This is a genomic window from Acinetobacter halotolerans, from assembly GCF_004208515.1.
GTDB lineage: Bacteria > Pseudomonadota > Gammaproteobacteria > Pseudomonadales > Moraxellaceae > Acinetobacter > Acinetobacter halotolerans.
In genome coordinates this window covers 1-57,671 of sequence record NZ_SGIM01000007.1, presented here as the reverse complement: position 1 = coordinate 57,671, position 57,671 = coordinate 1, and the positions used below count along the sequence as shown (strand labels likewise).

The 57,671-nt window shown below is 39.9% G+C and carries 49 protein-coding genes, 6 tRNA genes and 2 pseudogenes (1 of these 57 running past the window's edge); 26 read left to right on the top strand and 31 right to left on the bottom strand.

Annotated features, from left to right (window positions below):
- A protein-coding gene (locus EXE30_RS09650) for a chromate transporter (RefSeq protein WP_130162194.1) crosses the window boundary here: on the top strand, positions 1-467 show its 3' portion. Its footprint begins 106 nt before the window's first position; 467 of the gene's 573 nt are visible here — the last part of the coding sequence; the start codon falls outside the window, past its left edge; it ends in the stop codon at positions 465-467.
- Positions 464-979, top strand: a complete 516-nt coding sequence (locus tag EXE30_RS09645) for a chromate transporter (RefSeq protein WP_130162193.1) — start codon at positions 464-466, stop codon at positions 977-979. Before EXE30_RS09650 ends, EXE30_RS09645 begins: the two co-directional genes overlap by 4 nt.
- Positions 980-1,038: 59 nt before the next feature.
- Here EXE30_RS09645 and sbmA read toward each other — a convergent pair whose 3' ends face one another.
- From sbmA to EXE30_RS09620, 5 genes are all read right to left on the bottom strand, one after another.
- Positions 1,039-2,235, bottom strand: coding sequence for a peptide antibiotic transporter SbmA (sbmA, locus tag EXE30_RS09640; protein WP_130162192.1), 1,197 nt, complete (start codon positions 2,233-2,235; stop codon positions 1,039-1,041).
- A 185-nt stretch (positions 2,236-2,420) separates the two neighbouring features.
- Complete coding sequence (locus EXE30_RS09635) at positions 2,421-3,395, bottom strand: patatin-like phospholipase family protein (RefSeq protein ID WP_213072746.1); 975 nt, start codon at positions 3,393-3,395, stop codon at positions 2,421-2,423.
- 140 nt (positions 3,396-3,535) lie between these two features.
- Positions 3,536-5,011, bottom strand: coding sequence for an alanine/glycine:cation symporter family protein (locus EXE30_RS09630; protein WP_130162191.1), 1,476 nt, complete (start codon positions 5,009-5,011; stop codon positions 3,536-3,538).
- 96 nt (positions 5,012-5,107) lie between these two features.
- Entirely contained in the window at positions 5,108-6,343 is a 1,236-nt protein-coding gene (gene gltS, locus EXE30_RS09625; protein ID WP_130162190.1) for a sodium/glutamate symporter, read from the bottom strand.
- A gap of 180 nt (positions 6,344-6,523) precedes the next feature.
- The gene (locus EXE30_RS09620; RefSeq protein ID WP_130162189.1) at positions 6,524-7,867 is read right to left on the bottom strand and encodes a DcaP family trimeric outer membrane transporter; all 1,344 of its coding nucleotides are present in this window, start codon (positions 7,865-7,867) and stop codon (positions 6,524-6,526) included.
- 424 nt (positions 7,868-8,291) lie between these two features.
- Between EXE30_RS09620 and EXE30_RS09615 the strand changes: the two genes are divergently transcribed.
- The gene (locus EXE30_RS09615; RefSeq protein ID WP_004669395.1) at positions 8,292-8,999 is read left to right on the top strand and encodes a nitroreductase; all 708 of its coding nucleotides are present in this window, start codon (positions 8,292-8,294) and stop codon (positions 8,997-8,999) included.
- Between the two features lie 21 nt (positions 9,000-9,020).
- Here EXE30_RS09615 and EXE30_RS09610 read toward each other — a convergent pair whose 3' ends face one another.
- Positions 9,021-10,235, bottom strand: coding sequence for a multidrug effflux MFS transporter (locus EXE30_RS09610; RefSeq protein WP_130162188.1), 1,215 nt, complete (start codon positions 10,233-10,235; stop codon positions 9,021-9,023).
- 108 nt (positions 10,236-10,343) lie between these two features.
- Between EXE30_RS09610 and yccS the strand changes: the two genes are divergently transcribed.
- The 6 genes from yccS to EXE30_RS09580 all read left to right on the top strand — a co-directional run bounded on the left by yccS (position 10,344) and on the right by EXE30_RS09580 (position 20,610).
- The gene (gene yccS, locus EXE30_RS09605; protein ID WP_130162291.1) at positions 10,344-12,518 is read left to right on the top strand and encodes a YccS family putative transporter; all 2,175 of its coding nucleotides are present in this window, start codon (positions 10,344-10,346) and stop codon (positions 12,516-12,518) included.
- Positions 12,519-12,643: 125 nt separating this feature from the next.
- Positions 12,644-13,228 (top strand): YcxB family protein, encoded by a 585-nt coding sequence (locus EXE30_RS09600; protein ID WP_130162187.1) that lies wholly within the window; start codon positions 12,644-12,646, stop codon positions 13,226-13,228.
- A 387-nt stretch (positions 13,229-13,615) separates the two neighbouring features.
- On the top strand, positions 13,616-15,301 hold the full coding sequence (gene aspT / locus EXE30_RS09595) for an aspartate-alanine antiporter (protein WP_130162186.1): 1,686 nt from the start codon (positions 13,616-13,618) through the stop codon (positions 15,299-15,301).
- A 55-nt stretch (positions 15,302-15,356) separates the two neighbouring features.
- Positions 15,357-16,961, top strand: a complete 1,605-nt coding sequence (locus EXE30_RS09590; RefSeq protein ID WP_130162185.1) for a bifunctional aspartate transaminase/aspartate 4-decarboxylase — start codon at positions 15,357-15,359, stop codon at positions 16,959-16,961.
- Between the two features lie 202 nt (positions 16,962-17,163).
- Complete coding sequence (locus tag EXE30_RS09585; RefSeq protein WP_130162184.1) at positions 17,164-19,701, top strand: PepSY domain-containing protein; 2,538 nt, start codon at positions 17,164-17,166, stop codon at positions 19,699-19,701.
- A gap of 123 nt (positions 19,702-19,824) precedes the next feature.
- Positions 19,825-20,610 carry a YdcF family protein gene (locus tag EXE30_RS09580; RefSeq protein ID WP_130162183.1) on the top strand — a complete coding sequence of 262 codons (786 nt, stop codon included), beginning with the start codon at positions 19,825-19,827 and terminating at the stop codon, positions 20,608-20,610.
- A gap of 61 nt (positions 20,611-20,671) precedes the next feature.
- On the opposite strand, the gene EXE30_RS09575 is transcribed toward EXE30_RS09580, so the two are convergent.
- From EXE30_RS09575 to EXE30_RS09535, 9 genes are all read right to left on the bottom strand, one after another.
- Positions 20,672-21,142, bottom strand: a complete 471-nt coding sequence (locus EXE30_RS09575) for a DUF2750 domain-containing protein (protein WP_130162182.1) — start codon at positions 21,140-21,142, stop codon at positions 20,672-20,674.
- A 90-nt stretch (positions 21,143-21,232) separates the two neighbouring features.
- Positions 21,233-21,308 (bottom strand) — tRNA-Val (locus tag EXE30_RS09570).
- Between the two features lie 138 nt (positions 21,309-21,446).
- Positions 21,447-21,523: transfer RNA gene (locus EXE30_RS09565), tRNA-Asp, on the bottom strand.
- A 38-nt stretch (positions 21,524-21,561) separates the two neighbouring features.
- A tRNA-Val gene (locus EXE30_RS09560) sits at positions 21,562-21,637 on the bottom strand.
- Between the two features lie 98 nt (positions 21,638-21,735).
- Positions 21,736-21,812: transfer RNA gene (locus EXE30_RS09555), tRNA-Asp, on the bottom strand.
- A 44-nt stretch (positions 21,813-21,856) separates the two neighbouring features.
- Positions 21,857-21,933 (bottom strand) — tRNA-Asp (locus tag EXE30_RS09550).
- 24 nt (positions 21,934-21,957) lie between these two features.
- Positions 21,958-22,033 (bottom strand) — tRNA-Val (locus EXE30_RS09545).
- A gap of 163 nt (positions 22,034-22,196) precedes the next feature.
- Positions 22,197-22,706: a cell wall-recycling L,D-carboxypeptidase ElsL gene (gene elsL, locus EXE30_RS09540; RefSeq protein ID WP_130162181.1), complete on the bottom strand. Its 510-nt coding sequence runs from the start codon at positions 22,704-22,706 to the stop codon at positions 22,197-22,199.
- A 397-nt stretch (positions 22,707-23,103) separates the two neighbouring features.
- Positions 23,104-23,469 carry a YbaN family protein gene (locus EXE30_RS09535; protein WP_121928670.1) on the bottom strand — a complete coding sequence of 122 codons (366 nt, stop codon included), beginning with the start codon at positions 23,467-23,469 and terminating at the stop codon, positions 23,104-23,106.
- A gap of 100 nt (positions 23,470-23,569) precedes the next feature.
- Between EXE30_RS09535 and EXE30_RS09530 the strand changes: the two genes are divergently transcribed.
- The 3 genes from EXE30_RS09530 (at position 23,570) to dapE (ending at position 25,956) form a co-directional block, all read left to right on the top strand.
- Positions 23,570-24,436 (top strand): DUF1853 family protein, encoded by an 867-nt coding sequence (locus EXE30_RS09530; protein WP_130162180.1) that lies wholly within the window; start codon positions 23,570-23,572, stop codon positions 24,434-24,436.
- Between the two features lie 118 nt (positions 24,437-24,554).
- Complete coding sequence (locus EXE30_RS09525) at positions 24,555-24,695, top strand: entericidin A/B family lipoprotein (RefSeq protein WP_004669417.1); 141 nt, start codon at positions 24,555-24,557, stop codon at positions 24,693-24,695.
- 124 nt (positions 24,696-24,819) lie between these two features.
- Entirely contained in the window at positions 24,820-25,956 is a 1,137-nt protein-coding gene (gene dapE / locus EXE30_RS09520; RefSeq protein WP_130162179.1) for a succinyl-diaminopimelate desuccinylase, read from the top strand.
- 63 nt (positions 25,957-26,019) lie between these two features.
- On the opposite strand, the gene EXE30_RS09515 is transcribed toward dapE, so the two are convergent.
- From EXE30_RS09515 to pilG, 7 genes and pseudogenes are all read right to left on the bottom strand, one after another.
- Complete coding sequence (locus EXE30_RS09515; RefSeq protein WP_130162178.1) at positions 26,020-26,475, bottom strand: hypothetical protein; 456 nt, start codon at positions 26,473-26,475, stop codon at positions 26,020-26,022.
- 13 nt (positions 26,476-26,488) lie between these two features.
- Positions 26,489-31,006: an Hpt domain-containing protein gene (locus EXE30_RS16200; protein ID WP_456049268.1), complete on the bottom strand. Its 4,518-nt coding sequence runs from the start codon at positions 31,004-31,006 to the stop codon at positions 26,489-26,491.
- 18 nt (positions 31,007-31,024) lie between these two features.
- A pseudogene (locus tag EXE30_RS16215) lies at positions 31,025-31,558 on the bottom strand (Hpt domain-containing protein); the annotation flags it as partial.
- 156 nt (positions 31,559-31,714) lie between these two features.
- Complete coding sequence (locus tag EXE30_RS09505) at positions 31,715-33,796, bottom strand: methyl-accepting chemotaxis protein (RefSeq protein WP_130162176.1); 2,082 nt, start codon at positions 33,794-33,796, stop codon at positions 31,715-31,717.
- Positions 33,797-33,843: 47 nt separating this feature from the next.
- Positions 33,844-34,380, bottom strand: a complete 537-nt coding sequence (locus EXE30_RS09500) for a chemotaxis protein CheW (RefSeq protein WP_130162175.1) — start codon at positions 34,378-34,380, stop codon at positions 33,844-33,846.
- A gap of 60 nt (positions 34,381-34,440) precedes the next feature.
- Positions 34,441-34,803 (bottom strand): response regulator, encoded by a 363-nt coding sequence (locus tag EXE30_RS09495; protein ID WP_004669429.1) that lies wholly within the window; start codon positions 34,801-34,803, stop codon positions 34,441-34,443.
- A 21-nt stretch (positions 34,804-34,824) separates the two neighbouring features.
- Positions 34,825-35,208 carry a twitching motility response regulator PilG gene (gene pilG / locus EXE30_RS09490; RefSeq protein WP_130162174.1) on the bottom strand — a complete coding sequence of 128 codons (384 nt, stop codon included), beginning with the start codon at positions 35,206-35,208 and terminating at the stop codon, positions 34,825-34,827.
- A gap of 279 nt (positions 35,209-35,487) precedes the next feature.
- On the opposite strand from pilG, the gene EXE30_RS09485 reads away from it, so the two are divergent.
- A complete protein-coding gene (locus EXE30_RS09485; RefSeq protein WP_130162173.1) occupies positions 35,488-36,135 on the top strand; it encodes a hypothetical protein in 648 nt (215 codons plus the stop codon).
- A gap of 212 nt (positions 36,136-36,347) precedes the next feature.
- Positions 36,348-38,063, top strand: a complete 1,716-nt coding sequence (locus EXE30_RS09480) for a proline--tRNA ligase (RefSeq protein ID WP_130162172.1) — start codon at positions 36,348-36,350, stop codon at positions 38,061-38,063.
- Positions 38,064-38,116: 53 nt separating this feature from the next.
- On the opposite strand, the gene EXE30_RS09475 is transcribed toward EXE30_RS09480, so the two are convergent.
- The 3 genes from EXE30_RS09475 to EXE30_RS09465 all read right to left on the bottom strand — a co-directional run bounded on the left by EXE30_RS09475 (position 38,117) and on the right by EXE30_RS09465 (position 39,468).
- The gene (locus tag EXE30_RS09475; protein ID WP_130162171.1) at positions 38,117-38,452 is read right to left on the bottom strand and encodes a YegP family protein; all 336 of its coding nucleotides are present in this window, start codon (positions 38,450-38,452) and stop codon (positions 38,117-38,119) included.
- Positions 38,453-38,613: 161 nt separating this feature from the next.
- The gene (locus EXE30_RS09470) at positions 38,614-38,958 is read right to left on the bottom strand and encodes a zinc ribbon domain-containing protein YjdM (protein WP_130162170.1); all 345 of its coding nucleotides are present in this window, start codon (positions 38,956-38,958) and stop codon (positions 38,614-38,616) included.
- A gap of 57 nt (positions 38,959-39,015) precedes the next feature.
- Complete coding sequence (locus EXE30_RS09465) at positions 39,016-39,468, bottom strand: SRPBCC family protein (RefSeq protein WP_171457358.1); 453 nt, start codon at positions 39,466-39,468, stop codon at positions 39,016-39,018.
- A 181-nt stretch (positions 39,469-39,649) separates the two neighbouring features.
- Here EXE30_RS09465 and ygfZ point away from each other — a divergent pair, with 181 nt between their 5' ends.
- From ygfZ to EXE30_RS09445, 4 genes are all read left to right on the top strand, one after another.
- Positions 39,650-40,372 carry a CAF17-like 4Fe-4S cluster assembly/insertion protein YgfZ gene (gene ygfZ, locus EXE30_RS09460; RefSeq protein WP_130162168.1) on the top strand — a complete coding sequence of 241 codons (723 nt, stop codon included), beginning with the start codon at positions 39,650-39,652 and terminating at the stop codon, positions 40,370-40,372.
- A gap of 129 nt (positions 40,373-40,501) precedes the next feature.
- Positions 40,502-41,218, top strand: a complete 717-nt coding sequence (locus EXE30_RS09455; RefSeq protein WP_130162167.1) for a DsbC family protein — start codon at positions 40,502-40,504, stop codon at positions 41,216-41,218.
- Between the two features lie 18 nt (positions 41,219-41,236).
- Complete coding sequence (locus tag EXE30_RS09450; RefSeq protein ID WP_130162166.1) at positions 41,237-41,557, top strand: low molecular weight protein tyrosine phosphatase family protein; 321 nt, start codon at positions 41,237-41,239, stop codon at positions 41,555-41,557.
- Positions 41,558-41,808: 251 nt separating this feature from the next.
- Positions 41,809-42,612: a tetratricopeptide repeat protein gene (locus tag EXE30_RS09445; protein WP_130162165.1), complete on the top strand. Its 804-nt coding sequence runs from the start codon at positions 41,809-41,811 to the stop codon at positions 42,610-42,612.
- 67 nt (positions 42,613-42,679) lie between these two features.
- On the opposite strand, the gene EXE30_RS09440 is transcribed toward EXE30_RS09445, so the two are convergent.
- On the bottom strand, positions 42,680-44,872 hold the full coding sequence (locus EXE30_RS09440) for a TonB-dependent receptor family protein (protein ID WP_130162164.1): 2,193 nt from the start codon (positions 44,870-44,872) through the stop codon (positions 42,680-42,682).
- Between the two features lie 207 nt (positions 44,873-45,079).
- Here EXE30_RS09440 and mutM point away from each other — a divergent pair, with 207 nt between their 5' ends.
- Both mutM and EXE30_RS09430 read left to right on the top strand, forming a co-directional pair.
- Complete coding sequence (mutM, locus tag EXE30_RS09435) at positions 45,080-45,901, top strand: bifunctional DNA-formamidopyrimidine glycosylase/DNA-(apurinic or apyrimidinic site) lyase (RefSeq protein WP_130162163.1); 822 nt, start codon at positions 45,080-45,082, stop codon at positions 45,899-45,901.
- A gap of 21 nt (positions 45,902-45,922) precedes the next feature.
- Positions 45,923-46,201: a peptidylprolyl isomerase gene (locus tag EXE30_RS09430; protein ID WP_004669452.1), complete on the top strand. Its 279-nt coding sequence runs from the start codon at positions 45,923-45,925 to the stop codon at positions 46,199-46,201.
- A 204-nt stretch (positions 46,202-46,405) separates the two neighbouring features.
- Here EXE30_RS09430 and EXE30_RS09425 read toward each other — a convergent pair whose 3' ends face one another.
- Together EXE30_RS09425 and EXE30_RS09420 are read right to left on the bottom strand one after the other, a co-directional pair.
- On the bottom strand, positions 46,406-47,839 hold the full coding sequence (locus tag EXE30_RS09425) for a S8 family peptidase (protein ID WP_130162162.1): 1,434 nt from the start codon (positions 47,837-47,839) through the stop codon (positions 46,406-46,408).
- Positions 47,840-47,883: 44 nt separating this feature from the next.
- Positions 47,884-48,186: a hypothetical protein gene (locus EXE30_RS09420; protein ID WP_228256117.1), complete on the bottom strand. Its 303-nt coding sequence runs from the start codon at positions 48,184-48,186 to the stop codon at positions 47,884-47,886.
- 318 nt (positions 48,187-48,504) lie between these two features.
- Here EXE30_RS09420 and EXE30_RS09415 point away from each other — a divergent pair.
- Positions 48,505-48,798, top strand: a pseudogene (locus tag EXE30_RS09415) (peptidylprolyl isomerase).
- Positions 48,799-48,870: 72 nt separating this feature from the next.
- Here EXE30_RS09415 and EXE30_RS09410 read toward each other — a convergent pair.
- The 3 genes from EXE30_RS09410 to typA all read right to left on the bottom strand — a co-directional run bounded on the left by EXE30_RS09410 (position 48,871) and on the right by typA (position 51,875).
- Entirely contained in the window at positions 48,871-49,203 is a 333-nt protein-coding gene (locus tag EXE30_RS09410) for a gamma-glutamylcyclotransferase family protein (protein ID WP_130162160.1), read from the bottom strand.
- Between the two features lie 154 nt (positions 49,204-49,357).
- The gene (mscL, locus tag EXE30_RS09405) at positions 49,358-49,792 is read right to left on the bottom strand and encodes a large conductance mechanosensitive channel protein MscL (RefSeq protein ID WP_004669460.1); all 435 of its coding nucleotides are present in this window, start codon (positions 49,790-49,792) and stop codon (positions 49,358-49,360) included.
- Positions 49,793-50,039: 247 nt separating this feature from the next.
- A complete protein-coding gene (typA, locus tag EXE30_RS09400; RefSeq protein WP_130162159.1) occupies positions 50,040-51,875 on the bottom strand; it encodes a translational GTPase TypA in 1,836 nt (611 codons plus the stop codon).
- Positions 51,876-52,052: 177 nt separating this feature from the next.
- On the opposite strand from typA, the gene EXE30_RS09395 reads away from it, so the two are divergent.
- From EXE30_RS09395 to EXE30_RS15895, 5 genes are all read left to right on the top strand, one after another.
- Entirely contained in the window at positions 52,053-53,411 is a 1,359-nt protein-coding gene (locus EXE30_RS09395; protein WP_130162158.1) for a uracil-xanthine permease family protein, read from the top strand.
- Positions 53,412-53,472: 61 nt separating this feature from the next.
- Entirely contained in the window at positions 53,473-54,498 is a 1,026-nt protein-coding gene (locus EXE30_RS09390) for a methyltransferase (protein WP_130162157.1), read from the top strand.
- A gap of 9 nt (positions 54,499-54,507) precedes the next feature.
- On the top strand, positions 54,508-55,965 hold the full coding sequence (locus EXE30_RS09385; RefSeq protein WP_130162156.1) for an amino acid permease: 1,458 nt from the start codon (positions 54,508-54,510) through the stop codon (positions 55,963-55,965).
- A gap of 252 nt (positions 55,966-56,217) precedes the next feature.
- Complete coding sequence (locus EXE30_RS09380) at positions 56,218-57,423, top strand: RtcB family protein (RefSeq protein WP_130162155.1); 1,206 nt, start codon at positions 56,218-56,220, stop codon at positions 57,421-57,423.
- A gap of 4 nt (positions 57,424-57,427) precedes the next feature.
- Positions 57,428-57,586 carry a hypothetical protein gene (locus EXE30_RS15895; protein WP_004669472.1) on the top strand — a complete coding sequence of 53 codons (159 nt, stop codon included), beginning with the start codon at positions 57,428-57,430 and terminating at the stop codon, positions 57,584-57,586.
- Positions 57,587-57,671: the final 85 nt, after the last annotated feature.

Genomic DNA, 57,671 nt, shown 5'->3' with positions numbered 1-57,671 from the left:
GGGTTCTGCCATTGGCATATCGCGTCATCGTAGAAGAACAAAAATGGTTAGATGAGGCTAAATTCACAGATCTTCTGGGAATTTGTCAGGTACTACCCGGTGGCAATATTATCAATATGGCCGTGGCGATCGGCATGGAGTTTCAAGGTATTAAAGGTGCAGTCAGCTCTGTACTTGGCTTGATCTCTGCTCCAACCATCATTGTGTTACTGATCTATCAAACCTATGTGCATTTTCAACATTTGTCTAGCGTTAAACATCTGATCCAAGGTTTAGCTGCCGCCGCTGCAGGCTTACTTTTTGCAACAGGCATAAAAATGTTGAAGCCTATTTTTAAAAAACGTTTAACCATTGTCACGATTTTGCTGACCTTTATCTTTATGTTGTGGTTCAAGCTGCCGTTGCTGCTGATCTTGGTTATTTTACTGGCGATAAATATGTTGGTGTTGGGAGTGAAAAAATCATGATATTGCTCACGCTTGCAATCGTATTCACACAATTGTCACTGATTGCTTTTGGTGGAGGAAATGCGATTTTACCAGAAATGCAGCATCAAGTTGTCACGGTACATCAATGGATGACAGCCGAACAGTTTAGTTCATTGTTTGCGATGGCACAGGCGGCTCCTGGACCTAATATGATGGTCGTTCCATTAGTCGGGTGGCATGTTGCAGGGCCAGCAGGACTTATCGTGACATCCATCGCTAAGTTTGGACCATCATCTATTATTACCATTTATGCACTCAAGTTTTGGCAACGATTCAAACATCACCCTTTACGTGCACGTTTTGAAAAAGCACTTAAACCCATCACAGTCGGCTTGGTTTTGGTCAGTGCGTGGCTAATCGCCGATGCTTCTGCTCAAAATATACTGCTGGTTTTGATTGTAATTTTGACCGCAATACTGGGCTTATTTAAGAGAATACATCCATTATGGGTCATGATATTTGGCGCAGGAGTGGGTGTTTGCTTCCTATAAATACTCATAAAAAAGACCTGCATTTCATCAATACAGGTCTTCACAATATGGCTTACTCTTTATTTCTCTAATGTAGACTCAAATGCCCTGAGACGTTTATGAATCGACATTAACTCAATAATCGTTGGCCATGAACTAATCAGATATTGGAATGAACTACGTACCTGATTAAAGACATTTAAGATTTGCATCATCAATCCTAAGGTAATAGCACCTGCAGCAATCGATGGAAATAAAATAAAGAGTCCATAAATATTATCTAACTGCAAATACCAAATACGCACTAAATTAAAGTAGGCATAATGGAAATATAAACGGAAATAATTTTGACGTACTTTGGAAAAAAGCTGTTTAAGTGTTTGTGGTTGTGCCCGATCATGCTGATCTTCCCCATAAACTAATTCTTTACGGAAGGCCGCTTCTACTTTTTGATTATTAAACTCTAAACCCGGCAACTTATAACCAACAACCATCAATACAACTGTACCCAACACTGCCCAACCAATTGCAGCAATCATAAGTGCATGTGGAATTTCTCCCACAATGGGTAGTTCTTTTACATGTACCGATAATTGTACCAAGATGGGTAAAAAAGCAATCAAGGTTAAAAGTGCTTCGACGAGGTTGACCCCAAGTGTTTCAGTCGTCTTCGCAAAACGCATCGTATCTTCTTGAATACGCTGTGAAGCTCCCTCAATATGTCTTAATCGCTCCCAATGTGACGTATAAAAATCATTCATGGCTGTACGCCAACGAAAAACATAATGGCTGACAAAGAACAAATTAAACACGGCAAAAGTCACATAGACCATCGCTATGTATAGGAAAGTCATGACACCAGAATAGAGATCTTGTACATCGCCACCGCCACTAGAAAGCATGGTTTGGATGAGATTATAAAATGGGTTATACCACGCATTAATCACGACACTGACTTGTACCCCAAACCAGATATTAAACAGAATAAATGCTGAACCCCAGACTGACCAACGTTGCCATTTATTGTCGGAGAAAAATCGCCAAAAAATCGCAAATAATGCTGTTGCCGCAAAAAACCAAAGGTAGAACCATAGAAATGTTGGAGACCAAAAACGACTTACATCAATGGGTAAGGCTGCCTCATGGTATCCCTCTGAAAACCCAAGATATGTCCCCCAGTCTTTTCCACCTGAATACCATAACAACATGTTAATGATGACCCACAATAACAATGAAGCAAAAAAATAACGTGGATTTGGGAAAAAAGATTTAAACATCGTACTGAACGATCCTTGTGGTACTGCAATAGACGGATGGTTGTATGCTATAACCTCAAACTTAAATTAGTCTGATGGATTGCTAATGTAGTTATTTACCTGTTTTTTCAAACTTTTCATAGCATTTTGTAAGACATTTTTAATTTGTTTATATAAAAGCAATCCTTTGCTAAAAACAATCAAAGTTATGGCGCTAAGTCATTCAACTTTAAAGTGAGGTTTTGCTGAGTTTTAGAACTAGGACGCATCTTGGTTTGAATCGCTAGCTGAATATCTGAGAGCTTTTCTTTGGCAGCGTCCGCGCCTGCCTGCATGGTCATTTCACGACCTTTGACATCAAAGATATGCACCTTTTCACGGAGATCAGGCTGAATCACGATATCCGCATATTTAAGTTCTTCTTCCGCCAAACGCCCTTGCATAATATTAATGTTTTGATTGAATAGCCCCCAAACATTAGTGGTTTCGGTATGAACAGGTTGTGCCAAAATATCAACGGCAATCACCACATCGGCACCCAAATCACGTGCAACCTGTACAGGCACTGGACTGACTAGCCCCCCATCGACATATTCACTTTGACCAATTTTGATCGGGACAAACATACTTGGAATCGAAGCTGACGCTCGTACTGCTTGACCTGTATTGCCGTAATTAAAGACCGTCTTACTGCCTTCTTTTAATTCTGTTGCAACCACATACATTGGAATCTTAAGTTTTTGAAGCGGGGTATTATGCACTTGCTCATTGACATAATCTTCGACCTTTTTCCCATCAAAAAAACCCTTCAGGCTAACACTGACATCGCGTACATCATTGGCTTTCAACTTTAAAGCAATATCACGCAATTCAGCTGCACTTTTTCCACTGGCATAGATTGAACCAACAATACTCCCAGCACTTGTGCCCACGATAAAATCGGGACGAATACCCTGCTGTTCTAGAACTTCAATCACACCAATATGCGCATAGCCACGCGCACCGCCACTCCCCAGCACTAATGCAATAACGGGGCGTTTTTGCTTTTTGATCTGAGCGAAAGGTTGACTAACCACATGCGCCTGAGCATCGTCAACAATTGGAGATAGATGTTTGGTGGTTTGACAGCCCGTTAAAACCATGACTGAAAGTCCAAGTATCCAAAACACAAGCTGTTTCATACGCGACATTTGCCATATTTATTTAATTTCTGGTCGGATTCTAACGACTGCATTTAAAAAAAGATGTAGCATTTTTTTGTATTTTTTCAGCAAAACCTCATAAAAAAGCCCCTCGTAAGGGGCTATTTGAGCTTAAAACATTACCAAATATCTGAATCGACTTTTTTCTTCAACTCAGGATAATTATTAATTTTAAACTCAGGCTCTTTAACGCCTTTTTTAAGTTGAGCAGTATAATCTTTCAATAATATCAAGAAGATTGGCGTCAATAATAGAATCGCAATTAAGTTAATGGTTGCCATCAAGCCCATCGACAAATCTGCCATTGACCAAACTAACGGTACACTGGTGATTGCGCCAAAATAGACCATCATTAAGACCATGACACGGAAAATAAACATCAGTTTTGCATTGTTATTAATGAATCTGACGTTACTTTCAGCATAAGCATAGTTACCAATAATTGATGAGAAGGCAAACAAGAAAAGTAAAACAGCAAGGAAACCACCACCCCAAGCACCGATCTGACTTTCTAATGCTTTTTGAGTTAAAGTCACACCTTCAAAACCAGCTTCATGGTACAAACCTGAAACCATAATAATAATAGCTGTACACGAGCAGACCACAAAGGTATCAACAAATACACCGAGCATTTGCACCAAACCTTGGTTTACAGGATGCTTCACATCAGATGCAGCTGCTGCATTTGGTGCAGAACCCATACCTGCTTCGTTTGAGAACAAACCACGTTTAATTCCCAACATCATCGCCATAGAGATCATGGCACCAAAGAAACCACCTGCCGCTGCTTCAAACTCGAATGCTTTGGTGAAAATCAATTTAAAAATTTCAGGTAGCATTGGGAAATTAATCATCGCGATGTACAAAGCAACCCCGATGTATAAAAGTGCCATGAAAGGCACAATCTTTTCTGCAACCTTCGCAATACGCTTAATACCACCAAAAATCACCAACGCAGTCATGATCACCAGCACGATCCCGAGCCAAGAAACCTCTAAATCAAGGCCACCTAAACCCAAGATAACATTGGCTTTATCCCATCCCCAAGCGTGGGAAGTCGCACCAATAATTGCATTTGCTTGAACAGCATTGAAGACAAAGCCATAAGCGAGAATAAGTGAAAGTGCAAACACCACCCCGAGCCATTTTTGCTTTAAACCCTGAGTAATATAGTAAGCGGGGCCACCACGGAATTGCTTGTTTTGATGATCTCGGACTTTGAACAGCTGGGCCAATGATGACTCAACAAATGCTGAACTCATCCCCAAAAAGGCAGTTAACCACATCCAAAAAACAGCACCCGGTCCACCAATCGCAATCGCAATCGCAACACCTGCAATATTACCCACACCAACACGACTGGCGAGTCCAGTTACAAAAGCCTGAAAAGGGGTAATTCCATGATCATCTTTGCATTCTTTACGGCTTCCTTTCATCACGCGGATACTTTGCAAGAATAACCGTAACTGAACTGCCCCTGTAATTAGGGTGTAAAACAGTCCAACAGCAACCAGTAAAATAACCAAGAAATTCCAAAGTGGATCATTCAAGAATTGTACCCACGACATCAGCGTGGCATTTAATTTTTCATTCATCACTTATTCGCTTTTGCAGATGCTATGTATCAATGGACATAGCCGATTAACAATGGATAAATCAAAAAAGCCCCACAAGGGGCTTTTTAATTCGACTTAGGCAAAGAATTTCAAGATAACTTGAATCACTGTTGCGTTAATTAAATCAACAAAGAACGCACCACACAAAGGAACAATTAAGAATGCTTTATGTGACGGTCCATACATATTGGTAATGGCCTGCATGTTTGCAACAGCGGTTGGTGTTGCCCCCATACCGAAGCCACAATGACCCGCTGCCAATACCGCAGCATCATAGTTTTTACCCATGACGCGGAAGGTGATAAATGCAGCATACAATGCCATAACCAATGTTTGCGCGGTTAAAATGATAACCAATGGACCAGCCAAATCTGCCAATTGCCACAGTTTCAGTGATAACAGTGCCATTGCTAAATATAAAGAAAGCGATGCATTACCAAATACATCGATTGCACGATCAAAGATATCGACCTTCAACACACTTTCTAATATATTACGTAAGATCACACCGCCACCAAGCGCCCATACGAACGTTGGCAACTCAAACCATGTGCCTTTGCTATACCCTGTCATAAATTCTGCAAATGCAAGACAAGCCGCAAACATACCCAACGTCGTAATCGCGTTGTCTGCAGTAATCAAACGAACTTGATGTGGATTTTCAAATGGCGCTAAATCATCAGGGTGCGGATCTGGATGGGTATCACGATCTTGGATTTGAGCTGGTGTTTTAGCACGTGCCAAACTATGACGGTTGATCAATAGCTTGGCTAACGGACCACCGATGACCCCACCGATAATCAAACCGAAAGTCGCACTTGCCATACCTAAGGTCAATGCGCCTTGAATACCATATTGAGTTTCTAGGATTTCACCCCAAGCACCTGCGGTACCATGTCCGCCTGTCAAGGTCACAGAACCTGCAATTAAGCCAATCAAAGGATCAACACCGAGCAATGAAGCCAAGCTCATACCCACGGCATTTTGAACGACGATATAGGCAGCAATACAGCCTAAGAACAACACCAGTCCAATACCGCCTTCTTTTAACTTCATAAAGTTGGCACTTAAACCAATCGAAGCAAAGAAGATCAACATAAAGCTGGTCTGTAATTGGCTACTAAAAATAATACTGTATCCTAAAAAAGAATGAACCAGTAATGACAATACTGCTGCAACCAAACCACCAGCGACTGGCTCTGGAATGTTATAACGTCTTAAAAAATCAATTTTATTAACGAGCAGACGCCCTAATAACAAAACGATAACCGCCGAAATTAAGGTATAAAAACCATTAAAAGTAAATTCCATATCTTCTTCCGTTTATTTCATTCGTTTTTCGACGTTTTTTCCATCTAATAAACAATGAAATAGTAACTCTCAAAATGAGTGAAAACTCAATCAACTTAATAAAAAGCATACAGTTCTTTGTAAGAACCCTACGCCTATCAAATCAACTCATTTTCACGGATGATTACACCGCAGGATAGGTTAGAAGTTATAGCGCGCCATCGCTCCTACACGGCTATCCTTACCTTTTTGTCCATCAAAGGTCTTACGTTCACCATAGATATACTCTAGACCAAACGTAATTGGTGTTACTGGTGAATACATGACGTTCCACCAACCTTGTTGCAAAGTTTTGTTTTGTGTTGCATCTGTCACAGCCTGTTTAGCAAAGTCATTGCTATCATCTGCAAACATTGCGCCATAAGCTAAAGTACTACGCAGTTTCGGCGTAATTTGATAGCTAGCACCCGCTGTAAATGCATCAAACTCATTGAGATGTATATCCAAATTATTTGGATTTACATTAAAGGCATTGTTGCTGTACAGCAAAAACTTGCTGTCACCTTTGACATGTGAATAGTCAATCATTGCCTGTAAAGCATCAGTAAGTTTGTATTTTGCACCAACAGCAACACCCCAACCCAAGTCTGAATCATTGGCACTGATTTGTTTATGATCTTTGTCAAAAGCGGCCTTGCTGCGTGCTTCAGTCAATAAAACACGTGCTGAGCTGGTACCTTTACCTTCTGCAAAGTCATATTTCAGTTTAGAAGTGAATGCGGGTACTCGATTATCATCATTGCTTTTTTCCAAAGCAATGGCATAACTTATATCTGAATCCAATTTACCGCTGTAGCGTACCATCGGGGTACGGAAGGTTCCTATACCCAATGGTGAGTTAAAATCTAACATTTCTGGCTGTACATCAGTTGCCAAAAACGTTGAAGTGGTTTGACCAAATAACCAGTCGTTATAAGTCAAATAAGCATGCCGAATGCGTATCGTATCATTACTACTACCACCACGAAAATCGACTTCTAACTTAGCACCGACCTCGGCATCTTCAATGGGTGCTTTAAAATCAAGACCCAGTCGAGTCACGGTAGCTGTACTATAGAAGCGATCCTTATTTTTTTCAGCACCCTCTAAATCAACTTTGTTAATGCGGTTGAAAATGCCTTCTCCACCTTTAGCCTGATAAGAAGCATCACCACGTAAGAAACCATAAAGTTGAACTTGAGCTCCGGAAGCGGTATTGAAGCTTAAAGGAGGTTTCTGGTTCGCCTCTGTTGTTACGGTATTGGCATTATCATTATTTGCTACCACTGTAGCCGACGACATTTCTATAGCTTTGGGGGCATCATTTTGTTGTTTTATTTGGGGCAGGTATAGTTCTAATAAAGCCCTTAACTCAGTTACTTCAGCGCGAAGCTGTTGAATCTGTTCTTGCTCGCTGCTTGCGTGTGCATTGTTCATCATCAAGGCTGCAATGATCATTGCCAAACCTTGCATTGCGAACGGCTTGCGGATGAGAGTTAAACTCATAAGAAGCTCCTTTGTCTGGTGTATATTTCAACATTTTCCATAAGTATAAAATTGGGTAAATTTAATACACTTAACCTGGAAAATCCCCCTCACCTTTATCAGCAAGGAAAGCCTAATCAATTTTTAAAAAGGGCGTATTATGCATAAATTTAGAATATTGTGTGTATTTTTTTATGGGAAGAATAAAAATACTTTGAAGATATATCTCTAAATATTATTTCTATTTCATTGTGTTATAAATAAATTTCTTTTTCACAAAAAGAAATAAAACAGAAAAAAGCTGATTCTATTTTCACCACCCCAAATACAGTCGATTATTTTTCAAACAAATCCTGATTGGTGGTTTAAAAATCATCCGCAAAAGGTCATGATTGCTTTATAGTCTCATCATATGAGAAAGATCAAAGAAACATGAGGAAATTTTATGAACATGGATCAAGTCCGCTACGTTGATGACGCCATTACATCACGTCATTCAGTACGTGCATTTTTGGACACCCCTGTTGATACCCAAACCATTAAAGACATTCTCGCTGTAGCCAGTCGTGCCCCATCTGGTACAAACACACAACCATGGAAAGTCTATGTGGTCACAGGGAAAAAACGAGCGGAAATGATTGACCGTGTTTGTACGGCGCAAGTTGAGCTTTTTCAAAAACCAGAGCTGGCACAACACTATCAAGAGACTTTTGCTTACTATCCTGAAACGTGGATTTCACCCTTTATTGATCGTCGGCGTGAAAATGGCTGGGGACTGTATGGCTTACTTGGCATTCAAAAAGGTGAAAAAGACCGAATGGCTGCACAACAATTACGGAACTTTCAATTATTTGATGCACCTGTCGCTTTATACTTTACTGTAAATAAAATCATGGGCATCGGTGCAAAAATGGATATTTCCATGATGATCCAAAATGTCATGATTGCAGCAAAAGCACGTGGATTAGATACATGTCCACAAGCGGCTTGGAACCATTTTCACCCCATCGTTTTAGAAGTGCTTGGCGCACCTGAAGATGAAGATTTGGTCTGTGCCGTCGCATTGGGCTATGCCGACCCAGACCATATCGTGAATACTTTTATTACACCGCGTGAACCCGTAGAAAACTTCACTGTATTCGTAGATGAATAATCCAAAATTTCAACAGTATCTCTAAACGGAGATACTGTTTTGCTGTTTCCCGACCTTAAAAATTGTGAATAAACCGACACTGGTAAACATCAACATCATCAAGCCCATATTAAGAGATGCTTTCCAAATCAAGAAATTGAGAATCACGCCACCGAGTAAACCAAATGCAAACTGGGTACTGCCCATGATTGCGCTCGCAGTCCCCGCTCGCGCACCTTGCTGAGACATTGCTAGCGCCATCGCATTTGGGCCTGTTAAACCAATACCTGATACCACTAAGAACAAGCCAATCATTAAAAACCACAAAGGTGCATTTACCATCAAGCCTGCACTCACCACAACCAAAGCACCAAAGCATTGAATAGAACCACCTAAACGTAAGCGTGGAAAAATACCCATTCGCGTATTCAAATGCTTATTCAATGACGACATCAACATAATGCCCGCCGCATTCAGTGCAAATGCGTAAGAAAATTGCTGCTGAGACAGTCCATATTGGCCCATAAAAACAGCAGAAGCTGAGCTGATATAACAAAATAATGCAGCGCCTGTTAGACAACCTGCCAACATCGGCACTCTAAAACTTTCATCTTTTAAAATTGCAGCATAGAGCGTGGTGACTTGATAAAACGATAGTTTTAAACGACGCTCCACAGGCAACGATTCTATAAAGAAAAAGTGCACGCACAACCAACAGATCACACCAATGATGGCTAAGCAGACAAAAATAACCTGCCAAGGAAAGAAAATTAAAATCCAAGCACCAAAGATAGGTGACAAAATCGGTGCCAGCCCCATCACAATCATCATGCTAGAAAAAGCCTGTGCAGAACCTGCGACATCCAAACGATCTCGAATCGCTGCTCTAGCAATCACCACACCCACGCAACCACCTAAAGCTTGAAAAATACGCGCAGCTATCAAGGCCCATTCATTGGTGACAAAAACACAGGCCAAACTGGCAATCGCATATAAAGCCAGCCCAAAATATAACGGTGTTTTACGCCCAATACGATCGCTGATCGGTCCATAAAAAAGTTGACCGATTGCAAGCCCCAAGAAATATGCTGGCAAACTGTTGGCCATCATTTGTGTACTGACCCCGAACTCGTCTGCCATTTGCGGCAATGCGGGTAAATACATGTCGATCGAAAGTGGGCCCAATGCCGTTAATAGGGCAAGTAACAAAATCCATGCTGTGGAATACTGACGCTTGTGAGATTGCTCCGCCTGCATAATGCTGTACTTTTCATGTTTAATGAGATTGTAAGCTTAGCATCCTCGCTTTAATTTGTGCATAATATGAAGAATAAAATCGACGGCACAATACAAAAAGGACAGCTCTTGAATCCTTGGTTCAAACGTTTAAAACAAGCAACCTATAACACCACGTTTATGTATAACGTGCGTATGTTAATCGCTTTTACGGGAACAGCATTTGTTCCTTATTTGATGGGTTACCAACTCGCTACGATTCCATTGACTTTAGGTGTGGTTGCGGCGGGAATTAGTGACATTGATGATCGCTTTTCCGTTCGTATCATGAACCTGATTTATACCTATATCGGTTTCTTTATCACCGCTGCCTCGGTTCAATTATTATTCCCCTATCCAGTGGTTTTTGCCATTGGGCTCATTGCCTCATGCATTGGCTGGATTCTGTTGGGTTCGCTCGGTCGTCGTTATGCCACGATTGCTTACGGATGTTTGGTTATTTCCGTATACACCATGTTAGGAGTGCATCTATTTGAGCAATGGTATCTACAGCCCGCTTTATTAGTGGCTGGCGCGGCGTGGTATGGTCTCATTTCAACAATTAGTTTTCTGTTATTTCCAGTTCGACAACTACAAGATCAGCTCTCAGCCTCATATAGCGCATTAGGAAGTTTCTTATATGCCAAATCAAATTTGTTTGATGTCGATATGACGCCTTCAAGTTATCAGCAAAGCATGATTGATTTGTCGATGGAAAATAGCAAACTGATTGCGATTTTTAATAATTTACGCGTGGCATTACTGACTCGGCTCAAAGGTGACCGAGGGCAAAAAGATACGCGGCGCAGTCTACAGTATTATTTTGTGGTTCAAGATATTCACGAACGTGCAGACTCCGCCCACATTGATTATCAAAAACTGGCAAAAGTTTTCCAACACAGCGATATCTTGTTCCGTTTCCAACGGATTTTGTCGATCCAAGGTAAAGCTTGTCAGGACTTGGCACAATCTATTTTAAGCCGCACACGTTATGTACATAACAAACGCTTTAAACATAGCTTTGAAAATTTAAGACTATCCTTAGAAAAAATGCGTGAAGATGGCATTTATGATCAGGTACGGATTAATGCCTTATTTGCGCTTTATCAAAATCTAAAATCGATTGATGCACAATTACAAAATCTAGAGACAGAACGAAATCTTCAATTAGACAATACCCAACAACTCGAAAACCAACTCAAAGATGATGACCTTAAAGGGATAAATGACATGGTCGTGCGTGTAAAACAGCATCTAAGCCCTGAATCTGTTTTGTTCCGGCATGCTGTACGCTTATCGATTGTGCTCTTTATTGGTTATCTATTTATTCAACTCACCAACATTGAATATGGTTATTGGATTCTGATGACCGCCCTATTTGTCTGCCAACCCAACTTTAATGCCACTAAACGACGTTTATATTTGCGGATTGTGGGAACATTGGTGGGGATTATTGTTGGTCTAGCAATCATCTATTTTATTCCTTCAATCGAAGGTCAGTTGGTCATGCTCATACTCAGCGGGATCTTATTTTTCGAGCTGCGAAGTAAACAGTATGCCCAAGCTACCGCGTTCATTACGATTCTGGCGTTAATCAACTTTAACTTAGATGGCTCTGCATTTGCCGCAGGACTGCCACGCTTGATTGATACCATTATTGGTTGTGCCTTGGCGTGGTTTGGGGTCAGCTTCATTTGGCCAGATTGGAAGTTTCGTAGATTACCTCGCTCGATTCAACGTTCGCTACAAGCACAATGTAAATATCTAGCCGAAGTAGTTCAACAATATCATCAAGGTCGCAATAACGCATTGAACTATCGTGTGGTTCGACGTACTGCACACAATACCGATGCAGAAGTCGCCTCATTGATTTCTACGCTCGCCACAGAACCAAATATTGATAGCACACACAAAAATCAGGCTTTTGAGTTTTTATGCCTCAGCCATACCTTTTTGAGCTATATCGCCGCGTTGGGCGCACACCGTGAACAAATTCAAGATCAAGAGATTTTAACGCTGCTTGATCAAGCTCTCGATGATATTCAAGGTGCGCTACTCAGAGATGAAGTGCCTGATTTATCAGCACAAAATATGCTGCAAAACATCCGACAGCGCTTAAGTCGTGATGAAGAGAATGATCCAAAGTCATTAATTATTTTGCAACAACTCTCGCTCATGTTCAGTATATTGACGCGTTTAAGCATGCTTAAACAAAGTCTACGGCACGAGCCTAATGAAGACGGCACTGAGTTTGCTTCACTTTAACAAAATGTAAGGCAATACTAATCGCCTATTACGCCCATATATCTTTGATTGAGAGCGTTTATGTCGTGTCAACACTCTCCAATTAATGCTAAACTTAACTCAGTTCAAGACTCAATTTTTAAACTATGACCGCCAAAAATTTATACGCTTATACGCTACAACCTGTTCCTTACGAAGTTTCTGAAGTTGAACAACGTCAAGCTCAACTTATGATTTGGCGCAGTACCAACAAGTTCAGCCGCAAAGCATGGATCATCATGATCGCACTTGTAGTGCTTTCTTTAGTTGCAGCAGGACTCATCAAATATTATTCCACCTACTCAACTGTGATTTGTTGGGTTGTGATTATCGGAGTTGCGCTTTTCTATATCATTAAAAGATTTGGTCTTGAGTGGTACGTAAAACGTAAAATGAAAGAGTTCCCTGTCCAAGATATTAAAGGAATTCGTTTAGGTGTACAGCCTCACGGTATCGTGATGCGTCAAAAAGTAGGCCTGCAAGAAGGTACGGCTACAATTGGTTGGAAAGATATTTACGAGTGGTATAACTCACCAGACTTTATTCTTGTAAATTTCAAAGTGAAAACACCAAAAGGCGAACAACAACAAGGTGCTTATATCCTGCCAAAACGTATGGACTCTAAGAACTTTGCATTCAAAACAATCCGTAAACACTTGAATGAAACTGTTGGTGCGGCAAAACCAATATAATTTAATATTCCGCTTCATTAAAAAAAGCTAATCTCACAGATTAGCTTTTTTTATTTTCATTCATCATTTAAGGAATTAATTCATCACCCACTGCATTGTAACAATAAGAAAATAAATGTAATGAATTTTGTACCCTTCTCACCGTTTATTCCAAGACAAAGAATCTATCATTATTCAAGCTTTTTTATATTCAATAATAAATACATCACCTTAACCACAAAGCACCGATAAACCAAGCAAAAGAGTCAAGAAAATATCTAGTTATAACAGTAGATTGTCAAATCTTTATATCAATAGTATGTTATCAATCACATTAAAAAGAAATTAAATTTAATTCGTTATTTCTCATAAATATACAACATATTCAATAATAGATAGGTTATAGCAATGATAGAGATAATACAAAATCAGTTAAGCCACAGTCCTGAAATTCTACTCTTTCTGTCTCTCGCAATCGGTTTTTGGATTGGGCAATTACAATTTGGCAAATTCCAGTTTGGGGGCGTTGCAGGTTCATTATTGGTAGCAGTGCTACTCAGTCTATTAGGTATTCCCATCGACAATGGTGTAAAAGCCGTTTTGTTTGCTCTGTTTATCTATGCAGTTGGTTTTGAGAGCGGACCACAGTTTTTTAAATCTTTAGGTCCTGAGTCGATTAAAGAAATTCTATTGGCTGTGTTTATGGCGGTGACTGGTTTAATCACTGTTTTGATTATGGCCAAGTTATTCCATTTAGATAAAGGTTTAGCGGCTGGACTAGCTGCTGGCGGCATGACCCAATCCGCCATTATTGGAACCGCTGGTGATGCTCTATCTCGTTTGGACTTACCATTTGAAGAAATACAAAGACTACAAGCCAATGTTGCGATCGGCTATGCCGTTACCTATATATTCGGCTCATTAGGCGCAATTATTGTCTGTGTCAATATTCTCCCTAGATTTATGGGCAAAAATATCCGTGATGATGCCCTGAAAGCTCAGTCTGAAAAATTAAAAGGTGCGTTTGAGTTAGCACCAGGACAAGAGCTAGCGATGCCTGAAATCGTGGGACGTATTTTTAAAGTTGAACAAGCAAATGGAAAGAAAATTTCTGAGCTAGAAAGTGACGTAGCCAGTGCTACGATTGAACGTTTAAAACGTAAAAACCAACTGATTGATATCCATCCCGATACGGTATTACTACAGGATGATATTGTGCTTGTGGTCGGAAGACGTCCTGCGGTTATACAGATTGCAAGCAATATTGGTACTGAGATGCAGTCCTCTCAAGGGATGGAAATGATCATGGATACCACAGATGTGATCCTGACCAATACCAAATATATCAACCGAACACTTGGTGATATTAAAACCAATACACCTGCAGACCTAAAACATGGAATATATGTTTTAGGTGTTCAACGCAACACTGAGCGGCAACAACTGAGTGATGAAACAGTACTGCAACGCGGTGATCGAATTACGGTCTATGGTACAGAAAGTGACATCAAACGATTCATAAAAGAAGGTGGTCAAGCTCTACCTGAAAGCTTGAAAACTGATTGGATTTTCCATGGTGCAGGTTTAGTCGTGGGTTTATTAATTGGATTAATTGTGGTGCATGTTGGTGGTGTCCCACTGACTCTAGGTGCTGGTGGTGGTGCTTTACTTTCAGGTTTAATCTTTGGTTGGCTCAGAAGCCGCCATCAAGTCCATGGCAATATGCCTGCTGCAGCATCACAGCTGCTAAAAGATTTAGGTCTAGCAGGCTTTGTCGCTGCTGTCGGATTACAATCTGGTTTACAAGCAATACAAACCATCAAAGAGAGTGGACTTTCTCTATTTTTGATAGGCGTGGTTGTGACCTTAGTTCCCCTCATTTTATCTATGTTTTTCGCTCGCTATGTACTCCGATATACCAATGTTGCCGTCATGGCGGGGGCTATTTCGGGCGCACGTAGTGCCAACCCAGCATTTGGTGGTGTCTTAGACAAAGCGGGCAACTCTATTCCGACTGTACCCTTTGCGATTACCTATGCTTTGGCGAATGTTTTTCTTACTTTACTCGGACCATTAATTGTTGGCTTAGCTTAAAAATTTCAAAACACTAAAGAATCATCTTACTTACGATAACAAAGGAGAACTTCCCATGGGGAATGTTGATTACTCACAATATGCAAAACTAAGCCCTTTTGAGCTTAAAGATAATTTAATTGCACTGGCTCAAAGTCATACAGATCGAATGATGTTAAATGCGGGGCGCGGCAATCCAAATTTCCTTGCAACAGTACCTCGTCGAGCTTTCTTTCAACTTGGACTATTTGCTACAGCAGAATCAGAGTTTTCTTTTTCATATATGCCTGAAGGGCTGGGTGGTTTCCCCCGTTCTGAAGGTTTACAGTCAAGATTCGATCACTTTGTAATGGAAAATAAAGATAAAGATGGGGTGTTTTTTCTCGGCAAGGCTGTTTCTTATATCCGAGATCAATTGGGGTTAGATCCTGATGTATTTTTACTCGAAATGGTTGAAGGGATTTTAGGCTGTAATTACCCTGTACCTGATCGAATGCTCCGACTAAGTGAAACGATTATTAAAGAATACGTACTTCGTGAAATGGGCGTACGAGGTATGGCCAAAGAGAGTCTAGATCTTTTTGCTGTTGAAGGTGGCACAGCTGCAATGGCTTATATTTTTAACTCTTTAAAAGAGAATAAAATTATTGATAAAGGAGATCGTATTGCGATTGGGACGCCAATTTTTACGCCTTATTTAGAAATCCCTAAACTCAATGATTATCAACTCGAAGAAGTGTTAATTGAAGCGGACCCAAAACAAGGCTGGCAATATCCAGAGTCCGAACTGCGTAAACTTGAAGACCCAAGTATTAAAGCTTTCTTTTTAGTGAACCCCAGCAATCCCCCATCAGTCAAAATGAGTGATGAAGGCCTAGCTATCTTAGCGGATATCGTTAAAAAACGACCAGATCTCATCATTTTAACGGATGATGTCTATGGAACCTTTGCAGATCAATTCAAATCCGTATTTGCAGTCTGTCCGAATAATACTATTTTAGTCTATTCATTCTCTAAATACTTTGGTGCTACTGGTTGGCGTTTGGGTGTCATTGCCTTATCCAATCAAAATATTATTGATCAAAAGATTGCGTCCTTATCTAAAAAAGATAAAAAAGAACTCGAAGAGCGCTACTCATCATTAACCACCGATCCGAGTCAAATTAAATTTATTGATCGTATGGTTGCAGACAGTCGCAATGTTGCACTTAATCACACTGCAGGACTCTCGACTCCGCAACAAGTACAAATGGTGTTATTTGCCTTATTTAATATGATGGATTCTCGTCAGGATTATAAAAAAGCAGTCAAATCGGTTGTTCGTGAACGCGATGCTGCCTTATACCGACAGTTGGGTATCCAATCACCAGAAGACCCAAATACTGTTGACTACTATACGCTGGTAAACCTCGAAAATACTTCTCGTGAACTTTATGGCGATGAGTTTGCTGATTGGGTGATGAAAACTAAAAATCCTACAGAACTTCTCTTCCGAGTCGCAGATGAGACAGGCGTCGTATTATTGCCTGGTTCAGGATTTGGAGTGATGCACCCCTCAGCAAGAGCGTCATTGGCAAATTTAAATGAATATCAATATGCTGCTATTGGCAATTCATTACGCGGGTTTGCCGAAGATGCTTATCAAGAATATCTAAAAACAAAATCTTCAAGAAAAAAATAGCATTCTGAACTTGGTTATCTTGTTTTATATGCCTTAAAAAGACCTCATATCACTCGTTTGAGATGAGGTCTTTTTTTAAATGTGTTTTGTCAAAAAACAACAATACAAATGAGAATAAAAATCAATATTATTCTTATCAAAACAAATGTCTTCCGCTATAATTCGCCCATATTTGTTCTCCCATCTGCACAACGTCAAAACTATGTTTAAAAAAGTTTTCTTTCAAATCCATTGGTTTTTAGGGATTACCGCCGGCTTAATTCTCTCACTGATGGGAGTTACAGGTGCGATCTACTCTTATGATCAACAAATCCTGAAATGGATCAACCACGATAGCTATGTGGTAGAAGTTGCGGCTACACCTAAATTAACGCCTGCTCAGCTCTATTTATATTTCAATCAACAGCAACCTGAGATTGAAATTAATAGCATTACCATTGCTTCAGACCCATCTGCATCTTCAACCGTCAATATAAAAAAAGAAGGCGCACGTCGTGGCTATAACATGATGGTGAATCCTTATACAGCAGAGGTACTACCTGAAGTAAAGGGCCGTGAGTTTTTCCAGTTTATCCAGCGATTACATCGTAATTTAACGGCTGGCGAATATGGGGCACAAATCACGGGTGCATCAACACTGATGCTCATTTTCTTTGTATTGAGCGGTATTTATCTACGCTTTCCAAAGAAACATACCTTCAAGCAATGGTTCTTGATCAAACCCAAATTGAAAGGTCGTAATTTTATTTGGGACTTACATGCCGTCGTGGGTACATGGGTGATTGTATTTTACCTCTTGTTTGCATGTACGGGTTTGTACTGGTCTTATGACTGGTGGCGTGCTGGGATGTTCAAAGTGATGGGCGTCGAACAACCGCAACGTAGTCAACACAACGCTGAAGAAAACAAAAATAAAGGACCAGATTTATCCAATCAACAAGTCGGCATGATTCTGACCCAAACTTGGACTGGAGTGAATGCCAACATCGGACGCGAATACTCGAGTTTGACGCTAAATATACCGAAACAGTATGATCAAAAAGTCGAGTTAACATTTGTTGATGTGATTGCACAACATGAACGCGCACGTAACCAAGCGGTATACAACTACCAAGAGAACAAATTCGAAAAGTTTGAATTATACGAAGATAAGAAGCTCAATGAAAAGATCATGAGCAGTATGCTGCCTGTACATCGTGGCAGTTTCTTTGGTTCAACCTATCAATTCATTGCACTGCTTGCTTCACTTGCGATGCCGTTATTCTTTGTGACCGGATGGATGCTATATCTTAAACGTCGTAAACAAAAGAGATTAACACTCGCAGCTCGCCAATCTCTGATCGGCCAACAGATTGATCCAAATGCAACACCTTGGCTGATCACCTATGCCTCACAAACGGGCGTGGCTGAACAACTGGCTTGGCGCACTGCAACTAGCTTACAAGAAGCACGACAACCAACAACTGTTAAACCCATTCAGCAACTGACAGAACAAGATCTGCAACACGCTCAACAGGTTTTATTTGTTGTGAGTACCTACGGTACGGGTGATGCACCAGATTTAGCTTCAGGCTTTAACAAGAAGCTGATGCAACAACTCTTTGATCTCAATCATATGCAGTATGCAGTTCTCGCACTTGGCTCTAAAGAATATGCGGACAGCTATTGCAGCTTTGGTCACGCAGTAGATACTTGGTTAAAACAATGCAAAGCACAATCATTGTTTGAATTGATCGAAGTGGATAATGCAAATCCCCATGATATTCAACGCTGGAATCAAGCTTTATCGGTTGTGACCAAGCATGAACTACATGCAATGAATATCGAAAAAACCTTTGATCGATGGACCCTAAACCATCGCCAAGCTCTCAACCCAAATAGCTTAGGACAAACTGCTTACAATATAGAGCTCACTGCAACACATGATATGACTTGGCATGCAGGTGATATTGCAGAGATTCAACCCTCAAATAGCTTAGATGAGATTCAAGCATTTCTAGTCAAACATCAAATTCCAGCACAAGCAGTCATAAAATCACGTAATCAAAATATCGAGCACGCACTTTGGGATAAAAACTTGCGAGTTGAGATTCAACCTTTTAGCGATCTTGAGCAATTGCTAGAACAATTACCTACCCTACCGACTCGTGAATACTCAATTGCCAGTATTCCATCGCAACAAGTATTAAGACTTGTGGTGCGTCAGCACTACGATGAACAGGGTCAGTTAGGTCTAGGCTCGGGTTGGTTAACGACATTTGCACAGCTTAAACAAGATATTGCTTTGCGCATCCGTACCAACGAATCATTTCATCTCATTGATGACAATCGCCCGATTATTTGTATCGGCAACGGTACGGGTATCGCTGGTTTGATGAGCTTATTACAGCAACGTAATCGTCAAAATTATGCTGAAAATTGGCTTATTTTTGGCGAGCGCCAACGCGAACATGATTTCTTTTATCAAGAAACCATTCAAGCATGGAAAAATATGGGCACACTGAAACGCCTAGACCTCGCCTTCTCCAGAGATCAAGAACACCGTATCTATGTACAAGATCTATTACGGAACAACGCTGAAGAACTAATCAACTGGATAAGTCAAGGTGCTGTAATTTATGTTTGCGGTAGTATTGAAGGTATGGCAGCAGGTGTAGATCAAGCCCTCATCAACATATTGGGTGAAGCTCAAGTGGATGAATTACGTCAAACTGGACGTTACCGTCGGGATGTTTACTAATCCCATGTAAGACACCCAGAAACGAGTGAGAAATCACTCGTTTTTTTACAATGATTAAAAAAGTTTGCCTTTCAATTCATTTTACATACACTGAGCAGATTCAAATCGACTTCGATTCAAATTATGCAACTCAGTTTATGGCTCCGTATTTTTTTTGCCGTTATTGGTCTTGTACTCTTTTTAGATGGTGCAATACTGATCGCACTTAAAAAAATTCATATTGGAACAGTGCTTCCACTGTTACTTGGTCTTTTTTTCTGTCTCTATTCAATTTTCTATTACCATATTGAACGCTTCTTTTTTTATCATTTCCGCTTACATTCAATCTGGCGATTCGGCTGGTTATGTTTTTGGATCTGGTTAATTAGCTTAGGCTATTTTTTCCATTATCTTGCAAACAACACTACGAGCATAGAAGATACATCACCTGTCGCCGCAATCATTGTTTTAGGCAGTGGTGTTGAAAATGGACAACCGTCTGCCACACTCGCCAAACGCTTAGATCGTGCAGCGCCAGTCGCTTTAGCTCAACCCAATGCGAAATTAATTGTTTCTGGTGGAGTGGATTTTGGTGAAACTGAAAGTGAAGCCGTGGTCATGTCACGTTATCTACAACAGACCTATCAAATTCCCGCCGCACAAATTATATTGGAAGATCAGAGCACCAGTACTGAACTGAATCTTAAAAATAGCCAACCGCTGTTAAAAGCACAGGATATTATGATTCAACAGCCAATTATTATTGTCACAAGTGATTTCCATACGCTACGTGCAGCAGCAATTGCGAAAAAACAAGGCTACACAAATTTTACGATGGTCGGCTCAACAACACCATTAGCCACGCGATATAACGCATGGTTAAGAGAATATTTTGCTTATGTCAGTGGTTGGCTACTCAATGAGTATTAATTAAAGTTAACTCAGTCAATATCACATAAGACAGGGTCTATGAAATGTCACTAGACCCTACTTATTGATGGATTCGAATATCACGCGGTAATGGCAACTTTAGCTCTTCAAAAATATCAGGACGTTGCAAATAGATTTGATATAAAAAGTTCTTGATATCTAATAATAATGTATCTGGCGTCACCAGCAGATTATTTCCCTCAGGGGTTAAATCTAAAGATAAAATCGTATTATTTTCTTTTAGAAATGGAATCATCTTTTCAATAAAGTCTTTTAACGACACTTCTTGAATATTATATTGCGCCCAATTGTCTTTAATTAATAATTTTGCTAGACCTTTATTCTGCCAAACCGACAGCGCATGCTGACCCGAAGGTGTAGAACACAAAGCCCAACCATCGTGATATAGCGCAATCACTTCACGTTGCAGAATAATATTTTGAATAAATTGGCGATAAGCGTCTTTGGATGAAGAGTTAGATGTTGTTGTTTGAGACTTCGACGCGGCCTTACGTTGATAAGGATTTCTCATAAATAGCTTCAATATTAGAATCATTATTGAGGCTAATCATAAAATAATTTGATATTGATTACAATGATTTGAGTATCTAGAAAGGAGATATGGTGGGCGCTGACGGGATCGAACCGCCGACATTCTGCTTGTAAGGCAGACGCTCTACCAACTGAGCTAAGCGCCCTGAACGAGGATAAACAAAGCGAAGCTTTGTCCGAGTGCAAGAGAAAAATCTTTGATTTTTCTAGTTAACTCTCGTTTCAGAGATCAAGTATAAGATACTTGTCAAAACAATCATTCCCTTAAAGCGATATCAAGAGAATGGCGCAGCGGACGGGGCTCGAACCCGCGACCCTCGGCGTGACAGGCCGATATTCTAACCAACTGAACTACCGCTGCATCAGTATACTTCTTTACGAAGTAAGTATCACAAACTATGGTGGGCGCTGACGGGATCGAACCGCCGACATTCTGCTTGTAAGGCAGACGCTCTACCAACTGAGCTAAGCGCCCTGAGGAATAAAATTGATTGAAAATCAATTTTATGACGCAAGACAAACAAAGTGCGTAGTCTTGTATCCAAAGGTGTTCCCAATCTCACAAAATTAAAGTGGCGCAGCGGACGGGGCTCGAACCCGCGACCCTCGGCGTGACAGGCCGATATTCTAACCAACTGAACTACCGCTGCACTATAATTTCGCAATTATGGGTAAAACGATGTTAAAACTTAAGTGGCGCAGCGGACGGGGCTCGAACCCGCGACCCTCGGCGTGACAGGCCGATATTCTAACCAACTGAACTACCGCTGCACTTGAAGTTTTAACGTAAAGGCTTGGTGGGCGCTGACGGGATCGAACCGCCGACATTCTGCTTGTAAGGCAGACGCTCTACCAACTGAGCTAAGCGCCCTTAACGTCTTTATCGTTTGTGAGGTGCATTATAGAGAATCTTTACAGAGTGTCAAACGCTTTTGACACACTTTTCCGAAAAAACCGTGTGAGTGATTAAAAAATAAGTAATTCTTTGATAAATGCGGTATTTTCGTATTTTATTTAAACACTTATTCACATTTTCAGTATGAATCTTTCAAAGCCTGTTCTGAAATATAAACCAAAGCTTGTTCTGAAATTAGTTCAAAAAGTTCGATAATTTCATCATTCTTCATTCGGATACAACCATGTGACATTGGGATCCCCATCGGTTCAGTCTCAGGCGTGCCATGGATATAAATATATCGCTTAAAAGTATCACAGCCCTCCCCCTGATTAAATCCAGCTTCTAAACCATCTAGCCATAAGATTCGCGATAGAATCCAATCTCTTTGTGGAAATTGTTGTGCAAGTTGTTGGTCGTAAATTTCACCTGTAGGCTGGCGTGCAATAAAAACTGAATTTTTTTGAGCCTCTCCCCCGATTTTTTGCGCAACTCGATGCCACCCTCGTGGGGTCTTCCCACTATTCTCTTGTTCGCCGATACCATTCTTGCCTGAGGAAATAACATAAAACTTGTTATGTTTTGGCAGTCGTAAAGTTTGTTGTGCCAAATCAATTAAAATATCAGCCTGTTCAAGTGTATAGGGCATTTTTTATCTCGAGCGATGATAGAACAATTGTATTTCAACATAAAAAAGCTGAGATTTCTGTAGTTTTGATTTGTATTAGAAGTGGCTTATCAATTTTTCGAGGGCTTACCACGATCTGTTCATCGAGTTACTTTATTACTTTAATTGCTCTCATCTTACGAAGCTTTAAACGCTTCTCAGGGCAAAGCCTTAAAGCAGTGCTTTAAGTTTGCTTAACTCGCCACTCGAGCATATGAGGAACAATGTTCCGCAAGGTCTGCGCTCGGGCAAAGCGTTGCTTTTATTAACTTGCCACTCGAGCGTAGCTCTCGTCTTGCGCAGCTAAAAAGCTTCGCTTTTATTAACTCACCACTCGAGCGTAGCTCTCGTCTTGCGCTCGGGCAAAGCGTTGCTTTGCTTATCCTCGCTCAGGTTCAGGGCGGAGCCACAGCCAAACAGCGACCGTAAACATGGTGACATTGGTAAAAACTTTGACCAAAAATGGCGCATTAGTAAAGAGCATGATGATACCGCTAATCAACATCATGATACTGGCAAGCCATTTTGCCTTACGTGGTACAGTGCCGTTTTCACGCCAATTACGTAAGGTTGGTCCATATTTAGGATGATTGAGTAACCATGCATCCATTTGCGGCCAACCTTTCGAAGCCGCCCATGCCGCGATTATCAAAAATACCGTCGTTGGCATACCCGGTAGAATTGCACCAATTATCCCTAAGGTAATAAAAATGATGACTAAACTACGCCAAAACAATATTTTCATTTAGCAATTAACCATCGCGTCAAAACAACCGTGCTAGTATAAAGTGTTTTTATTGTCGTTTCTTAAACTTAGCTTATTATTTCCATGATTGAGTTGCTTCATGTTTAAAATAATGTCCTGCCCATCTTTTTTTGAACCATGGTTACAGTTTAAGCATCCCATTGTACGGCAGTTAGCTTTTGCGATTGCCAGTCCCAATATTTTGGCCCAAATTCCAAGTGAACTTAACCTGAAAAATGAGTTCACCATTCACGATGACCAGACTTGGCAGACGTTGTACCAGCAATATGAACAACGTTTACAACAACTTGATCAGCAACCACAACCTCTACTTGATTTTCTCGCACGCCTTAAAAGCACCCGTTTAGGATTACGTTTTGAAAATTTATTGTGGTTTTGGCTATTGGATGATGCTTACCATCCCTATCAATTGCTTGGACATAGTATCCAAAAAATATCAGGAGCAATCACTTTAGGTGAAATCGATTTTCTTCTGCTCAATCAACAAACGCAGGAAGTTGAACACTGGGAAGTTGCTCTCAAATATTATCTTGGTGAGAACGAATTAAGTTTGTCACAATGGTTCGGACTGAATAGAGAAGATACCTTACATCGAAAATTAAAGCATTTTACCGAGCGTCAATTTCAGTTTTCAGAAGCAAATAATATTCAGATTCAACGTAAATTTGCCGTTATGAAAGGACAACTTTACTTACCTCACTCTCAAGATGAGGTAGTGCCTCCAGCATGGATAAATGTTTCTCGTCGTTTAGGACAATGGGGAACTCACATTCCACAACTTTCTTATTATCGTTTACAGCGCCAAGAATGGCTTTGCCCAAACCAATTCGCATCTTCATCAGCAGCGGATTGGTGGACCGATGGTCTGTACTACAATTCAACAATCGAACCATTATTCTATATGTTTCGTCAGCCCTCACTGTTATTTCAAAAAACTCAATTTTAATCAAATTTTCAGTATGTAACACTTCATAACACTTCTACCATCAAACGGTTATGTTCATTTTCACGCTATTTCTTTAGCCTCTTACATACACCATAATTAAATTGAGTCGGAGACAAGCATGAAAAAAATTTTAGTTGCGTCTATCATGGCCACTTTTGTTTTAACTGGCTGTAATACGTTCAAAGGTTTCGGTAAAGATGTATCTAAAGCTGGAGAGAAAGTAACGCAATCTGCTGAAAAAACCCAAGATAAAATGTAATTTTTGAAAAAAATAGACCCGAAAAACCTTATCTTTAAAAAGATAAGGTTTTTTTACATACCGTTCTTGGCAATATTCCCCTATTATATCGGTTCAAATTTCACCAGATTTATCTACATCTCGCATGAACCACTCCGATACGCTTGAACTTAGCCTACAACTCCTCCGCCAACCCTCTGTTACCCCCGTTGACCATGATTGCCAGAACATCATGGCCGAGCGCTTAGCAAAGATTGGTTTTAATATCGAAAACTTACGTTTTGAAGATGTTGATAACTTATGGGCTCGTCGTGGTACGGAAGGTCCAGTTTTTTGTTTTGCTGGGCATACTGATGTTGTTCCTACTGGGCAACTAGATGCATGGAACTCAGATCCATTTTTACCAACGATCCGAGATGGTAAATTATATGGTCGTGGTACTGCTGATATGAAAACAGCTTTAGCTGCGATGGTGGTTGCTTCTGAACGTTTCGTTGCAAAGCATCCTAATCATAAAGGTTCGATTGCATTTTTAATTACCTCTGATGAAGAAGGTCCATCGATTAACGGTACAGTTAAAGTTGTGGAAACCTTAGAAGCACGCCAAGAAAAAATGACGTGGTGTTTAGTAGGTGAGCCATCTAGTACCCATCAACTGGGTGATATTGTAAAAAATGGACGTCGTGGCTCGTTAAACGCCGTCCTAACTGTTCATGGTAAACAAGGGCATGTTGCTTACCCTCACCTTGCAGAAAATCCAATTCACTCTGCTTCGAAAGCGCTCAATGAGTTATGTGAAACCGTTTGGGACAATGGCAATGAATACTTCCCTGCAACTTCTTTCCAAATTTCAAATATCCAAGCAGGTACAGGCGCAACCAATGTCATTCCAGGCACATTAAAGGTGACGTTTAACTTCCGTTATTCAACAGAAGTTACTGCTGAAATCCTTCAACAACGTGTTCTCGACATATTGGATAAGCATCAATTAAATTACAGCATTCATTGGACCTTTTCAGGCTTACCATTCCTAACCCCAGTCGGAGAATTGGTCAATGCCGCAAAAGTCGCCATTAAAAATGTAACGGGTGTAGAAACCAAACTTTCAACCAGTGGCGGAACATCTGACGGACGCTTTATTGCCCCGACTGGCGCTCAAGTATTAGAGCTCGGTGTGTTAAATGCAACGATTCATCAAATTAATGAGCATGTAAATGTTGCGGATCTTGAGCCCTTGGCAGAGATCTACGAACAGATTCTAGAACAACTGCTAGCAAAGTGATAACGACATAGACAAAAAAAGGAGGAACTCAATCATCGACTGAGTTCCTCCTTTTTTTATTCTTTATAAACCCAATTGGGTCTGTATATTCTGTAAATGGGGAACATAAAATGTATTGCCCCCAATTTTCACATACTTAAAAACTTTGTCATCATCAATTTCACACTCATCATCCACGATCTCTGAAATACGCAAACGAATTGACGAAGGCATTTCATTACAGATCAAAGCAAAGCGTTCTGAAACATCATCGCCCTCAACTACCAAGGCGACACCCTGTTTCTGAGTTGGATCATTTACAGCATAAATCGGCAGTTTTAAGTCATGCCATTCAATATGATCAACTTGCGTCTGCGTATCCATTGCTGATAAGACAATATTTTGCGGTAACAGCATTGGAACGTTTTGATGACATTCGATAATGTATGCGTCAATAAATCCCGTTGAAACCGTAATTAAATGCTGCAACTCTTGCTGGTCAATTTGACCCAGTGCAGAGCTTGCGCCTTTCTTCACCATTCTTATTCACTCCTCAGCGCGCAACAAGTAAACTATCTATATTTTCCAAAAGTGTTTCCTCTTGGAATGGTTTACCCATGTATTGGTTTACACCTAATGATAGGGCACGTTCACGGTGTTTCTCACCTGTACGTGATGTAATCATAATGATAGGGAGGTTTCGATGAATTTCATGATGTCGAACAAGATTCGTGACTTCGAAACCATCCATTCGCGGCATTTCGATATCCAGCAACATTAAATCAGGTTTAATGGTTTCTAGTTGCTCTATCGCATCAACACCATCTTTCGCAGTCACAACATCATAGCCCTGACGTTCTAACAGGCGTGACGTGACCTTACGCACAGTGACCGAGTCATCCACAATCATAATCAAACGACGCTCATCATAACGTTGCTTGGTATAAGTTTCATCTGCTTGTTTCGCACGCGGTGTTGACTGAGCTTGACGAGCAATATTTTGACCATCCAAAATTAAGCAGACCTGACCATCACCGAGAATGGTGGCCCCAGCAATCACACCAATACTTGAGAATTGTTGTCCAACTGGTTTTACAACAATTTGACCACGTGAACCAATCAGCTGGTCGATCAGCAATGCGGTTGTCTGACCTTGCGCACCTTTAATCAACAATACAGGTAAAGAATGTACGATACCGCTTAAGCGTGGAATCGGCTGCCCTGCCACAAATTCGGATAAATAACGTAAACGATAGCGCTCTTGATCAATATTGAAGTAGTCTTCTTGGCTATCAAAGTATTGCTCTAACGCCATCGGTGAAATACGTACGATACGATCAATTTGTGCCAGAGGGAAAGCAAATTGTTGGTCGCCCGCTTTCACCATGAGTGCATCACTGACGGCCACTGTCGTCGGTACTCGAATGGTAAAGGTCGTGCCTTTACCAAAAATCGAACTGACACTAACATGCCCACCCAAAGCTTTAATATCACTTTGAACAACGTCTAAACCAACACCCCGTCCAGAAATCTGAGTGACCTGCGCCGCAGTACTAAAACCAGGATGAAAGATAAACTGTAAAATCTCATCTTGATCAAGTTTTTGTTCTTTGGTCATTAACCCCGTTTGAATCGCCTTATCTTTAATACGATTTACATCAATCCCTTTACCATCATCACTAAAGCTAACAACAACATCTGTACCTTGACGACCGATATTTAAAACAATGTGCCCTGTTTCAGGTTTTTTAACCAATAACCGTTGCTCACGGTCTTCAATACCGTGATCAATCGCATTTCGTAACATATGCTCAAATGGAGAAACCAAACGTTCCAAAATACTACGGTCTAATTCACCTTCGGTATTGTTTACGACCAGTTCAGTTGGTCGGTTCAAAGTAGATGCCGTTTGGCGAACGATACGTTGTAAACGTGGCAATAGCCGCGAAAACGGCACCAAACGTGTCCGCATCAAACTCTCTTGAATTTCTGCTTGAATACGAGACTGTTGTAACAATAAACCTTCCGTATCACGAATCTTCTCTGAAAGAGTCGTTTTAAAGTCAACCAAGTCAGATGCTGACTCTGCAAGAGATTTTGACAACTGATTTAAAGATGAGTATTGATCCATCTCTAATGGGTCAAAATCAGCATAACGTGCATCTTCGCCGCCATGTCGTGCAATAATTTGACTCTCTAACTCACCTTCCATTCGACGTAATTGGTCTGCCAAACGCTTGATTGCAAGTTCCATTTCCGTCAACGTACCGCCCAACTGACCTAAATCCATCTCGATACGTGAACGGTTAATCGCATTTTCTCCTGATAAATCAATCATCTTCTCGATGACCTCAGCAGAAACACGAATCATTTCATTGTTCTGTTCTACGCGCTCAGTTGACTCCCACTCACCTTGCATTGATGGCGGCTCAGTCCCATCTCCCTGAACAAACTCCATGGTGTATTCAGGTGTAAAAATATCCCTTGCAGACAGTTTTTGTGGCAATTGTGCTGAAACGTCAACAAAGTCCATTTTTTCTAAATTATGTTTCAAACCATCAAAATTCGCATATTGACGTTTAAAGACAGCATCATTGAGCCATGCAAGCGCTGTATTGAGTAAGTTGTCGTATACATTTGAATTAAAATGATGCACACCAAATTGTTCAAACGCATTTTCTAAATGATAGGCAATGACGGCAACTGCATCCAGTTCAGCCATCCGCGCGCCGCCCTTTAAACTATGGGCATTACGTTGTAGCTGTAATAACACACTACGATTACTGCGTTGCTCGAACCATTGTTTTAATAGATGTTGAGCTTGTTCTAACAACTCTTCTGCTTCTTCAAGGAAGGTCTGTTCTACTAGTGAACGAACGTCATCCTCAGCAGTCTCCTCCTCAATCAACGCTACGGTTTGATCAGGCGACTCCGCTTCAACAGCAACTTCTGTCTCAACTGAACTCGATTCTTCAGTTGTTAGCTCACCATGATCTATTACAGACTGCTGTTCAATCGTCTCATGTGTATCAGACAGCGTGTCTTCAACTTGATCGACAGATTCAACCGCGTCAACGCTTGGCGCATGACTTACCTCACCAGCAGATTGCTCTGCTTGCTGGAGTAACTTCACAACATGAGTTGATGGGTAATCGACGTGTTGATCACGAATCGTCTGAATTCGATCTGAAATGTCATCTTGTACCAAACGAATCAATGCAATCAGTTGAGGGGTTGCTTGTAGTTGTTGATTGATGAGTTTTTCATAAATCGTTTCTAACTCATGTGCAATCATACCGATATAAGGCGCTTGAATCATATTTGAACCGCCTTTTAAGGTGTGCAAATAGCGCATTAAATTTTTCAGTGCGTTTAAATTCTGATGATCAACCGTCCATGTATTTAAATCAGCATCTATCCCCACTAACAACTCATCAGCCTCTTCTAAGAAGATATCTAACAAATCTGGATCAAAATTTCGATTGGATACTGAGGATTGTAATTGTTGTTTATCCAGCGCCAGTTGAGCAGCGAGATCTGTTACATCAACGGCAGCATGTGAAGCTGTCTGAACAGCAATATCTGTGGCGGATGCTATGGTGTCTTCATCTTTGTTCTGTTCAGCAGCAGCTAACATGACGACCTTGTTTTCAGCCTCAGTCATTGTTGTGGATACAGTTAACTGTGCTAAAGCACTTACAACATGAGTAGAAGGATAATCTATTTGCTGATCACGAATCGTTTGAATACGATCTGAAATATCATCTTGGACAGAGCGAATAATCGCGACTATCGCAGGTGTCGATTGAAGTTGCTGATTAATAAGCTTTTCATAAATCGTTTCTAGCTCATGCGCAATCAACCCAATATGGTGGGCCTGAATCATATTTGCACCACCTTTCAAAGTGTGCAAATAGCGCATCAGATTTTTTAATGCATTGAGATTTTGAGCGTCTGCGGTCCAAGTATTGAGATCTGTATCGATCCCAGCCAACAACTCATCCGCTTCTTCTAGGAAAATATCCAAGAGATCAGGATCAAAATCGCGATTTGCTTCGGCTGATTGTAATTGCTGTTTGTCCAAAGCAAATTGAGCCGTTAAATCAGTTGTAGCCATCTGAGTAGGTAAATTGTCTTTATCATCATCAGTTAGCGCGAGTAGTGAGTCTTCAGATATGTCTAAAACAGGCTGATCTAGCGACTCAACATTCTGTTGTGTAAATGAACTGAGCTCATTTAAAACACGCTCATGCACTTTGGTTAAAGTGACACGCTGTCCCGCTGCCAAGGTATCAAATAATTGAGTAAATTGTTGATGGACTTGATGGTATAACTCGAATGCATAATCTAAATGAAGTAAGTTTGGCTTAAAAATTAAATCTTGATAACTTGAACGCAACAAACTTGTATATTGATACATCCCTATCGTTGCGTGATGGTGTGTATGTTGCAACAAAATTTCAGCTTGTTGACTAAGCTGCTGTAGATATTGAGGAAATTCTGCACGAGCTCGTTTCTCAAAATCAGATTCCACATCGAGCAGATCATGAATATTAAGTTCCAGCAACTGAGAAACTAGACCTTGTGGTCGTACCGAACCATTATGTTGTTCTTCTAATTGGAAATCATAGCTGTCCCATGCCGCATTGAATGTGGCGGAGATTTCATCAGATTTCTGCTGTGCATCTTGTTGTTTTAAACTGTGCAAATAATCACGAACGAATTGAGCATAATGCGTTAGTAAAGCGGTTTCATTTGAACTTGAGTCCAGCTCATCTTGTAATAATGTTTTAAATAGATTTTCAACTTTCGAGCTTGCTTCAAAAATATGATCCACATGCGCCATCGCAGAGCTACCACGAAGCGTATGTAAAGCTCGAATCAAAGTATTGTATTGCTCATTGGTTTGGCGATCATCCTGCAAAAAGTGATCAATTGTTGCCAGATGCTCTTCCGCCTCTTCCAAGAAAATTGCCAATGTCTCTTTGGCAAGTATTTCGTCTTCAGCTAATTCCGTTTCGGCTTTGGTTAAGTCGGGCTCAGTATCTAATTCGCGCTGTTCTAACTCTATTACGTTGTTATCAACTAAATCGTCGCTCAACTCAAGTCCTGTCGGATCACTATCTTGTTTTAAATAATGTGCAAGATTGAGTAATTCTGCCAATGCAGGATCAAGACTTGTCTGTTGTTGTAATTGCTGACCCAATAAAACCAGTGGTCTCAAGTCAATAAGATGCTCTCGCACTGCTTTAAAGTCATGGATAAGCTTAAAACGATATACATTAAAAATGGCTTGTACATAACGTTGGATTTCGGTATCTAACGGAATAGTTCCAGCTAAGATACGATTAAGAAGGTCTTCAACCGTCCAGCCTAACTCCCCAGAAGATTTTGCCCCGACCATTCTTCCAGAACCTTTAAGGGTATGGAAATGTCGACGAATATCCGTGAGCACATTCTGCTGACTCGACTGTTCAATCCATTGAACTAATAATGGCTCTAACTCAACAAAGATCTCATCTAATTCTTCAATAAAAATCTCAAGAATTTCTGCATCTTGTTCAAGATAACTGTCTTCAGGAAGCGTCATCGTTTCAACTAACGTTTTTAATATTTGTTTCATAGCGGCTTCTTTCGTTTTTATCCACCAGTTGTGGCTAAAAAATACGTGTATCTATCACACAAGATGTCGTTCCATTTTGCCATCACCTTGTTGAGATATCCTACATCTCTAAAAAAATGGAAAGACAGACACCCCCATCTGTCTTTCCAATCCGGCTTAATCTGGCAACTTAAAGTCAGTTACCGATTCACGTAATGATTCAGCCATGTTTGCCAATTCAGAAACTGAACGCGCTGTATCAAACGTTGCTGTTGTTGTTTGTGACGTAATTTCTTGTACGACATTCATCGTCGTCGCAATATGACTTGCTGAAGCAGACTGAAGCTTCGCAGCATCAGAAATGCTTGCAATCAGTTTCGCCAAATCACCAGATACGGTCTGAATCTCATCCAGTGCAATCCCTGCATCTTTAGCTAAGTTTGCACCACGCACAACCTCAGAAGTGGTTTGTTCCATTGAAATTACTGCTTCGTTGGTATCCGTTTGAATGGTTTTAACGAGGCTTTCAATCTGCTTGGTTGCTGATGCAGAACGTTCTGCAAGACGTTGTACCTCATCTGCTACAACGGCGAAACCACGGCCTGCTTCCCCAGCCATCGATGCTTGAATCGCAGCATTTAATGCCAAAATGTTGGTTTGATCGGCAATATCATTAATCAACGAGACAATGTTACCGATCTCCTGAGATGACTCACCCAAACGTTTAATACGTTTTGAGGTTTCCTGAATCTGCTCACGGATATGATCCATACCTTGAATCGAACGGTTTACAACATGTGCACCATTGGTTGCAATTTTTACCGAACGATGTGCAACCTCAGCTGATTCAGATGCATTGGCTGATACTTGGTCAATCGACAAGGCCATTTCGTTCATCGCTGCTGACGCACCGGCAATTTCTTGTGCTTGATGCTCAGACGCTTCTGCTAGTTGGTTAGTAATATTCTGCGTATTCTGCGTATATCGTGCTACTTCTTGCGAAGTATCTGTAATTCGAGATACAAGGTCGCGTAACTGATCAATCGCAAAGTTAATCGAGTCAGCAATTGCCCCTGTAAAGTCTTCAGATACCGTCGCATATGAGCGTAAGTCACCGTCCGCCAAGTCGGCAATTTCATCCAGTAAACGTAAAATCGCATTTTGGTTACGGTCATACTCATCTTGTAAGCGCGTCACACGTTCTTTATCGGTATTACTACGCAAAGCAAGTAGCTGTAATGCAGAGAAAACCAAGACACCTAAAGCCAGAATTAAAGCAATACCTGCAAGCACATTGCCCCAACCACTTTCAGCTTTATCCGATAAAGTATTTAGGGAAGAAAGGAGTGAGTCAGATTGAGTGAAAATCTCAGAAGATGCTTGACGTACATGTACAATCTGACTGGCATTTTTCAAGACAGTATCAGCAGCTAATCTTAAAACTGAATCATAGTCTGATTTGATACTATCAACTGACTCACGCAAATCCGGTGAACCAATACGATCTACACCGAGTTCAGAACTACCGTTCAGCTGTGCATTTAAATAAATACCAAAGGTATCAATATCTGCACCAAAGTCATTGGCAGAAGCATTAGAGTTGTCTGTACCAACTAACACTGAGTTAATCGAACGTAAAATACGCTCTGCAATAAACACTTGGTTTTTAGTGATAATTACCTGACTACTTGGCATGTTCTCACGAACCATTTGGTCAACCATCAGGTTATATTCAGCTTGAATCTCAGGAATTGTTTCACTAATGGAAATATTGGTTTCATATAATTGATTAATAACCTCTTCTTGAGACACAATCAAATCAATATGTTTTGCGACATTTCCCCAAAGCTGGTCAACTTTTTTATATTCATCCGAATTGGTATTATAGCGATTACCCACAATTTCCAGATTTTCAGCAAATCGCTTTTCAGACTCAACTAGACTCTTCATTGATTCTGATGTACCCGATGCGGTTGCCTCAGTTGCTTGACGCGAAATCATCTGCGACAACAAGCGTAACTCACCTAAACTTCGAGTTAACTGATTAGAACGCGGCAGACTCACGAATAAATAGATTAAGAGGATAACTGCAAGGACCAAAGCAATTAAGGCACGATAGATAATTGGTTTTGATTTCTCAGTCTCACCAAATAAACGAGAAAACTGATCAAGTTGAGTCCGAATTTTTTCTACAAAAGTTCCGCCACTTTTCAATCCCGCACTATCACTACCATTCTTCTTTTTAAGTTTAAAGCCCATACCAGCTTCTCCCCGAAATACCTGTTAATTTTCCACAGCGTATTAAATTAGTTTATAAACTTTATTGATGCATTCATGTACTGAGGATTTTTCAATAATCGACTCAGTAAGAACACATGCCATTGCTGATTATGTTGGTGAAAATACCCCTGACAATAGTCTTTTAATTTATTGTCTAGCTCATTCGTTTGAGAAAAAAAACTCTTTTTATTGAAGTGCTGAATTCCCAAGACCTGGTCTACGACCAACCCCACGTAATGATCTTGATGGCTAATACAAATGACTTTTTGCATTGGGGAAAATTGACTTCGTTGACCCGAAATAAAATGAGTTAAATCAGAAACTGAAAGCAACCGTCCACGGATATTTGCTAGTCCACGCACCCATGCCTGAGTATTTGGTACCGGCGTATATTTCGGAGGATAAATCACCTCTGAAATTTCCCCCAATGGTGCAACAAAATATTGCCCTAACATTTCAAATGCGATACCAGACCAACGGCTAACTTCATTTTGACTTGAAGTATATTGTTTGTTGCCTCGCTTGGATAAGCGAAGCAACTCGATAAATCCATTTGCTGCCATACTCTATCCCATATTTAGTCATGAAAAGCTGAGTAATGAGACGCCCAATATTGAGTAAAATTAACTTAATAATTCTTTGATTACGTCAATAAGTTGTTGTTCATCAACAGGCTTCGTCAAATAGTCACTTGCACCTTGACGTTTTCCCCACACTCTATCGGTCGCTTGATCTTTCGTGCTAACAATCACTACGGGAATATGCTGTGTTTCTTTAGCTTTACTGATTTGACGTGTCGCTTGAAAGCCATTCATCCCTGGCATAACAACATCCATAAGCACTAAGTCAGGCAATTCTGCTTGAGCCATAGTGACGCCATCCGCGCCATTGGTCGCTTCCAAAACGTCATAACCGTGCTTCGTTAAAATTTCTCTAAAGCGAAATGTTTCAGTAGGTGAATCATCTACGATAAGTATACGAGCCATTTTATCCTCAATTTTTAAATTTTATGCGCTAACGTGGTTACGGATCGCACTTAACAGCTCATCCTTACTAAACGGCTTAGTCAAATATTCGTCGGACCCCACAACACGCCCTTTAGCCTGATCAAACAAGCCATCTTTGCTTGATAACATGATCACTGGAATATTCTGATAACTGAGAGAGTTTTTGATCAATGCACAGGTTTGGTAACCGTCTAAACGAGGCATCATAATGTCAACAAAAACGATATCTGGATTGGCTTCAGCAATTTTTGATAATGCCTCAAAACCATCAACCGCAGTAATTACTTCACAACCTTCCCGTTGCAATAAGGTCTCTGCTGTACGACGAATTGTTTTTGAATCGTCAATCACCATGACCTTTAAGTTTTGAAATTTATCTTCCATTTAATTGTTCCGCCCCATTCACTCAATACACACTATATGGTTGGTTTAATTTATTTTATACAGTTTGATATTTTTAACATATCTTTACTTGCATTATCAATGAAGTTTTTTGAACCGATATATCAGTTTTCCAAAACAACAGCTATTAGCTCACACTTTTAATTAAATTCATATTTTTTTTGCATGCTGACTATTTTTAATTGTATAAATAACCACTAATATACAATTGATTATTATTTAAAAATAAGTGATTTAGTTAACTTTTTTACGGGAGATGTAATGACTGATTCGTTAAAGTGCGGTTTCCGCGTTAGACACTTTAAAACGATTGCTCGCATTTACATTTGCTCATTTTTTTTATTGTTATCTCCCTACGCTTCATCTTTTGCAGCAGCCGAACAAGCAAAGGCGGTTTGGTATCGCTACTATGATAAAAATGGTATTGCCAACGTCAGTACGTCAGTGTCGCCAGATCATATTCGTTACGGTTATGAAGCGCTTGATCGTAATATGCAAGTCATTAAACGGAATCGACCTTACAATGCTTTGGCAGACGCACAGCAATCATCACAACGAGAATCTCTTGCCCGCCAACGTGAACAAGATTTGCGACTAAAGCGCGCTTATGGCAGTGTTCAAATTGCAACAGTGAAAAGAGATCAGATTTTAGCAAACCTGAAAAAACAACTCAGCTATCAACAAGAACAATTACAACAATTACAAGCTGATAAAATCAGATTCAAACGGCAAGAAATGGAATATCATCGGAAAGGACAAGCGCTTCCAGCACAGCTAAAAAGCAATCTTGCAAACAATACCCAAAACATTGAGAACGTCAAAAGAACCGTTGAAAGTCTACGCAATGCTTATCAAAAAACCGAAACTGAATACACAGACATCATTCAGCGCTTAAAAAAACTTGAATAAAATCAAAATACAAAAGCACCAACTCAATAATAAATATCAAGTAGATAACATTCTAACTTTTATATTTCTTCAATATTTAACCCTTTGACAATACTTTATACTGCGCCAAATTGAATGATTCATGTCATAATGCCAATCGGCTGAAAAGTGGGTGTATTATTTCATCTATACTTATCGCCTTTTTTATAACACTTAACTTTAGGACAGTTTCCATGCGCGCAAGCCGCTTTTTATTTGCAACGTTAAGAGAAACCCCAAATGATGCTGAAGTCATTTCACACCAGCTCATGTTACGTGCGGGGATGATTCGTAAATTAGCCTCTGGTTTATACTCTTGGTTGCCCATGGGAACGCGTGTACTAAAGAAAGTTGATGCGATTGTTCGTGAAGAAATGAATCGTTCAGGCGCATTAGAAGTGTATATGCCTGTCACGCAACCTGCCGTGCTTTGGGAAGAATCAGGTCGCTTTGAACAATACGGCCCAGAATTATTACGCTTCAAAGATCGTCATAACAATGATTTTGTTTTAGGCCCGACGCATGAAGAAGTGATTACCGATTTAGCGCGTAACGAATTAAAAAGTTATAAGCAATTGCCGCTGAATTTTTATCAAATTCAAACCAAATTCCGTGATGAAATTCGTCCACGTTTTGGTGTGATGCGTTCACGTGAATTCATCATGAAAGATGCGTATTCTTTCCATGCGAATCAAGCATCTTTGCAAGAAACGTATGACATGATGTATGACACTTATAGTCGCATCTTCACTCGTCTTGGTTTGGACTTCCGTCCTGTACAAGCGGATACAGGTTCGATTGGTGGCTCAGCATCACATGAATTCCATGTACTTGCAGCCAGCGGTGAGGACGATATTGCATTCTCAACTGAATCGGATTATGCAGCAAACGTAGAAATGGCTGAAGCTGTTTTAGTTGGTGAACGTGCACCTGCTACGCAAGCTTTTGCATTGGTGGAGACACCAAATCAAAAAACCATTGCCGATGTGTGTGCATTTTTAAATGCTGATGCGAAACAATCAGTAAAAGCATTATTGGTACAAGGGATTGCAGATGAGAAAGGCAACTCGCCTGTTGTAGCCCTGTTCTTACGCGGTGACCATGAGCTGAATGATATTAAGGCTGAAAAGCATCCACTTATTGCTGCGCCTTTGACTTTTGCAACTGACGAACAACTACAGCAACACGGTTTAACCGCAGGTTTCTGTGGACCGCAAGGTCTTTTGGAAAAAGGTTTAACAGTAATTGTAGATCGTGCTGCATCGGTCCTCTCTGACTTTATCGCAGGTGCAAATGAAGTTGATAAACATGCGACTGGTGTCAACTGGGATCGTGACGCAAAGTTCACAGAAGTTTTTGACTTACGTAATGTGGTTGAAGGTGATCCGTCTCCAGATGGCATAGGTACACTACAAATCAAACGCGGTATTGAAGTCGGCCATATTTTCCAATTAGGTACAAAGTATTCAGAAGCTTTGGGCTGTAAAGTGCTTGGCGAAGATGGCAAACCATTTACCGTTACCATGGGTTGTTATGGTATTGGGGTGACACGTGTTATTGCTGCTGCCATTGAACAGAATTTCGATGACAAAGGCATCATTTGGCCTCAAGCGATTGCTCCTTTTGACATTGCAATTGTGCCAATGAATGCACATAAATCCCCACGCACCGTAGAAGCAGCTGAAGCACTTTACGCAGAGTTACAAGCACAAGGTTATGATGTACTCCTTGATGATCGTAATGAACGTCCTGGTGTTAAATTCTCTGACCTTGAGTTGATGGGTATCCCTCATCGTATCGTGATTGGTGAGAAAGGCTTAGATGCAGGTACTTTTGAGTACAAAGGCCGTCGTGATGCCGAAGCAAGTAACCTTAATAAAGATGAATTATTAATGAAGCTTGTACGTTAGTATTCACACATAATAAAAAGCCGTTTCAATGAAACGGCTTTTTTATTGGAAAATTAAACTGTCTGATCTTTAATGGTATCCGATGAACCATTATTTTGTACTGATTCAATACCTTTATCACGAGACTGTACACTGGCATAAAGCTGACTGGTGCCAATCACCTGATGGTTTGCAGCCTTTAGATTAAAATATGCTTTATCATTTTTTGACATTAATCGCTCATAGCGAACATCATCTGGGCTGTTCTTTTGCACTGAGGCAATCCCATTCATTGCTGATGCCTTGGTCTTGTATAATTCACTATTTAAAATGACTTCCCCATTACCTGCTTTCAATACAAAGCGATATTGACCATCGCTTGCTCGATTCACCTCATACCATCCAGCCATAAAGACCTCTATTGTTAGAGTTAATATTGTTTTATTTCTCTAATAATATAATTCAGCTACAACTATTTAAGAAGATTATTTTTTGTTCGATTTTAGTAGTTCAGAGTGAATCACCCATATAAAAAGGAGCATTTGCATGCTCCCATATAAAAAGGTTTAAATTAAACTTTTTTAACATATTCTGATTTAAGCTTCATCGCACCAATCCCATCAATTTTACAATCAATATTATGGCCATCACTGGCATCAGCGACCAGACGAATTGATTTAACCTTTGTACCGACTTTAACAACTGATGAAGAACCTTTGATTTTTAAATCTTTAATTACCGTAACACTATCACCATCTACTAAGACATTACCATTTGCATCTTTAATGATTTCCTGTGTTTCAGAGGTTAAAACTTCGCCTTCTTTCCACTCATATGAACATTCTGGACAAACTAATAATTCGCCATCTTGATAAGTATATTCTGATTGGCATTGTGGGCAGTTTGGAAAAGACATAAAAATCTCAAAAGCCTTATTATGATCGATAGAAGCCGTTTTTCAAAATTAATCCGCTTATTGATCAGGGATTTCAGCTTGAATCAGCAAACCCAACAAATAAAGTGACTCTTGCCACCCTAAATAACAAGCTTCAACAGGGATCACATCTGGTAGCCCCTCTTGGGTAATATTCACCTCTGTACCCACAAGCACAGGCTTGAGTTGGATGGTCATTTGGATCTCACCCGTCAGATGCGGATCATCAAACTGATCCGTATAGCGAAGCAGTTCATTTGGAACAATTTCGATATATTTCCCACTAAATGAGTGCGTGCTTCCTGTAGAAAAATTCGTAAACGACATTTTATAAGTACCGCCTACTTGCGGATCTAAATGATGAACTTTAGCAGTAAACCCATGAGGTGACATCCATTTGACTAACGCATCTGGATCTAAGAAGGCTTTAAAAACACGTTCAGAGGGCGCATTGAATACGCGATGTAATCGTACTGTACCTGGCATTGTTATTCTCCCTTGAGACTATTCTTTTATTTATGGATTGAGCATCACAATTTAATCATCATTGCGATCTTTCCAATCTCTTTATTTCAACATGAATATCAACAATCAAAAGCTGCTTTTTTGTGAAAAATGGCGCAAAATAACAGTCCATATTTTAGTGACCAAAATGCAGCTTTAGGATCGATCTATGAGTCAGCTTGCTTTTACTGCTTTTAGCTTAAATGGTATAGATGCACAAAAATTTTTACAGGGTCAGGTAACTGTTCACACTGAACGTTTACCTGAGAATGAAAGTCGATACACTGCTATTTGTGATTTAAAAGGACGTATTCATTTTGGTTTATGGATTAAAAGATTAAATCCAGAAAGTTTTGAACTAGTCACCACACAAGATCAAGCAGAAGAGTTTTCCAAACATATCAAAAAGTTTGGTGCTTTTTCAAAAATGAAATTAGAAGAAATTGGTCAAGTTTTTCCAAATATTGTTGGACATCAAACTGAGTTCTCTCAGACAGAAACCGATATAAAGACTTGGCAATTACAGGCCATTCAGTCTGGACAAGCTTGGATCACTCAAGCTACTGAACATGTCTTTCAACCACAAGAATTACGCCTACATCAACGTGACGGCGTACATTTTGATAAGGGTTGCTACTTGGGGCAGGAAATCGTGGCACGTCTTTGGTTTAAAGCCAAACCTAAACACTGGTTACATTTGATTCAAGGAAAAGGGGACGTTCCCTCTCCTACAACTCAACTGAGTAAAGATATAGAAGTGGTCAATAGTGTCGCCACTGAAGATGGCTATATCGCACTTGTGGTAGCAAAACCAACTGCTCTAGAAGAGCTTGATTTGACAGTGTTGGACTTGCCAGAAGCGCTAAGTGGTGATGTGGCGAGACCACAATAAGAGCGCTTAAAAAGCCCTATTAGTAGGGCTTTTTAATTATTTATAAAACAACCTAAAAAATTAAATTAGCACTATACTTACTAAAAAATGAACTAATTATATTTTGACTTTATTTTATAGGAAACTTCTGTGTATACACTCAAATACCTCTTAATTATTACTTTATTTACCTCATTAAATTCGCAAGTAATTTTTGCTAATACAGAGCAAATTAATCAACGTGTAAAACAACTTCCTAGTGAATTAAAGCCAGAGTATATCGATAAAACACCTATTTCTAACTTATATAGTCTTTCAAATCCTAGAGGGTCAACATTCATTGATGCTTCAGGTCGATATCTGATTCATGGTAATATTTATGATCTTGAAAATATGCAGAATATCGCCTCAATTAACTATCAAAAACATTATGCTATCAACCCTAAACAACTACCTCTTGCAAACGCATTAAAAGAAGTTAAGGGGAATGGTAAAAGAATTCTATATGTTTTTGCTGACCCAGACTGTCCCGCATGCAGAGTCCTACAGAGTGAACTTGAAGAAGTTGACAATGTAACAATCTATACATTCCCTATGGGATTAACTCATTTACATCCAACGGCGGTAGAAACCTCTAAAAATATTTGGTGTTCAAAGGATCCTGTTAAGACCTGGAAACTTTATTTACTCAATAATATAAAACCGAACAAAAGAGAAAATTCCTGTAATCAACCTATCGATAAAAATATGGAAATTACTAAAAACTATCAAATTAAACATACACCAACTTTATTTAATTCCAAAGGTCATAGAGCTGTAGGTATCCCTGAACTAGAAGATTTAGAAGAATTTATGAATGAGTATTAGAATTGATTTACTATTTGATTGGACGTTTTATTCATCTGTAGTCGTAATCAATGGCGTAGTCCAACCGCTGAACGCATCTTTGCACAAGGGTATGGTCTCCATACCCGATCAGCTGGTACCAGTCGCCACGCTAAACATACAGTTTCGATCAAAGATATACTTTGGGCTGATCAAATCTTTGTGATGGAAATACGACATAAGCAACAAATTAAAGAGAAATTCTCTAAACAGCTCATGAATAAGAAAGTGTTGGTTTTAGATATCCCTGATAATTATCAATATATGGATTCTGATCTAATTGAATTACTACAACTCACGATGCAACGTTATATAGAATAACGTTAGCGTTTATTGCCTCATTCACTTTCTCTCCATATATATTCTTCATGGCAATTCCATGAAGAATAACCATATATCATTGTTTTTATGAATTTTAATGGCACAATAATAGAAATTAAAAAACCTTTTTCTGGCACGATATATACAAAATCATCATTTACATTTTTTACCAAACTTTTATGATGAGAGCATCAAATTGTGTTCTGCTGCACAAAGGATTACAGCAGAGATTTACATAGAAGGAAGAAAAAATGAAAAAGTTGCTCATAGCCAGTTTAATAATTGTTGCAAGCCACTCCACACTAGCAGCAGACAGCAAAGCTGCAGCCAAAACAGATGTTTTTGCAAAAGCTACCCAACTCTATGAAGCAAAAAATTACCCTGCTGCATTTGCAGAAATGCAACGTCTCGCAGAGTCAGGGAACGCTCAAGCCATCTACAATCTTGGTTATATGACTCAAAATGGCCAAGGAACGAATAAAGACGAGAAAAAAGCTTTACAATATTACCAAGATGCCTCAAATAAAGGCTATGGCAAAGCCAGCTTTACCTTGGCTCAACTTTATCGCCATGGTGGGTTAGGCATTACACCAAATACACCAAAATTCAAAGAGTATTTAGATAGAGCATCAAAACAAGGTTCTGAAGAAGCAATTGTGGAAATTGCAACTTTACTATTTGCTCAGGGTAAACCAGAAACCGATCAAATCGCAATTCGCCAGCTCAGACCATTAATTCAAAAGAATTACTATCCTGCCATGCACATTAGAGCAGTGTATGATTTGGGGCAAGGAGTCAAAAATAAAAACCCAGTTACTCGTCAGCAAGCAATCAGAACAATCCAATCCCTTGCTGAAAAAGGCTATGCACCTTCATTGATGGCATTAGGCAATATGTTGGCGAATGGTGATATTCTTCAACAGAACTTACCAGAGGCCAAAAAGATTTTTACAGAACTGGCGAGACAAGACATCCCCCAAGCCAAAGAGTCTTTGGCAAAAGTAGAACAGATTATAAAAGCCAAGGAACAACAAGCGAAAGCTTCTAAACCGTAGTATTTTATTTTACCCGTAACCACCAAATATCGACTTTTCCAACAGATATTTGGTGGCGGTCAACAGATTAAAACTGTTTAGTGACTTTAATTCCAGCCCCCCAATTGCGCCCATCCGCAGGTTCATAGAAGCGACCATTGCCATCATTTACAATCACTGAACCGATATAGTTTTTATCTAGCATGTTATCGACTCGCGCATACGCATTCATGTTCCAGTCATTCAATGTCCAGAGATAACCCGTGTAGGCTGAAACAGTGGTATAACTTGGCGCTGCTTCAGTGTTGGTATCATTCACATAGATTTTGTCATTATATTGAGCATCAACCCCACCATAAAAACCAGTGTTTGGCTTCCATGCTACTGCGGCATAGGCTCGTTGTTTTGCGATCCCTGGAATTAAATTTCCAGATGGAATAGCTGAGGCAAGAATTTTACCATCATCTTTTTTTTCTGGAACATTTGCATCAAATGTAGCATCAAGATAACCATAACTGGCATTGATGACTAGATCACGCCAAAGTGCTTTGTTCCATGTCAACTCTACACCTTCACGTAAAGTTTTATCAGCTTTACGAAAAGTCGCACGTCCATCGACGCTACCAGCCGATACAATGTCATCTTTGGTCTTGGTTTGGAAAACAGCCAAAGTAAAATCACCGAGTTGATTTTGTGATTTTAAGCCAAGTTCATAGGTATCACTGCTCGATGCATCAAGAGCAAAATTAAAACCGCCTGATCCATCAGGGCGATAAGCCATTTCAGTAAATGTAGGTGTTTCAAAGCCTTTGGCATAACTGACATAAGCCAAAAGTTCAGGAATAACTTGCCAACTTAATGCAATGGATGGAAGTAGCTTAGAATAATCATGTTTGCCACTATCGTCACCATTAATAGTTCCATATTCATCAGGTCCCGATGTGAAATGATCTTTAGATTTGTAATGTACATTACTATAACGAAGCCCCGTATCTACTCTCCACGTCGGTAAAAACTGCCATGATGCTTGTAAATAAGGATCGATATTCCATAAGCTATTGTCTTCATTACGACGTAATTCACCCTTGACACCGAATTGCCCAACATCATTAAAATTTTTATAGCCTTTACGATCTTCATCCATCATATCAAATGCTACACCAGCACTTAAGATCGTATTCGGCAATAGCTCTTTACCTGTCCAACGGAAATCAGCACCATAATAATTACGATCGAAATCAATTACACCACCAGCCTGTTTAGGACTTGCCTGCCCTGAATAAATAGGTTTACCATTTTCTTCCCCCACCCTACCTTTCGGTATAGACTGATATTGTGTCACCTGACGATTGCCCCAATACCCCATCAGATATAACTCATGTTGATCGTTAAGTGGCTTTGACCATGTCACCCCTGTTTGAGTTTGTTCAATATCTTTGCGTACATCATAGGTATTATTGGCATCATTAACTTGACGAGGATTTTGCTGCCACTGAGTTTTATCCAATCCTTGAGGGTCGTTTGCATGAATTTTGACGTAATTGGTGATCCAATTAATCTTCGAACCATCGTCAAGATCCCATGTCAGTTTGGCATTGTTGAGCACCTTACGTGCATCACTATGATCACGATAGCCATCAGTATCAAAATATGATGAGCTAATCACATAACTCGGTTCATTGGCATGTTTTGAACCGCCTTGGAGAACGATACCTGCACGATTTTTATTGTGACTACCACCCGCATAGCTCATTTCGATTGAATCTTTACCCTGTCCCTCTTTGCTTGTGGTTAAAATCGTCCCACCAGAGGAGTTTCCATAAAGGGAGGAAAATGGTCCCGTCAAAACTTCAAGGTGATCTAAACTACTCAAATCAATATTTGAGGTTTGTCCCTGTCCATCCGGCATCGTTGCGGGAATACCATCGACATAAAGACGAATTCCTCGCACTCCAAAAGTAGAGCGTGCACCAAATCCACGCATTGATAGCTGTAAATCTTGTGCATAGTTCTCACGATTATTTAGCTGTAAGCTTGGAATTCCTTTCACGAGCTCAGTTAAATTGACCTGAGTTGACTGCATTTGCTCAGGTGCATCAACACGAAATACCGAAGCAGGTGTCTGTAGATAGCTTGTATCTGTACGTGTAGCTTCGACTTTAATCGTTGGAAGTTGCACAGGCTGCTGAGTATCAGGCTCGGCTGCCCATAGTAAGGAACTGTTTAGCCCCATACTCATTGCGACACAACCGTATAACAGGTTAATTTTCCAGAAAGGCATGAAGATTCCTTATTTCTCAAAAAATTGAAACGATGATTTTTAAAAGTAAGCCGCTATTTATTTTATAATTATCTGAAAACATTAATTTTAGCTAAATCAGTCAAAGTTGTTACTGATCTATATTGGCAAATAAAATTAAATATCGACATAATTGTAAGTTAAACATTTACCCTCATTGTATTGTTGTTGAAACAACTTGATCTTATTATGCCCGAACTTCCTGAAGTTGAAACTACCAAAACCAGCATGTTACCTTTATTGGAACAGCGCGTCCAAACCGTCAAAGTCTGGAATGCCAGTTTACGTTGGGCGATACCTGATGATATTGATAAACTTGTTGGTCAACGCCTAAAGCGCCTTTCACGTCGTTCTAAGTATATTTTGGCTGAGTTTGAACATGATCAAATGCTTTGGCATCTGGGTATGTCTGGAAGTTTTCGGCTGTGCCAGCCCAGTGATGAACTGAGGAAACACGATCATCTGGTGATTGATTTTGAAGATTATCAGCTCCGCTATCATGACCCACGGCGCTTCGGCTGTATACTTTGGCTTGATCAAAATCATCAAACTAAGCTAATTGATACACTTGGCCCCGAGCCGTTAAGTGATGATTTTAATTCGTCATATCTTTTAGAAAAACTAAGTAAAAAAAATGTCGGCATTAAAATTGCTTTAATGGATAATCATATCGTGGTCGGTGTAGGCAATATTTATGCGACTGAAAGCCTATTTAATATCGGCGTTCATCCAGCACAACCTGCGTCAACCTTAACCAAAGTTCAAGTGGAAAAGTTGGTGATTGAAGTCAAACGAATCTTGCAACAAGCCATTGATTTAGGTGGTTCGACTTTACGTGACTATAGCAATGCGATGGGTGAAAATGGTTATTTTCAACAAACCCTTTTGGCATATGGTCGAGCTGGCGAGATGTGTGTTAACTGTGAGACGACCTTAGAGAACCTAAAACTGGGACAGCGTGCAAGTGTTTTTTGCCCACAATGCCAACCATTGAAACTGAAAAAAGCATAGTTTTTTAAAGGAGAACAGCGCATGAAAACTGCTATTGTTCGACATATCTTAGTCAAAGATAAAGACATGGCTGAACAGTTGAAAAAACGTATCCATTCTGGTGCTGATTTTTCAAAAATTGCGAAGCAATATTCAACCTGTAATTCAGCCAAACGTGGTGGCGAGTTAGGCGAAGTCAAAAAAGGACAGCTTGTTCCTGTTATAGATAAACTGGTTTTCAGTGCTGCTGAACGCGTCTTACATGGTCCGATTAAAAGTCAGTTTGGTTTCCACTTGATCGAAATCAAATTTAGAATGTGAGTCAATAACCAAACCTAAAAACACACAGGCTTGTATAATGCTTTAATCTCGGCTAACCGAAAGAACAATTGCAGTAGTATCGCCATAAGCAATCGATTCAAAGCAAGTTTAAAGAACGTGTAAAAGTTGGCACCAGAATCTATAAAAAATGGCAACTTATAAAATATCAGTTGCCACTCATTCAACTATTTAACTTCGTTCAATTTATACATACTGGCAGATTGTAAAGAAGAAATAGTTAGTACACACCTGCTTTGGTGCTGGTGCTGGTGCTGGTGTTGGTGTTGGTGTTGGTGTTGGTGTTGGTGTTGGTGTTGAAGATGTTAAACCATCAACTGCTGCACTCAAGTTCAGACGTGGAAAACGTTGATTCGTACGATGATCGGTCACCAATGTTCCTGTATTCTTCAAACGGTTTACAATGTCATCTAAGCTAGCATTTGGTAAGGCATTATTGGCAAGCAACACAGCAACTGCGCCCGCAACATGTGGAGCTGCCATGGATGTACCACTTTGGGTATACCCCCCTGCCGTAATCGGTGCTCCTGGTGCTAATAAGGTTAAGTTTGATGCACTATTACTGAAGCAAGTCACTTTATCCATATAGGTCGATTGATCTGAGCAATTTTGATAACCCCGCCCTCCAACATTCGCATCATAAACAGCACCAACACTGACTGCACCAGCTGTACATGCTGGATATGAGATACCATTGGTATAAGCATCATTACCAGAAGCAACTACAGGGATTACGCCCACATTACGTAATTTTTGGAATGAATTAGTCAACGATGAAGAAGTACAAGTTGATGAATATCTTGTTGAATTACCCAAACTCAAGTTAGCCGACTTGATATTGAGAGTTTCCGCTTGATTCGTCACCCAGTTTAAAGCTGAAATAATGTCGCTATCATAGGCACTTGCACCACGAAATACATCAAGAGCAACAATTTTAGCCTCAGATGCAACACCAGCAACAATTGAAGATACATTTGAACCATGACCATTGTCATCCAATGAGTTATCTTCTGGTGCAAAATCAAGTGCATAGCTGACTCGACAACTAGCTGGCGTGCCAGGTGCAGTACAACTTCCTAGATCGGGATGTCTATAATTTGCACCTGTATCTAAAACTGCAACTGTTGTACCCGCACCTGTAAAGCCTTTACTTTTGGCTACAGGTTGACCAATTTGGTTTAAACTCTGTGACAATGTGGCTTTGGATACACGGTTCGGATAGACTGCTTTGACATTTGGATTATTTAATAAATTCACCAACGCATTACGATTTTGTATACGATAAAAACTAATAGGTAAGGCATTGTAATCACGCAACAACTGAACACCCGAGTTTTGTTGTGCAAATTGATTAGATATCATTTGTTTTTGTTGTTGGAAATACTTCCTTAACTGTGCCGCAGTCAAATTTTGGTCTGCATCGTTATAATATTCAATAATCAGGTCATTCGATGCATTTTGTAATAATGCATTGATGTCAATTTTACCCTGTTGAATTTTTTGTTTAGCAGCATTACTCAATTGCGCATTTGCAGCCTGCGGTGAAATTTGCGCTTGTGCATTACTAGCCCCAAAGGATAAACCCATGCATAGCGCTAACAGAATTTTTTTGTAAATCATAAAAATTTTCCTTTTTTTTTGCTTGTTTTAACAAATTATGTTGATCAATTTGGTTCAATAATTTGGTTGCCTATATCGGTTTCTGGATCAATCGGTTGAATGCTCATATCACTTTTAGTATCAACCAATTCATTGTCACCCGAAGTACTAGTGGCAGCCTGTTCAACATTAGAAGCTAACTGAGTTGGATGACTTGCGAAGGCATTGTGATCGTTTGGAGCACTTTGTGATGTTGTATTTGTTGGATACATATTGACCGAAACTGACGTTTCGTTAGTTGGTTTAAAATAAACAACCAGTGCAATCACCAAACCAAACACAATGACAATACTTAAGATAACTTTCATCTTATTATTCATAGCTCTGTTCACTTCTATTTATTTGCTTGAATTAAATTGCGTTTACAATCCGCACACAATCAATAGTTAAAAATTAAACAGCGACTGCCATTTATTGTCTAGATATGACATAAATTATTAATGTGAATGCCCTCACAAAAGATTTTCTTTCTTTGATTTAAATGCTCAAAGTTACAAAAAAATTTATTTTTAAATTTGAAATGTTATAACGTAAAAAAACATCCCATTTTTCTTAGAAAAATTTTTATATTATGTAGATCAGCAAACTAGATGATTTTTCAAGTATATTGGCGCACTATCAACCACATACAAACAACTATTATTCGACATATTTTAGTCCAAGATAAAGATATGGCTAAGCAATTGAAAAAACGCATTCATTCGGGTGCGGATTTTTCAAAAATTACCAAATAATAAATACTCAACCTGCAATTCTGCAAAGCGTGGCGGTGAGCTCGGCGAAGTAAGAAGAGGACAGTTGTTGCTGTGATCGATAAACTCGTTTTTACTGCTGCGGAACCTATTTTACTTGGACCCATTAAAAGCCAATTTGGTTTTCACTTTGTTGAAATTAAATTTCGTATGGATGGTTTAAGATAATCAAAATTGGGTTTAAATTTAAGCGCCCAGAAACTGAAATGATTTTTCATTGGGCGTAGACTGAAATGATTTTCAGTCTTGCGCTTTCATCACATACGTCCATGCCAGCATTTTTTCACCCGAAATTAAATGTACTTCGGTCTGTACTCTCTGATATTGCATCCCTTCAAAATCATCCAGCATTTGCCAATTTTCTTGTAATTTTTCAGTACTAAATAAATAGCCTTCTACCAACTCATCTTTCTCGTTTAGTACGATTGCTGGTAAGCCTTTATCAGGCCCCCAATCCAAAATATGTACTGAGCCCCTTACAAAGGCTTGTTGCCAGTCTCCACCAATTTCCCCGAGAATATGCGCATTTTCTCGATTTGGACATAATGTACCGTAGACGAACAATCGATTCATTTTTTGTCTCTCCCCCCTCAAATGTGTATAGCATCTTAAAATGAAGCTGGCTATTTTTCTAGATGCATAAACGACCATGAAATGTTTATTGCCTTCTGAACAATCAGCCATAAAAAACGGCATCTTAAATGCCGTTTTTTTGTTTAAGGCTAATTTAACCCTGCTTTTTTAGTTCATCACGAATTTCACGTAACAATTGAACATCTTCCGGTGTTGGAGCTGGCTCTGCTGGTGCAGCTTCTTCTTGTTTGCGTAAACGGTTCATCACCTTCACTAATAAGAAAACTACCCATGCCAAGATTAAGAAATTAATCAGAATCGTTAAAAAATTACCATAAGATAGTACAGTGAGCCCCGCTTCTTGAGCCTGAACCAAGGTCGTAATATTTTCTGATTCGCCACGTAATACAATAAATTTATTACTGAAATTGACTTCGCCACCAATCACAAAGTTAATGATTGGCATTAAAATATCTTTCACTAATGAGTCAATGATTTTACCAAAAGCCCCACCGATGATCACACCAATGGCGAGATCCATCACGTTACCTTTTACTGCAAATTCTTTAAATTCTTGAATAATACTCATCTATAACTCTCCAGAGTTGAATTTTGTCGCGTTCTGTTTTTGCATTGTTTATTACACAGAGGAAGCGACTAGCCATATAGTTGATAATTTAATATTTTTTCAAAAAAATGAAAGTCATTTCACACTTTAACAACATATTTTATTTTTAATAAAAAGATGAATTTCAGGACGATATCGGTTTTCTTTCATCCAATAAAAAACCGCTAAATAAATTTAGCGGTTTTTTCATTTTTTCACTTAAGAAAAATTATTTACCACGGTTACGCTTACGTTCATTTTCAGTTAAGTAACGCTTACGAATACGAATCGACTTAGGCGTTACTTCAACTAATTCATCATCTTCAATGAATTCAAGCGCTTGTTCAAGCGTATATTCCATTGCAGGTGTTAACGTTAACGCTTCATCTGTACCAGATGCACGTACGTTAGTTAACTGTTTTGCTTTAGTTGGGTTAACCACCATATCATCAGAACGAGAGTTAATACCGATGATCATACCTTCATAAACTTCTAACTGTGGTTTAGCAAATAAACGACCACGATCTTGAAGTGTAAATAGTGCATAACCCAAGCAAGTTCCTTGAACCATCGAGATCAACACACCATTTTGACGTTTCGCAACAGTACCTTGTTTTGCAGGGCCATAATGCGAGAAGCTAGATGTCATGATACCCGTACCAGAAGTCATGGTCAGGAATTCAGAACGGAAACCAATTAAGCCACGTGAAGGTACAGTTGCTTCAATACGGATACGACCTTTGCCGTCAACTTCCATATTGGTCATTTCGCCTTTACGGAAGCCCATTTGCTCCATTACAGAACCTTGGTGCTGTTCTTCAACGTCAAATGTCACGTTTTCAAATGGCTCTTGTTTTTCACCATCGATTTCTTTCATGATGACTTGTGGACGTGAAACGCCCATTTCAAAGCCTTCACGACGCATATTTTCAATCAATACAGAAAGATGAAGCTCACCACGACCAGATACTTTGAAACGATCTGGGCTGTCAGTATCTTCTACACGAAGTGCTACGTTGTGAATCAACTCACGGTCAAGACGTTCACGAATATTACGTGAAGTTACAAATTTACCTTCTTTACCCGCAAACGGTGAGTTGTTTACTTGGAATGTCATCGAAACAGTCGGCTCATCGACAGACAATGGCGGTAAAGCTTCAACATTTTTCGGATCACAAATAGTGTCAGAAATGTTTAAAGCATCAATACCTGTAATACAAATAATATCACCAGCAGAAGCATCTTCTACATCAACACGCTCTAAACCGTGATAACCCATGATCTTTAAGATACGACCATTACGCGTCTTACCTTCTTTATCGATCACAGTCACTTGCGTGTTTAATTTTACTGAACCACGTTGAATACGACCAACACCAATTACACCCACGAAACTATTATAGTCAAGTGATGAAATTTGCATTTGGAATGGACCATCAGCATCAACTTTCGGTGGTTCTACGATGTCTACAATCGTTTCAAATAATGGTGTCATGTCATCTGCAAGTTCTTCAGGCGCAGGACCTGCAACACCACGTAAACCAGATGCATAAACAATTGGGAAATCCAACTGCTCATCAGTTGCGCCAAGGTTATCAAATAAATCAAATACTTGATCAATAACCCAGTCACAACGTGCACTTGGCTTGTCCACTTTGTTGATGATTACGATTGGTTTCAAACCACGCGCAAAGGCTTTTTGTGTCACAAAACGAGTTTGCGGCATTGGACCTTCTTGAGCATCAACTAAAAGTAATACGCAATCGACCATCGACAAAACACGCTCTACTTCACCACCGAAATCGGCGTGTCCTGGGGTGTCGACGATGTTAATACGATACTCAGTGTTTGTACGGGCATCTAACCATTTGATTGCAGTATTTTTTGCAAGAATGGTAATACCACGTTCAGACTCAAGCGCGTTAGAATCCATAACACGTTCAATCTCGCCTGCGCGATCACCAAGAGCACCTGATTGTTGTAAAAGTTTGTCTACAAGAGTCGTTTTACCATGATCGACGTGCGCAATAATGGCAATGTTACGGAGAGTTTTAATATCTGACATGTATAATTCAATACGCTTTAAATTTGAGGGCAAATTATACAGAAAAATATTACGATTTAGTAGTGACAGTTTATTGACAGACAACTTTTTTTCTGACGAATTGCAATCGAATCGTTGGTAAAATAGTCCAACTCTATTAGAATATTCCACTAATGCTTATCGCTTTTTTATGCTCCCATGTCGAAACCCCTACCTCAGCAACAGCTCGATCTTGTTTACGGGCTGAATGATCGCCCGAAACCTTTTGTTGCATTTTTAGCCGCTTTGCAACATCTTTTAGCCATTTTAGTCCCGATTATTACTCCCGGATTACTGATCTGTCTCGCACTTGGCGTCTCTCGTGAAGACACCAATATGATTTTATCAATGTCTCTTATCATTTCAGGCATTGCAACTTTTCTACAATGTAAAAAAGTGGGGCCTTTTGGTGCGGGATTATTAATTGTTCAAGGTACAAGTTTTAATTTTATTGGTCCAATCATTGGGATTGGTAGTGCTATGGTAGCTGCGGGCACGCCTGTTGAACAAGTCATGGCTGCCATTTTCGGGGTTGTGATTGCAGGTTCATTTATTGAAATGGGCGTTTCACGCATTTTACCTTGGGTCAAAAAACTAATTACACCCTTGGTCACAGGTATCGTGGTGCTACTGATTGGTTTGACTCTGATCAAAGAAGGCTTGATTAGCATGGGCGGTGGTTATACCGCGATGCAGAATCAAACATTCGCCAATGCTGATAATTTAATCATGTCATGTACCGTCCTTGGCATCATTATTTTGCTGAATCGTATTCGTATTATTTGGGTGAAAAGTTCAGCAATTTTAATTGCCTTAATTATTGGTTATATTCTTGCTGGATTTATGGGACATTTAGATTTTTCTGCATTAAGTGAAGCCCCTCTTGTACAAATTCCCACTCCGATGCATTTCGGTTTAAGCTTTTCTTGGAGCTTATTCATTCCAATGGCATTTATCTATTTAGTCACTTCACTTGAAGCAATTGGTGATGTCACTGCAACCAGTAAAATTTCAAATCAACCTGTTGATGGTCCGATTTGGATGCAACGAATTAAAGGTGGCGTACTGGTCAATGGTGCAAATTCGTTCTTAGCAGGTATCTTCAACACTTTCCCAAGTTCAGTCTTTGCACAGAATAATGGGGTTATTCAGCTTACTGGTGTTGCCAGTCGATATGTCGGTCTTTGGATTGCTGTACTACTGGTTATTTTAGGCTTATTCCCTGCTGTTTCGGCTGTGATCCAAGCAGTCCCTCAAGCCGTTTTAGGCGGCGCTGTGATGGTCATGTTCGGTGCTGTGGCGGCTTCTGGTATTAATATCCTGTCAGGGATTCATTTGGATCGTCGTGCATTATTGATCATTTCGATTTCTCTAGCATTAGGTCTAGGGGTTGCACAAGTTCCACAGATTCTTGAACACTTACCTGAATTATTTAAAAACATTTTTAGCTCTGGTGTCGCAACAGGCGGTATTGCCGCTTTGATTTTAAATATTGTTTTACCTGAAACGCATAAATAATCATCCAACCTCGACACTTACCCAGTTTCACGACTGGGTTTTGTTTTGATGAGAGATCAATATGGATCCACGTAGTGAAGTCGTCTTACGTCAACAAGATTATTTAAATGGGCATATCTTATTGATTAATGCCCCGAATGATCAACTCGCCAAAGAACTACCCAGCCAAACACAGGCCTCTGTATGGACTTGGAACTTTGCTGATCATCAAGGCTTTTTAAATGCTGGAATTTCATCACATTTCTCAGTTGAATTCCCCCAAACAGCATTTGAACAAGTCATTATTTTTGTGCCTAAATCAAAGGAATTGTTGAACTATATTTTGCATGTGGTGGTGAGCCATTTACAGCAAGGTCAGCACGTTTTTCTCGTTGGTGAGAAAAAAGGTGGTGTTGAACGTGCAGCAAAACAATTACAACAGTATGGCCAAACACAGAAATTGGACAGTGCACGTCACTGTCAACTTTGGCACATGAAAATTGAAAAAACTGAACAATTGAAACCGCTAGATCACTGGTTAAAAGCCTATACCGTACAAGTGAATCAAGATCGTTTAGAAGTTTGCGCGCTGCCTGGTGTGTTTAGCCAAGATCATTTGGATATTGGAACGGCCGTATTAGTCCCTTACCTCGATCAAGTAAAATCAGGTAAGATTGCCGACTTTGGCTGCGGTGCTGGGATTATTAGTGCGTATTTGGCCAAACTAAATCCACAGCATCAAATTTTTGCGCTTGATATTGATGCATTTGCATTGCGATCAACTGAGATGACTTTTCAACGAAATGGGCTGAATTTAGATCAGTTACATCTTCAACCTGTAACCGGTTTTGGTGATGCACCCAAAGATTTGGCTGCGATTGTTAGCAATCCACCTTTTCATCAGGGAATTCATACCGATTACGATGCCAGTGAAACACTATGCAAGCTTGCAAAATCACACCTAAAACGTTCAGGTGAATTGTGGATCGTCGCAAATCGTTTTTTGAATTATCAGCCGCTTATTGAACAAAGCTTTGGTCAATGTGTCATCAAAACTGACCAACAAGGGTTCAAGGTGCTGTATGCCAATGCGAAATATAAAGTTTAAGGAATTTTTATGAGCGAGACATCTGCTCCCCAACACCTTCAGCGTAAGCTCGGCGCTCGCCACCTCAATATGATTGCCATTGGTGGATCAATTGGTACTGGCTTATTTCTTGCTTCTGGCTCTACCATTGCAAATGCTGGACCTGGCGGTGCATTACTGGCTTATGCCTTGATTGGTCTGATGATTTATTTTTTGATGACCAGTTTAGGCGAGTTGGCTACCCACACCCCAACATCGGGTGCTTTCTTTACTTATGGTAGTCGCTATGTTGAGCATGGCTTTGGCTTCGCCTTAGGTTGGAATTATTGGTATAACTGGGCGATTACCGTTGCATTTGAATTAGTCGCTGTACAATTCATCATGAAATTTTGGTTCCCAGATATTCCAGGCTTTTACTGGAGTGCGATTTTCCTTACGATTATTTTCGGGATCAACTCATTAACCGTCAAAGGCTTTGGTGAGAGCGAGTTCTGGTTCTCGATGATCAAAGTCGTTGCTATCATTGTCTTTATCATCATTGGTATTGCCATGATTGTTAAAATCATGCTCACGCCAAACGTTGCCGCTTTTTCCAACTGGACCTATCAGGATGCTCCTTTTGTGGGAGGGCTTCAAGCCATGATTGGCGTGGCGATGATTGCAGGATTCTCCTTCCAAGGTACTGAAATGGTTGGGGTTGCGGCCGGTGAATCAAAAGATCCTAAGAAAACGATTCCTTTGGCAATCAAACAAATTTTTTGGCGTATCCTATTATTCTACATTCTGTGTATTTTCATTATCGGCACACTGATCAGCTACAATGACCCTCTCCTGTTAAAAGCAGCGGAGAGCGAGAATATTGCACTGTCACCGTTTACCTTGCTTTATGAAAAAGCTGGCTTTGCATTTGCAGCAAGTTTAATGAATGCGGTTATTCTCAGTGCAATTTTGTCTGCGGGTAACTCAGGCATGTATTCTTCGACTCGTATGTTATGGAATATGGCGCGTGAAGGTCGTGCACCAAAGTTATTCTCCAAACTCGATCGTCGTGGCGTACCCATGAATGCGTTATATGCCACAACAGCTGTTGCTGCATTGTGTTTTTTGACTACTTTTATTGGTGAAAAACAAGTCTTCAACTGGTTGCTCAATATGTCTGGTATGTGTGGATTTATTGTCTGGTTAGGGATTGCGATTTCACACTATCGTTTTCGCAAGGGATATATTTTACAGGGCTATAAGCTAGAAGACCTCGCCTATCGCGCCAAGTTCTTTCCATTTGCGCCGTGGTTTGCATTTATTCTTTGCTCAATCATCATCCTCGGTCAAAATTATGAAGCTGTTCTGGGTGGAAAAATTGATTGGCTTGGAATTTTGTCTACCTATATCAGTATTCCCCTATTTTTGGCAATCTGGCTTGGCTATAAGTGGAAACATAAAAGCAAGTTAATCGCTTATAAAGATATGAATGTGAAAGCAGGTGAATAAATCATTGATTTATACTTGACTGAACACCAAATATGAGTAGAATCTCTGCTCATATTTTCAACGGCACTATTATATAGGAGGACGACATATGCCATTACAACTAGGAAACACATTGTAAGATTTGGCACTGTCACCTCACGGACAAGTGGCACATCTTCATGATCACTTGTCCGAATGTCTATTTAAACCTAGCATTCGCTAGGTTTTTTTATGCCTATTCGGACAAACATTTAAATTGACCGAGATAAAAAAATGGGCATACAAAAAATACTGAATGCTGATGCTCTATATGGCGTTCCAGTGAAAATCTTCACCGACGACATTGATAGTGAAAGCATTGACCAACTCAAAAAAATGGCACAACTGCAATTTGTGTATTCACATATTGCCGTCATGCCAGATGTACATGTCGGTAAGGGCGCAACTGTTGGTAGTGTCATTCCCACACAACACGCCATTATTCCTGCGGCAGTCGGGGTGGATATTGGCTGCGGTATGAATGCGATTCGACTCAACTTGAAAGCATCTCAACTTCCAGACAATCTTGCCCCCTTACGACATGCGATTGAACGAAAAGTTCCTGTGGGTTTTGAACTGCATAAACAGGTCAAAGCCAAAGCGTCTAGTATTATTCCCCTAGAAAAACGCTTACAACCTATTATCAAAAAGCATCCAGGCTTGGTGCGGATGTTAAGAAAGTTTGACTCGACATGGCAGAAACAACTCGGTACGTTGGGTGGAGGTAATCACTTTATTGAACTGTGCTTAGATGAAAATCAGGACGTCTGGGTAATGTTACATTCTGGAAGCCGAGGTTTAGGTAATGTGATTGGCACATACTTTATTGAACTGGCTAAGAAAGAAGCGCAACATCGTTTTGGTCATGTTCCAGACAAAGATTTAAGTTACTTTGCCGAAGGTTCGAACAGCTTTGATGACTATGTAGAAGCTGTTCAATGGGCGCAAGAATACGCTTATGAAAATCGTCGCGAAATGATGCGGTTAATTCTAGAAGCGATCCGTCCGCTTCTACCACCCTTTCAAATGACAAAGGAAGCGATTAATTGCCACCATAACTACGTCAGTCGGGAAAATCACTTTGGTGAAGATCTATTCATTACTCGAAAAGGTGCAATTCGAGCAGGTTTAGATGAATTAGGCATTATTCCTGGTTCAATGGGAGCACGCTCTTATATTGTCAAAGGCAAAGCCAATCCCGAATCCTTCTGTTCATGTTCCCATGGCGCTGGACGAAAAATGAGTCGCAATAAAGCGAAGTTACTATTTAGTCAAGATGACCTTATTCAACAAACCCAAGGCATTGAATGCCGTAAAGATGCGGGAGTGATTGATGAAATCCCAAGCGCATATAAAGATATTGATCAAGTAATGGCAAACCAATCAGAACTGATCGAAATCGTGCATACACTTAAACAAATTCTATGTATCAAAGGATAACCAAATGAAATTAAAAGAGATGCCAAAAATCAAAGTTCGCAATCCAGTGGCTTTATCCCCTTTGCTTAAAAAGGGAGGGATTCACGAAACAGAAAAGCCACGCGCGCAACATCGTCGTGATCGTCAACAAGCGAAGCAACAGTTGAATAAAGGTGTTTGGTAAATACAATCTTTGAGCAAATAACTCAAACTTAGGAGAAATAAAATGAATATTTATAACGTACTAAAAATCAAAAAAGCGACTCATT

What these genes read in the sequence shown, in the direction of transcription:
- EXE30_RS09500 (WP_130162175.1), bottom strand. Translation starts at nt 34,380, where the DNA reads ATGGCAGCAAATGGATTTATCGAGTTGCTTCGCTTATCCAAGCGAGGC.
- EXE30_RS09410 (WP_130162160.1), bottom strand. Translation starts at nt 49,203, where the DNA reads ATGAATCGATTGTTCGTCTACGGTACATTATGTCCAAATCGAGAAAAT.
- elsL (WP_130162181.1), bottom strand. Translation starts at nt 22,706, where the DNA reads ATGCCCTATACACTTGAACAGGCTGATATTTTAATTGATTTGGCACAA.
- EXE30_RS09535 (WP_121928670.1), bottom strand. Translation starts at nt 23,469, where the DNA reads ATGAAAATATTGTTTTGGCGTAGTTTAGTCATCATTTTTATTACCTTA.
- EXE30_RS09440 (WP_130162164.1), bottom strand. Translation starts at nt 44,872, where the DNA reads ATGCCTTTCTGGAAAATTAACCTGTTATACGGTTGTGTCGCAATGAGT.
- ygfZ (WP_130162168.1), top strand. Translation starts at nt 39,650, where the DNA reads ATGAGTCAGCTTGCTTTTACTGCTTTTAGCTTAAATGGTATAGATGCA.
- EXE30_RS09620 (WP_130162189.1), bottom strand. Translation starts at nt 7,867, where the DNA reads ATGAGTTTAACTCTCATCCGCAAGCCGTTCGCAATGCAAGGTTTGGCA.
- EXE30_RS09380 (WP_130162155.1), top strand. Translation starts at nt 56,218, where the DNA reads ATGGGCATACAAAAAATACTGAATGCTGATGCTCTATATGGCGTTCCA.
- EXE30_RS09420 (WP_228256117.1), bottom strand. Translation starts at nt 48,186, where the DNA reads ATGAAAGTTATCTTAAGTATTGTCATTGTGTTTGGTTTGGTGATTGCA.
- EXE30_RS09580 (WP_130162183.1), top strand. Translation starts at nt 19,825, where the DNA reads ATGCAACTCAGTTTATGGCTCCGTATTTTTTTTGCCGTTATTGGTCTT.
- EXE30_RS09390 (WP_130162157.1), top strand. Translation starts at nt 53,473, where the DNA reads ATGGATCCACGTAGTGAAGTCGTCTTACGTCAACAAGATTATTTAAAT.
- mscL (WP_004669460.1), bottom strand. Translation starts at nt 49,792, where the DNA reads ATGAGTATTATTCAAGAATTTAAAGAATTTGCAGTAAAAGGTAACGTG.
- EXE30_RS15895 (WP_004669472.1), top strand. Translation starts at nt 57,428, where the DNA reads ATGAAATTAAAAGAGATGCCAAAAATCAAAGTTCGCAATCCAGTGGCT.
- pilG (WP_130162174.1), bottom strand. Translation starts at nt 35,208, where the DNA reads ATGGAAGATAAATTTCAAAACTTAAAGGTCATGGTGATTGACGATTCA.
- mutM (WP_130162163.1), top strand. Translation starts at nt 45,080, where the DNA reads ATGCCCGAACTTCCTGAAGTTGAAACTACCAAAACCAGCATGTTACCT.
- EXE30_RS09430 (WP_004669452.1), top strand. Translation starts at nt 45,923, where the DNA reads ATGAAAACTGCTATTGTTCGACATATCTTAGTCAAAGATAAAGACATG.
- EXE30_RS09525 (WP_004669417.1), top strand. Translation starts at nt 24,555, where the DNA reads ATGAAAAAAATTTTAGTTGCGTCTATCATGGCCACTTTTGTTTTAACT.
- EXE30_RS09615 (WP_004669395.1), top strand. Translation starts at nt 8,292, where the DNA reads ATGAACATGGATCAAGTCCGCTACGTTGATGACGCCATTACATCACGT.
- aspT (WP_130162186.1), top strand. Translation starts at nt 13,616, where the DNA reads ATGATAGAGATAATACAAAATCAGTTAAGCCACAGTCCTGAAATTCTA.
- EXE30_RS09480 (WP_130162172.1), top strand. Translation starts at nt 36,348, where the DNA reads ATGCGCGCAAGCCGCTTTTTATTTGCAACGTTAAGAGAAACCCCAAAT.
- dapE (WP_130162179.1), top strand. Translation starts at nt 24,820, where the DNA reads ATGAACCACTCCGATACGCTTGAACTTAGCCTACAACTCCTCCGCCAA.
- EXE30_RS09475 (WP_130162171.1), bottom strand. Translation starts at nt 38,452, where the DNA reads ATGGCTGGATGGTATGAGGTGAATCGAGCAAGCGATGGTCAATATCGC.
- EXE30_RS09635 (WP_213072746.1), bottom strand. Translation starts at nt 3,395, where the DNA reads ATGAAACAGCTTGTGTTTTGGATACTTGGACTTTCAGTCATGGTTTTA.
- EXE30_RS09425 (WP_130162162.1), bottom strand. Translation starts at nt 47,839, where the DNA reads ATGATTTACAAAAAAATTCTGTTAGCGCTATGCATGGGTTTATCCTTT.
- EXE30_RS09630 (WP_130162191.1), bottom strand. Translation starts at nt 5,011, where the DNA reads ATGAATGAAAAATTAAATGCCACGCTGATGTCGTGGGTACAATTCTTG.
- EXE30_RS09600 (WP_130162187.1), top strand. Translation starts at nt 12,644, where the DNA reads ATGACCGCCAAAAATTTATACGCTTATACGCTACAACCTGTTCCTTAC.
- EXE30_RS09645 (WP_130162193.1), top strand. Translation starts at nt 464, where the DNA reads ATGATATTGCTCACGCTTGCAATCGTATTCACACAATTGTCACTGATT.
- sbmA (WP_130162192.1), bottom strand. Translation starts at nt 2,235, where the DNA reads ATGTTTAAATCTTTTTTCCCAAATCCACGTTATTTTTTTGCTTCATTG.
- EXE30_RS09485 (WP_130162173.1), top strand. Translation starts at nt 35,488, where the DNA reads ATGACTGATTCGTTAAAGTGCGGTTTCCGCGTTAGACACTTTAAAACG.
- EXE30_RS09610 (WP_130162188.1), bottom strand. Translation starts at nt 10,235, where the DNA reads ATGCAGGCGGAGCAATCTCACAAGCGTCAGTATTCCACAGCATGGATT.
- EXE30_RS09575 (WP_130162182.1), bottom strand. Translation starts at nt 21,142, where the DNA reads ATGAGAAATCCTTATCAACGTAAGGCCGCGTCGAAGTCTCAAACAACA.
- EXE30_RS09585 (WP_130162184.1), top strand. Translation starts at nt 17,164, where the DNA reads ATGTTTAAAAAAGTTTTCTTTCAAATCCATTGGTTTTTAGGGATTACC.
- typA (WP_130162159.1), bottom strand. Translation starts at nt 51,875, where the DNA reads ATGTCAGATATTAAAACTCTCCGTAACATTGCCATTATTGCGCACGTC.
- EXE30_RS09495 (WP_004669429.1), bottom strand. Translation starts at nt 34,803, where the DNA reads ATGGCTCGTATACTTATCGTAGATGATTCACCTACTGAAACATTTCGC.
- EXE30_RS09505 (WP_130162176.1), bottom strand. Translation starts at nt 33,796, where the DNA reads ATGGGCTTTAAACTTAAAAAGAAGAATGGTAGTGATAGTGCGGGATTG.
- EXE30_RS09395 (WP_130162158.1), top strand. Translation starts at nt 52,053, where the DNA reads ATGTCGAAACCCCTACCTCAGCAACAGCTCGATCTTGTTTACGGGCTG.
- EXE30_RS09470 (WP_130162170.1), bottom strand. Translation starts at nt 38,958, where the DNA reads ATGTCTTTTCCAAACTGCCCACAATGCCAATCAGAATATACTTATCAA.
- EXE30_RS09515 (WP_130162178.1), bottom strand. Translation starts at nt 26,475, where the DNA reads ATGGTGAAGAAAGGCGCAAGCTCTGCACTGGGTCAAATTGACCAGCAA.
- EXE30_RS09385 (WP_130162156.1), top strand. Translation starts at nt 54,508, where the DNA reads ATGAGCGAGACATCTGCTCCCCAACACCTTCAGCGTAAGCTCGGCGCT.
- gltS (WP_130162190.1), bottom strand. Translation starts at nt 6,343, where the DNA reads ATGGAATTTACTTTTAATGGTTTTTATACCTTAATTTCGGCGGTTATC.
- EXE30_RS09445 (WP_130162165.1), top strand. Translation starts at nt 41,809, where the DNA reads ATGAAAAAGTTGCTCATAGCCAGTTTAATAATTGTTGCAAGCCACTCC.
- EXE30_RS09590 (WP_130162185.1), top strand. Translation starts at nt 15,357, where the DNA reads ATGGGGAATGTTGATTACTCACAATATGCAAAACTAAGCCCTTTTGAG.
- EXE30_RS09530 (WP_130162180.1), top strand. Translation starts at nt 23,570, where the DNA reads ATGTTTAAAATAATGTCCTGCCCATCTTTTTTTGAACCATGGTTACAG.